The 55,768-nt window shown below is 69.3% G+C and carries 56 protein-coding genes and 3 riboswitches (1 of these 59 running past the window's edge); of the genes, 42 read left to right on the top strand and 14 right to left on the bottom strand.

Annotation, left to right across the window (positions count from 1 at the left end):
* Positions 1-87: 87 nt before the first annotated feature.
* Positions 88-155, top strand: a riboswitch (cobalamin riboswitch).
* 56 nt (positions 156-211) lie between these two features.
* The 11 genes from cobN to OX958_RS20350 all read left to right on the top strand — a co-directional run bounded on the left by cobN (position 212) and on the right by OX958_RS20350 (position 16,417).
* On the top strand, positions 212-3,931 hold the full coding sequence (gene cobN / locus OX958_RS20405; protein ID WP_270130582.1) for a cobaltochelatase subunit CobN: 3,720 nt from the start codon (positions 212-214) through the stop codon (positions 3,929-3,931).
* 43 nt (positions 3,932-3,974) lie between these two features.
* A complete protein-coding gene (surE, locus tag OX958_RS20400; RefSeq protein WP_270130580.1) occupies positions 3,975-4,730 on the top strand; it encodes a 5'/3'-nucleotidase SurE in 756 nt (251 codons plus the stop codon).
* A gap of 355 nt (positions 4,731-5,085) precedes the next feature.
* Positions 5,086-5,228, top strand: a riboswitch (cobalamin riboswitch).
* Between the two features lie 71 nt (positions 5,229-5,299).
* Entirely contained in the window at positions 5,300-7,801 is a 2,502-nt protein-coding gene (locus OX958_RS20390; protein WP_442913209.1) for a VWA domain-containing protein, read from the top strand.
* A complete protein-coding gene (cobO, locus tag OX958_RS20385) occupies positions 7,801-8,415 on the top strand; it encodes a cob(I)yrinic acid a,c-diamide adenosyltransferase (RefSeq protein ID WP_270130578.1) in 615 nt (204 codons plus the stop codon). The genes OX958_RS20390 and cobO overlap by 1 nt, the downstream gene beginning before the upstream one ends.
* A 25-nt stretch (positions 8,416-8,440) precedes the next feature.
* Complete coding sequence (locus OX958_RS20380; protein WP_270130576.1) at positions 8,441-9,796, top strand: cobyrinate a,c-diamide synthase; 1,356 nt, start codon at positions 8,441-8,443, stop codon at positions 9,794-9,796.
* The gene (bluB, locus tag OX958_RS20375; protein WP_270130575.1) at positions 9,793-11,214 is read left to right on the top strand and encodes a 5,6-dimethylbenzimidazole synthase; all 1,422 of its coding nucleotides are present in this window, start codon (positions 9,793-9,795) and stop codon (positions 11,212-11,214) included. The genes OX958_RS20380 and bluB overlap by 4 nt, the downstream gene beginning before the upstream one ends.
* Positions 11,211-11,825: a hypothetical protein gene (locus OX958_RS20370; protein WP_270130574.1), complete on the top strand. Its 615-nt coding sequence runs from the start codon at positions 11,211-11,213 to the stop codon at positions 11,823-11,825. The genes bluB and OX958_RS20370 overlap by 4 nt, the downstream gene beginning before the upstream one ends.
* A 96-nt stretch (positions 11,826-11,921) precedes the next feature.
* Complete coding sequence (locus tag OX958_RS20365) at positions 11,922-13,049, top strand: LolA family protein (RefSeq protein WP_270130573.1); 1,128 nt, start codon at positions 11,922-11,924, stop codon at positions 13,047-13,049.
* Positions 13,050-13,687: 638 nt separating this feature from the next.
* Positions 13,688-14,629 (top strand): ABC transporter ATP-binding protein, encoded by a 942-nt coding sequence (locus OX958_RS20360; RefSeq protein WP_270130571.1) that lies wholly within the window; start codon positions 13,688-13,690, stop codon positions 14,627-14,629.
* Positions 14,616-15,500 (top strand): ABC transporter permease, encoded by an 885-nt coding sequence (locus OX958_RS20355; protein WP_270130570.1) that lies wholly within the window; start codon positions 14,616-14,618, stop codon positions 15,498-15,500. Before OX958_RS20360 ends, OX958_RS20355 begins: the two co-directional genes overlap by 14 nt.
* Positions 15,501-15,568: 68 nt before the next feature.
* Positions 15,569-16,417: a putative RNA methyltransferase gene (locus tag OX958_RS20350; RefSeq protein ID WP_270130569.1), complete on the top strand. Its 849-nt coding sequence runs from the start codon at positions 15,569-15,571 to the stop codon at positions 16,415-16,417.
* An 81-nt stretch (positions 16,418-16,498) separates the two neighbouring features.
* Here OX958_RS20350 and OX958_RS20345 read toward each other — a convergent pair whose 3' ends face one another.
* Positions 16,499-17,167: an FMN-dependent NADH-azoreductase gene (locus OX958_RS20345; RefSeq protein ID WP_270130567.1), complete on the bottom strand. Its 669-nt coding sequence runs from the start codon at positions 17,165-17,167 to the stop codon at positions 16,499-16,501.
* Between the two features lie 125 nt (positions 17,168-17,292).
* On the opposite strand from OX958_RS20345, the gene OX958_RS20340 reads away from it, so the two are divergent.
* Positions 17,293-17,820 (top strand): MarR family winged helix-turn-helix transcriptional regulator, encoded by a 528-nt coding sequence (locus OX958_RS20340; RefSeq protein ID WP_270130566.1) that lies wholly within the window; start codon positions 17,293-17,295, stop codon positions 17,818-17,820.
* A 166-nt stretch (positions 17,821-17,986) separates the two neighbouring features.
* On the opposite strand, the gene OX958_RS20335 is transcribed toward OX958_RS20340, so the two are convergent.
* Positions 17,987-18,652 carry a response regulator gene (locus OX958_RS20335; protein WP_270130565.1) on the bottom strand — a complete coding sequence of 222 codons (666 nt, stop codon included), beginning with the start codon at positions 18,650-18,652 and terminating at the stop codon, positions 17,987-17,989.
* A gap of 23 nt (positions 18,653-18,675) precedes the next feature.
* Positions 18,676-19,932 (bottom strand): sensor histidine kinase, encoded by a 1,257-nt coding sequence (locus OX958_RS20330; protein ID WP_270130563.1) that lies wholly within the window; start codon positions 19,930-19,932, stop codon positions 18,676-18,678.
* 474 nt (positions 19,933-20,406) lie between these two features.
* On the opposite strand from OX958_RS20330, the gene OX958_RS20325 reads away from it, so the two are divergent.
* The 13 genes from OX958_RS20325 to OX958_RS20265 all read left to right on the top strand — a co-directional run bounded on the left by OX958_RS20325 (position 20,407) and on the right by OX958_RS20265 (position 31,619).
* On the top strand, positions 20,407-21,456 hold the full coding sequence (locus OX958_RS20325; protein WP_270130561.1) for an ABC transporter substrate-binding protein: 1,050 nt from the start codon (positions 20,407-20,409) through the stop codon (positions 21,454-21,456).
* A gap of 1 nt (position 21,457) precedes the next feature.
* Complete coding sequence (locus OX958_RS20320; RefSeq protein WP_270130559.1) at positions 21,458-22,255, top strand: ABC transporter ATP-binding protein; 798 nt, start codon at positions 21,458-21,460, stop codon at positions 22,253-22,255.
* Positions 22,252-23,031 (top strand): ABC transporter permease, encoded by a 780-nt coding sequence (locus OX958_RS20315; RefSeq protein ID WP_270130558.1) that lies wholly within the window; start codon positions 22,252-22,254, stop codon positions 23,029-23,031. The genes OX958_RS20320 and OX958_RS20315 overlap by 4 nt, the downstream gene beginning before the upstream one ends.
* Complete coding sequence (locus tag OX958_RS20310) at positions 23,028-24,116, top strand: Ldh family oxidoreductase (protein ID WP_270130556.1); 1,089 nt, start codon at positions 23,028-23,030, stop codon at positions 24,114-24,116. Before OX958_RS20315 ends, OX958_RS20310 begins: the two co-directional genes overlap by 4 nt.
* The gene (locus OX958_RS20305) at positions 24,116-24,511 is read left to right on the top strand and encodes a RidA family protein (RefSeq protein WP_270130554.1); all 396 of its coding nucleotides are present in this window, start codon (positions 24,116-24,118) and stop codon (positions 24,509-24,511) included. The genes OX958_RS20310 and OX958_RS20305 overlap by 1 nt, the downstream gene beginning before the upstream one ends.
* A 57-nt stretch (positions 24,512-24,568) precedes the next feature.
* Positions 24,569-25,441, top strand: a complete 873-nt coding sequence (locus OX958_RS20300; RefSeq protein ID WP_270130553.1) for a fumarylacetoacetate hydrolase family protein — start codon at positions 24,569-24,571, stop codon at positions 25,439-25,441.
* Positions 25,438-26,148 carry a GntR family transcriptional regulator gene (locus tag OX958_RS20295; RefSeq protein WP_270130551.1) on the top strand — a complete coding sequence of 237 codons (711 nt, stop codon included), beginning with the start codon at positions 25,438-25,440 and terminating at the stop codon, positions 26,146-26,148. The genes OX958_RS20300 and OX958_RS20295 overlap by 4 nt, the downstream gene beginning before the upstream one ends.
* Positions 26,145-26,879 carry an SDR family NAD(P)-dependent oxidoreductase gene (locus tag OX958_RS20290; protein WP_270130549.1) on the top strand — a complete coding sequence of 245 codons (735 nt, stop codon included), beginning with the start codon at positions 26,145-26,147 and terminating at the stop codon, positions 26,877-26,879. Before OX958_RS20295 ends, OX958_RS20290 begins: the two co-directional genes overlap by 4 nt.
* Positions 26,880-28,457 (top strand): FAD-dependent monooxygenase, encoded by a 1,578-nt coding sequence (locus OX958_RS20285; RefSeq protein ID WP_270130548.1) that lies wholly within the window; start codon positions 26,880-26,882, stop codon positions 28,455-28,457.
* On the top strand, positions 28,457-28,849 hold the full coding sequence (locus OX958_RS20280; protein WP_270130546.1) for a cupin domain-containing protein: 393 nt from the start codon (positions 28,457-28,459) through the stop codon (positions 28,847-28,849). The genes OX958_RS20285 and OX958_RS20280 overlap by 1 nt, the downstream gene beginning before the upstream one ends.
* On the top strand, positions 28,839-29,762 hold the full coding sequence (locus OX958_RS20275) for an amidohydrolase family protein (RefSeq protein WP_270130544.1): 924 nt from the start codon (positions 28,839-28,841) through the stop codon (positions 29,760-29,762). Before OX958_RS20280 ends, OX958_RS20275 begins: the two co-directional genes overlap by 11 nt.
* A gap of 79 nt (positions 29,763-29,841) precedes the next feature.
* On the top strand, positions 29,842-30,804 hold the full coding sequence (locus OX958_RS20270; protein ID WP_270130542.1) for a quinone oxidoreductase family protein: 963 nt from the start codon (positions 29,842-29,844) through the stop codon (positions 30,802-30,804).
* A gap of 122 nt (positions 30,805-30,926) precedes the next feature.
* A complete protein-coding gene (locus tag OX958_RS20265; protein ID WP_270130540.1) occupies positions 30,927-31,619 on the top strand; it encodes a GntR family transcriptional regulator in 693 nt (230 codons plus the stop codon).
* Between the two features lie 34 nt (positions 31,620-31,653).
* Here the strand turns inward: OX958_RS20265 and OX958_RS20260 are convergent, their stop codons facing one another.
* From OX958_RS20260 to OX958_RS20250, 3 genes are read right to left on the bottom strand one after another with little or no spacing between them, the layout of a single operon-like run.
* Positions 31,654-31,863: a mycothiol transferase gene (locus tag OX958_RS20260; RefSeq protein WP_270130539.1), complete on the bottom strand. Its 210-nt coding sequence runs from the start codon at positions 31,861-31,863 to the stop codon at positions 31,654-31,656.
* Positions 31,788-32,252 carry a PPOX class F420-dependent oxidoreductase gene (locus OX958_RS20255; protein WP_270130538.1) on the bottom strand — a complete coding sequence of 155 codons (465 nt, stop codon included), beginning with the start codon at positions 32,250-32,252 and terminating at the stop codon, positions 31,788-31,790. Before OX958_RS20255 ends, OX958_RS20260 begins: the two co-directional genes overlap by 76 nt.
* A 17-nt stretch (positions 32,253-32,269) precedes the next feature.
* Entirely contained in the window at positions 32,270-32,650 is a 381-nt protein-coding gene (locus tag OX958_RS20250) for a hypothetical protein (RefSeq protein ID WP_270130537.1), read from the bottom strand.
* Between the two features lie 212 nt (positions 32,651-32,862).
* Here OX958_RS20250 and OX958_RS20245 point away from each other — a divergent pair, with 212 nt between their 5' ends.
* Positions 32,863-33,642, top strand: coding sequence for a hypothetical protein (locus tag OX958_RS20245; RefSeq protein ID WP_270130535.1), 780 nt, complete (start codon positions 32,863-32,865; stop codon positions 33,640-33,642).
* Complete coding sequence (locus tag OX958_RS20240; RefSeq protein ID WP_270130533.1) at positions 33,642-35,249, top strand: DNA polymerase Y family protein; 1,608 nt, start codon at positions 33,642-33,644, stop codon at positions 35,247-35,249. The genes OX958_RS20245 and OX958_RS20240 overlap by 1 nt, the downstream gene beginning before the upstream one ends.
* Positions 35,250-36,254: 1,005 nt before the next feature.
* Here the strand turns inward: OX958_RS20240 and OX958_RS20235 are convergent.
* A complete protein-coding gene (locus tag OX958_RS20235) occupies positions 36,255-36,521 on the bottom strand; it encodes a hypothetical protein (protein ID WP_270130532.1) in 267 nt (88 codons plus the stop codon).
* Positions 36,522-36,986: 465 nt separating this feature from the next.
* Positions 36,987-37,574, bottom strand: coding sequence for a TetR/AcrR family transcriptional regulator (locus OX958_RS20230; RefSeq protein ID WP_270130530.1), 588 nt, complete (start codon positions 37,572-37,574; stop codon positions 36,987-36,989).
* A 137-nt stretch (positions 37,575-37,711) separates the two neighbouring features.
* On the opposite strand from OX958_RS20230, the gene OX958_RS20225 reads away from it, so the two are divergent.
* Together OX958_RS20225 and OX958_RS20220 are read left to right on the top strand one after the other, a co-directional pair.
* Positions 37,712-38,734: an aldo/keto reductase gene (locus tag OX958_RS20225; RefSeq protein WP_270130528.1), complete on the top strand. Its 1,023-nt coding sequence runs from the start codon at positions 37,712-37,714 to the stop codon at positions 38,732-38,734.
* 10 nt (positions 38,735-38,744) lie between these two features.
* Complete coding sequence (locus OX958_RS20220) at positions 38,745-39,605, top strand: LLM class flavin-dependent oxidoreductase (protein ID WP_270130526.1); 861 nt, start codon at positions 38,745-38,747, stop codon at positions 39,603-39,605.
* A 42-nt stretch (positions 39,606-39,647) separates the two neighbouring features.
* On the opposite strand, the gene OX958_RS20215 is transcribed toward OX958_RS20220, so the two are convergent.
* Both OX958_RS20215 and OX958_RS20210 read right to left on the bottom strand, forming a co-directional pair.
* Complete coding sequence (locus OX958_RS20215) at positions 39,648-40,349, bottom strand: class I SAM-dependent methyltransferase (protein ID WP_270139109.1); 702 nt, start codon at positions 40,347-40,349, stop codon at positions 39,648-39,650.
* Positions 40,349-41,557, bottom strand: a complete 1,209-nt coding sequence (locus tag OX958_RS20210) for a riboflavin synthase (protein ID WP_270130524.1) — start codon at positions 41,555-41,557, stop codon at positions 40,349-40,351. Before OX958_RS20210 ends, OX958_RS20215 begins: the two co-directional genes overlap by 1 nt.
* A gap of 216 nt (positions 41,558-41,773) precedes the next feature.
* On the opposite strand from OX958_RS20210, the gene OX958_RS20205 reads away from it, so the two are divergent.
* A complete protein-coding gene (locus OX958_RS20205; RefSeq protein WP_270130523.1) occupies positions 41,774-42,391 on the top strand; it encodes an acyltransferase in 618 nt (205 codons plus the stop codon).
* Between the two features lie 65 nt (positions 42,392-42,456).
* Here OX958_RS20205 and OX958_RS20200 read toward each other — a convergent pair whose 3' ends face one another.
* A complete protein-coding gene (locus OX958_RS20200) occupies positions 42,457-43,353 on the bottom strand; it encodes a DMT family transporter (RefSeq protein WP_270130522.1) in 897 nt (298 codons plus the stop codon).
* On the opposite strand from OX958_RS20200, the gene OX958_RS20195 reads away from it, so the two are divergent.
* Positions 43,352-44,833, top strand: coding sequence for an aminotransferase-like domain-containing protein (locus OX958_RS20195; protein WP_270130521.1), 1,482 nt, complete (start codon positions 43,352-43,354; stop codon positions 44,831-44,833). The two genes, OX958_RS20200 and OX958_RS20195, sit on opposite strands and share 2 nt — an antisense overlap.
* Here OX958_RS20195 and OX958_RS20190 read toward each other — a convergent pair.
* Positions 44,802-45,431 carry a histidine phosphatase family protein gene (locus OX958_RS20190; protein WP_270130520.1) on the bottom strand — a complete coding sequence of 210 codons (630 nt, stop codon included), beginning with the start codon at positions 45,429-45,431 and terminating at the stop codon, positions 44,802-44,804. The genes OX958_RS20195 and OX958_RS20190 overlap by 32 nt on opposite strands.
* Before the next feature lie 81 nt (positions 45,432-45,512).
* On the opposite strand from OX958_RS20190, the gene OX958_RS20185 reads away from it, so the two are divergent.
* Positions 45,513-45,878, top strand: coding sequence for a VOC family protein (locus OX958_RS20185; RefSeq protein ID WP_270130519.1), 366 nt, complete (start codon positions 45,513-45,515; stop codon positions 45,876-45,878).
* A gap of 9 nt (positions 45,879-45,887) precedes the next feature.
* Here OX958_RS20185 and OX958_RS20180 read toward each other — a convergent pair whose 3' ends face one another.
* Positions 45,888-47,087 (bottom strand): RNA polymerase sigma factor, encoded by a 1,200-nt coding sequence (locus tag OX958_RS20180; RefSeq protein WP_270130518.1) that lies wholly within the window; start codon positions 47,085-47,087, stop codon positions 45,888-45,890.
* Positions 47,087-47,455, bottom strand: a complete 369-nt coding sequence (locus OX958_RS20175) for a YciI family protein (protein ID WP_270130517.1) — start codon at positions 47,453-47,455, stop codon at positions 47,087-47,089. The genes OX958_RS20180 and OX958_RS20175 overlap by 1 nt, the downstream gene beginning before the upstream one ends.
* A gap of 260 nt (positions 47,456-47,715) precedes the next feature.
* Between OX958_RS20175 and OX958_RS20170 the strand changes: the two genes are divergently transcribed.
* From OX958_RS20170 to gcvP, 10 genes are all read left to right on the top strand, one after another.
* Positions 47,716-48,312, top strand: coding sequence for a CDP-alcohol phosphatidyltransferase family protein (locus tag OX958_RS20170; protein ID WP_270130516.1), 597 nt, complete (start codon positions 47,716-47,718; stop codon positions 48,310-48,312).
* A 3-nt stretch (positions 48,313-48,315) separates the two neighbouring features.
* Positions 48,316-49,179: a DUF881 domain-containing protein gene (locus tag OX958_RS20165; RefSeq protein WP_270130515.1), complete on the top strand. Its 864-nt coding sequence runs from the start codon at positions 48,316-48,318 to the stop codon at positions 49,177-49,179.
* Positions 49,176-49,508 (top strand): small basic family protein, encoded by a 333-nt coding sequence (locus tag OX958_RS20160; RefSeq protein WP_270130514.1) that lies wholly within the window; start codon positions 49,176-49,178, stop codon positions 49,506-49,508. The genes OX958_RS20165 and OX958_RS20160 overlap by 4 nt, the downstream gene beginning before the upstream one ends.
* A 1-nt stretch (position 49,509) precedes the next feature.
* A complete protein-coding gene (locus OX958_RS20155) occupies positions 49,510-50,319 on the top strand; it encodes a DUF881 domain-containing protein (protein WP_270130513.1) in 810 nt (269 codons plus the stop codon).
* A gap of 52 nt (positions 50,320-50,371) precedes the next feature.
* A complete protein-coding gene (gene gcvH / locus OX958_RS20150) occupies positions 50,372-50,752 on the top strand; it encodes a glycine cleavage system protein GcvH (protein WP_270130512.1) in 381 nt (126 codons plus the stop codon).
* A gap of 149 nt (positions 50,753-50,901) precedes the next feature.
* Entirely contained in the window at positions 50,902-51,423 is a 522-nt protein-coding gene (locus OX958_RS20145) for an FHA domain-containing protein (RefSeq protein ID WP_270130511.1), read from the top strand.
* Between the two features lie 79 nt (positions 51,424-51,502).
* Positions 51,503-52,144, top strand: coding sequence for a transcriptional regulator FtsR (gene ftsR, locus OX958_RS20140; protein ID WP_270130510.1), 642 nt, complete (start codon positions 51,503-51,505; stop codon positions 52,142-52,144).
* 101 nt (positions 52,145-52,245) lie between these two features.
* Entirely contained in the window at positions 52,246-52,737 is a 492-nt protein-coding gene (locus tag OX958_RS20135) for a bifunctional nuclease family protein (RefSeq protein ID WP_270130509.1), read from the top strand.
* A 201-nt stretch (positions 52,738-52,938) separates the two neighbouring features.
* A complete protein-coding gene (locus tag OX958_RS20130) occupies positions 52,939-53,556 on the top strand; it encodes a MerR family transcriptional regulator (RefSeq protein ID WP_442913208.1) in 618 nt (205 codons plus the stop codon).
* 20 nt (positions 53,557-53,576) lie between these two features.
* A riboswitch (glycine riboswitch) is annotated at positions 53,577-53,674 on the top strand.
* A gap of 70 nt (positions 53,675-53,744) precedes the next feature.
* Positions 53,745-55,768, top strand: partial view of an aminomethyl-transferring glycine dehydrogenase gene (gene gcvP / locus OX958_RS20125; protein ID WP_270130508.1) — the 5' portion only. It continues 826 nt past the right edge of the window; 2,024 of the gene's 2,850 nt are visible here — the first part of the coding sequence; the start codon lies at positions 53,745-53,747; its stop codon lies off the right edge, out of view.

Below are 55,768 nucleotides of genomic sequence, written 5' to 3'. Positions count from 1 at the left end.
GTCACCCCCAGTCATGTCCGGGGACCCGCGGGGGAGCGCGCCGGAGAAGCAGTCGACTAGAGTCACCCACGTCATCGACGGCTTGTGCAGGAACCCGGTGTGAGTCCGGGACGGTCCCGCCACTGTGACCACGCTTGCGTGGGAGTCAGGAACTGCCGCTGTCGTACCTGCCACCTGGGGCGTGGACACCCCGAGGAAGGACCGGCCGCGCGTGCCCGCGAATCTGCTGCTGCTCTCCACTGCCGACACCGATCTGCTTGCTGCCTCGCAGGCCCAAGCCGGCTGGCGGGTCGCCAACCCCGCCCGGGTCGAGCTTGCCGGCCTCCCCGCTCTGCTGGACGGGATCGAGGTCGTGGTGGTTCGCCTGCTCGGCGGCCGCCGAGCCTGGGAAGAGGGCCTGGACGCCGTCATTGCCGCGGGTATCCCGACAGTGGTGCTGAGCGGTGAGGCCGCCCCGGATGCCGAGCTGATGTCGATGTCCACAGTGCCGGCAGGCGCCGTCACCGAGGCGCTGGCCTACCTTCGCGAGGGCGGTTCCGAGAACCTGGGCAACCTGGCCGGCTTCCTCAGGGACACCCTCCTGCTCAGCGGCGACACGTTCGACCCGCCGCGCACGCTCCCGACGTACGGGCTCAGGGCAGGCAGGACGTTCACCAAGGACGACCGGCCGGTGGTCGGCGTCGTCTACTACCGCGCCCATGAGATCTCCGGCAACACCGCCTTCGTCGACTCCCTCGCCGACGCGATCGAGACCGCGGGCGCCCAGGCCCTCCCCGTGTACTGCGGAACGCTGCGCGGCCTCGACCCCAGTCATGACGACAACGCCCAGCTGTTCGAGATGCTGCGCGAATGCGACGTCCTCGTCACCACCCTGCTCGCAGCAGGCGGCACTGTCGCCTCCAATGCGACAGCGGGCGGCGACGACTCGTGGGACGCCGGCGCACTCGCCGCCCTCGACATCCCGCTCATCCAGGGCCTCGCGCTGACCTCCACCCGTGAGCAGTGGCTGGAGAGCGACGCCGCGATCAGCCCGCTCGACGCCGCGACCCAGGTCGCGATCCCCGAGTTCGACGGCCGCCTGATCACCATCCCGTTCTCCTTCAAGGCGTACGACGCCGAAGGTGTCGCCAGCTACGCGCCCGACGAGGAGCGTTGCGCCCGGCTGGCCGGCATCGCGGTCGCCCAGGCCAGGCTCCGCCACGTCCTGCCGGCCGAGAAGAAGCTTGCGCTGGTCCTCTCGTCGTACCCGACCAAGCACGCGCGGATCGGCAACGCGGTCGGCCTCGACACCCCTGCCTCGGCCGTCGTCCTGCTCGGCCAGTTGAAGGACGCGGGCTACGACCTCGGTCCCGACCTCAACCTCGACGAGCTGCAAGGGGCCGACGGCGCCGACGGCCTGATCCACCGCCTGATCGCGGCCGGCGGTCACGACGTCGACTGGCTGACCGACGAGCAGCTGTCCAGCGCGGTCGCCAAGATCCCGCTCTCGACGTACGCGCAGTGGTTCGGCCGGACGCCGGAGTCGTTGCAGTCGGCAATGATCGAGGCCTGGGGTGAAGCACCCGGCTCGCTGTACGTCGACCTGTCGGGCGCTGAGCCCGCGATCGCGCTCGCGGCCCTGCGGTTCGGCAACGTGGTCCTGATGATCCAGCCGCCCCGCGGCTTCGGCGAGAACCCGGTCGCGATCTACCACGACCCGGACATGGCTCCCTCGCACCACTATCTGGCGGCGTACCGCTGGCTGGAGGCGCCCGAGTCGGAGGGTGGTTTCGGCGCCCACGCGGTCGTCCACCTCGGCAAGCACGGCACGCTCGAATGGCTGCCGGGCAAGGGCATCGGCATGGCCGCCGACTGCGCTCCCGACGCGGTACTGGGCAACCTGCCGCTCGTCTACCCGTTCATCGTCAACGACCCGGGCGAGGGCACGCAGGCCAAGCGCCGCGGCCACGCCGTGATCGTCGACCACCTGGTGCCGCCGATGGCGCGGGCCGAGACCTACGGCGACATGGCCAAGCTCGAGTACCTGCTCGACGAGTACGCCACCGTCACGGCGCTCGATCCGGACAAGGTGCCGACCCTGCGCGCGCAGATCTGGACCTTGATCCAGGCGGCGCAGCTGCATCACGACCTGCACACCTCGGAGAAGCCGGAGGACGAGGAGTTCGACGAGTTCGTGCTGCACCTCGACGGCTATCTGTGCGAGATCAAGGACGTGCAGATCCGCGACGGCCTGCACATCCTCGGTGGCGGGCCGGAGGGTGAGGCCCGGATCAATCTGGTCCTCGCCGTCCTGCGCGCGCAGCAGATGTGGGGCGGCGTCTCCGGCGCGGTGCCTGGTCTGCGGGCCGCGCTCGGCCAGACCTTCGGCGTCGACGAGGCCGCGATGCTGGAGAACCCGGGCGTCGCCGTACCGGAACTGGCCGACCTCGCGACGCTCGCCGATCTTCCGGCAGTGAGCGGTGCCGACGGCGTCGATCTGCTGGAGGCCGTCGCGCGCAAACTGGTCGTCAGCATGGAGACCCTCTCCTGGGACGCGGCCAAGGTCCCGGTCGTCATCGAAGAGGTGCTCGGCCGGACGGCACCCGAAGTCGAGCGGTCGCTGCAGTTCGCCGCCGACGAGGTCGTGCCGCGGCTGGGGCGGACCGGCGACGAACTGACGAACGTACTGCGCGCGCTGGCCGGCCGCTTCGTCGAGGCGGGCCCGTCGGGCTCACCGACCCGCGGTCTGGTCAACGTGCTGCCCACCGGCCGCAACTTCTACGCCGTCGACCCGAAGGCGATCCCGAGCCGCAACGCGTGGGACGTCGGCGTCGCGCTGGCGGATTCGCTGCTGGCCAGGCACAAGGCCGAGACGGGGGAGTGGCCGCGCTCGGTCGGCCTGACCGTCTGGGGTACGTCCGCGATGCGCACCCAGGGCGACGACCTCGCCGAGGTGCTCTGGCTGCTGGGCTGCCGCCCGGTCTGGGACGAGGCTTCCCGCCGCGTCACCGGTTTCGAGGTCGTCCCGCTGACCGAGCTCGGCCGGCCGCGGGTCGACGTGACGATCCGGATCTCCGGCTTCTTCCGCGACGCCTTCCCGCACGTCGTCGCCCTGCTGGACGAGGCGGTCCGTACGGTGGCCGCCCTGGATGAAGATGCCGACAGCAACTACCTGCGCGCGCACGTCGACGCCGATGTTGCTGCGGGCAATGATTTGCGATCGTCCACCGCCCGCGTCTTCGGCTCCAAGCCGGGCTCCTACGGCGCCGGTCTGCTGCCGCTCGTCGACGCGCGGAACTGGCGCACCGACGCCGAACTGGCCGAGGTCTACGCGGTCTGGGGCGGCTATGCCTACGGCAAGGACCTCGACGGCGCCGAGGCCCGGCCGTCGATGGAACGCGCCTACGCCCGCATCCAGGTCGCGGCCAAGAACGCGGACACCCGTGAGCACGACATCATGGACTCCGACGACTACTTCCAGTACCACGGCGGCATGGTCGCGATGGTGCGGCACCTGACCGGTTCCAACCCGAAGGCCTACATCGGCGACTCCGCCGTACCGGCCCAGGTGAAGACCCGGACCCTGGAGGAGGAGACCAAGCGCGTCTTCCGGGCGCGGGTGGTGAACCCGCGCTGGATGGCGGCGATGCAGCGCCACGGGTACAAGGGCGCCTTCGAGATGGCGGCCACGGTGGACTACCTGTTCGGGTACGACGCCACGGCCGGGGTGGTCGACGACTGGATGTACGAGACGCTCACCACCGAGTACGTCGCCAACCCGGAGATCGCCGAGTTCTTCCGCAAGTCGAACCCCTGGGCGCGGCACGGGATCGCCGAGCGGCTGCTCGAAGCGGCCCAGCGCGGACTGTGGTCCGAGCCGAGCGCGGAAGCTCTCGAGACGCTGCGGACCGCCGTACTGGAAACCGAGGGGGACATCGAGGATCGCGGCTGATCGGACCGGCGCGGCGCCGCCCGGGGTGTGATTGGGTGGACACATGGCGTCCGAACAGCTCCGAGTCCTGGTCACCAACGACGACGGCTACGAGTCCCTGGGCATCCAGGCACTCGCGGCGGCCCTCGAGAAGGCCGGCCACTCGGTCCAGGTGGTGGCGCCGTGGGACGACCAGAGCGGCGTCGGTACTTCGCGCGCCGGGATGATCGGCCGCGCGGTCCGGTCGAAGGTCGGCGAGAACGGCTTCATCGGCATCGATGGAACGCCCGCGCTGGCAGTGACCCTGGCCCGGCTCGGCGCGTACGGTCCGTCCCCCGACATCGTGGTCTCCGGGATCAACAACGGGCACAACATCGGCCCGATCCTGCACTCCGGCACAGTGGCGGCCGCGCTGACCGCCTCGAGCCAGGGGTTGTCCGGACTCGCGATCAGCATCGATTCCGAGCAGCCGCAGTACGTCGAAACGGCCGGCCTGGTAGCAGCGGAAGCGCTCTCCTGGCTGCTGGAGCAGCCGGCCGGAACGGTCATCAACATCAACGTGCCCGACGTCCCGGTCAGCGAACTCAAGGGTGCACGCTGGGCCCGCCTGGTCGCGTACGACCGGTCCCGCCTGGTGCTGGAGAAGTCGCCGACAGGCGATCCAGTGGTCGGCCTGACGCTGCACGAGGCCCCCGGCGACACCGACACCGACGAGGCACTGCTGCTCGCGGGATACATCACGGTCACCCCGATCACCGGCGTCGGCGAACTCCCCGGCAACTCCGCCGCGGCACACCTGTCAACGGTCTTCACCAACTAGCGCTGCGGAGTAGCACCGCGGCCTGCTGCGTCGCGAGTCTGCCCAGGACGGCGACGGCTGGCACGAGCCGGAGCACATCGCCAAGCTGCTTCGTCGCGCGCTTCCCCAGGACGGCGTCGGCCAGCACGAGACGGGGTCCTGTCGTCGTTCGTGCTGGAACTGCTGGCGAGCATCTCGGTGATGCTCGCCGCGGTCGGTGTCGGGCTGGGGCACATCGTCGACTCGCTACATCGTTGACTTGCTCCATCGCGCGCCTGCCCAGGACGGCGTTGGCTGGTACGGGGATGGCGGTGTGCCCTTCGGCTGTCTGCCCGGTTCCCGGCGGCGCTCTACGGACTCCCCACCGAGTGGCCGGCAGACGATGTGGAATGATCGCCGGGACGCGCGTGGAGGAACACCGGTGACAGCCCTGTCGGGGCTGGATTCCGGGGCGGTCCCGCCACTGTGACCGGGCTCAGGCCCGGAAGCCAGGACATCCGCGATCGTCCGCCAGGGAGCGCTTCCGCGCGCCCGGCGTGCCAAGTGCCAAGGCGGGCGTGGACACCCGCGGGACGAAGGGAAGCACCGCCATGGGCTCTGCCCCGACCAGTTCGAACCACCAGCCGGCCCCGACCGGTTTCCCCTTCACCGCGGTGGTCGGGATGGACGATCTCCAACTCGCCCTGATCCTTGCCGCGATCTCCCCGGCGATCGGCGGCGTCCTGATCCGCGGCGAAAAGGGAACAGCGAAGTCCACCGCGGTCCGCGCGCTCACCGAGATCCTCCCGCCCGTCGAGGTCGTAGCAGCCTGCCGCTTCTCCTGCGACCCCGCCGCCCCCGACCCAACCTGCCCCGACGCCCCGCACCACCCACCCACCGCATCCCCCGCCGTTTCCTATGCCAACGCGGCTCCCGCGGCTTCCCTCGGCGGGGCGACTTCCGCGGCTCACGGCGTCGAGGCGGCTCCTACGGCTTCCACCGTCGAGGCAACTCCTGCCGCTCACACCCGTGACGCAACTCTTGCCGTTCCCACCGCAGAGGCGACTGCCGCTCACACCGCCGACGCAACTCCTGCGGCTCCCACCACCGACGCGGTTCCTACGGCTTCCACCGTCGACGCAATTCCCGCCGCTCGCATCGTCGCCGCGACTCCCGTCGTTCCCACCGCCGACGCGACTCGTGCCGCTCACGGCGCCGAGGCGGCTTCTGCGGCTTCCACCGCCAACGCGGCTTCTGCGCCTGACTCCGCCTCGGTGTCTATCCCCGCGGCAATCTCCCGCCCAGCGCGGCTGGTCGAACTTCCCGTAGGCGCCACCGAGGACCGCGTACTGGGTTCTCTCCATCTCGAGCGAGCGCTCTCCGAAGGTGTGACGGTCTACGAGCCCGGTCTGCTGGCCGCGGCGCACCGCGGGCTGCTGTACGTCGACGAGGTCAACCTGCTGCACGACCACCTGGTCGACGTACTGCTCGACGCCGCCGCGATGGGACGCGCGACCGTCGAGCGTGACGGGGTTTCGATCACCCACCCGGCGCGCTTCGTCCTGGTCGGCACCATGAACCCCGAAGAGGGCGAACTCCGCCCGCAGCTGCTGGACCGCTTCGGCCTCACCGTCGACGTCGTCGCCAGCCGCGACCCCGCCGTACGGGTCGAGGTGATGCGCGCCCGCCTCACCTACGAGGCCGACCCGGCCGCCTTCGTCACCAGGTACGCCGGTGCGCAGGCCGAGCTCTCCGAGCGCATCGTCAAGGCCCGGTCCCGCCTTGCCGACGTGATCCTCACCGACGCGGCGCTTCGCCAGATCGCCGAGATCTGCGCGTCCTTCGACGTCGACGGCATGCGCGCCGACCTGGTCACCGCCCGCACCGCGGTCGCCCACGCCGCCTGGTCCGGCCGGACGGTGGTCGAGGTCGAGGACGTCCGCGCCGCCGCCAAGCTCGCCCTGCCGCACCGCAAGCGCCGCAATCCCTTCGACGCGCCGGGCCTGGACGACGAGCAACTCGAGCAGGCGATCCAGAACAGCACCCCACCTGACGACGACCCGGACGGACCGGACGGCAACCCCGACGGCCCGGACGGTGGCGGCTCCGACAACGGTGGTGGCCCGGACAACGGCACCCAGGACGACGGCCCCCGCGACAACGGCTCCGACGGCAACGACCCGGCGAGCGAAAACAGCACCGACGACGCCACCGGCCCGCACCCCGACGCCGACCCCGCCAAACCGGGCAACCCAGGGAGCGCTCTCTCCGGCCCCGCGCCGACCGGCCAGGTCGCCGCCAGTTCCGAGCCCTACAAGGCTCGTCTCCTGAGCGTCCAGTCCGCCGGTGCAGGCGTCGCCGGACGCCGCTCGAGAGCGCTCACCGAGGTCGGCCGCGTGGTCGGCGACCGCGCGCGCGTGGGCCGCGAATCCGGCCGTCCCCATCTCCTCGCCACCATCCGCACCGCAGCACCCCATCAGCACGCCCGCGGCCGCACCGGACCAGGCCTCGCTGTCCGCGCCTCCGACGTACGCCTCGGCGTGCGCGAGGGCCGCGAAGGCAACCTGGTCCTGTTCTGCGTCGACGCCTCCGGCTCGATGGGCACCAAGCGGCGGATGAGCGAGGTCAAGACCGCGATCGTCTCGCTCCTGCTCGACGCCTACCAGCGCCGCGACACCGTCGGCCTGGTCACCTTCTCGGGTGCCGAGGCGACCGTCGCCCTTCCGCCGACCGGCAGCGTCGAGACCGCGGTACGCCGGCTGGAGTCCCTGCCGACCGGCGGCCGCACTCCGCTCGCCGAGGGCCTGCTCAAAGCCGCCGACGTACTGCGGATCGCCGCGATCCGCGATCCGCGCCGGCGTCCCTTGCTGGTGCTCGTGACGGATGGCCGGGCGACCTCCGGCGACAAGGCGTTCCTCAAGGCCAAGCAGGCCGCCGGATGGCTGGCTCAGCAGGGGATCGCGTCGGTCGTGGTCGACTGCGAACCGCGCCGCGGGGTGCGCCTCGGACTGGCGGCCGAGCTGGCCGCAGACCTGGGCGCGGAGTACCTGGACCTGGGAGAAGTTGCCGCGGGCAATCTTGTTCGCGCGGTCACCGATCGGAGCGCCGCCTGATGCCGCAGGGACAACCGAGCGTCGTACCGAAGGACGGCCTGACCACCCGGCAGCGCCGGAACCGGCCACTGCTGATGGTGCACACCGGGGAGATGAAGGGGAAGTCGACCGCCGCGTTCGGGATGGCGCTGCGCGGCTGGAACCAGGGCTGGAACATCGGCGTCTTCCAGTTCGTCAAGAGCGCGAAGTGGAAGGTCGGCGAAGAGAGCGCGTTCAAGGCGCTCGGTCAGTTGCATGAGGCAACGGGTCAGGGTGGCCCGGTCGAGTGGCACAAGATGGGTGAGGGCTGGAGCTGGTCGCGCAAGGCCGGCAGCGAGGAGGACCACGCCGCCGACGCGCTCGAAGGCTGGCGGGAGATCCAGCGCCGGATCGCCGCCGAGAGCCACGATCTCTATGTGCTGGACGAGTTCACCTACCCGATGAAGTGGGGCTGGGTCGACGTCGACGAGGTGGTCGAGACGCTGACGTCGCGGCCCGGTCACCAGTACGTCGTGATCACCGGCCGCAACGCCGACCAGCGGCTGCTCGACGCGGCCGACCTGGTCACCGAGATGACCAAGCTCAAACACCCGATGGACGCCGGCCAGAAGGGCCAGCGGGGGATCGAGTGGTGAGCGCGCGCCGGATCCGGGTGACGGCGTGATCCCGCGGCTGGTCGTCGCCGCGCCGTCCTCCGGCGCGGGCAAGACCACCGTCGCGGTCGGGCTGATGGCCGCGCTGCGGCGCGCCGGGCATGTGGTGGCCGGCTTCAAGGTCGGGCCGGACTACATCGATCCGGGCTTCCATGCGGTCGCGACCGGCCGGCCTGGGCGCAACCTCGACCCGATGCTGTCCGGTGAGGAGCGGGTCGCGCCGCTGTTCGCACACGGCTGCGCGGGCGCGGACATCGCGGTCGTCGAAGGCGTGATGGGCCTGTACGACGGCGCGCTCGGCACCGAGGGCTACTCCTCGACCGCGCACGTCTCGAAGTTGCTGCAGGCACCGATCGTGCTGGTGGTGGACGCCTCCGCGGCCGGCCGCAGCGTCGGTGCGGTCGTCCAGGGTTTCGTTGCCTACGACCCCGAGGTGCGGATCGTCGGAGTGATCCTGAACAAGGTCGGCTCGGATCGCCACGAGGCCGAGGTACGCGCCGGGGTCGCGCCGACCGGCGTACCGGTTCTGGGCGTACTGCGTCGTGACACCCGCCTGACCGTTCCGAGTCGCCACCTCGGTCTCGTCCCGGCGGACGAACAACGTGAGCAGGCCTCGACCGCGGTGGACGCGGCCGCCGAGCTGGTTCGTCAGGGCGTGGACCTGGAGGCCTTCGTCGTCGCCGCCCGGGCAGCCGTTCCGCTCGCCGTGACTCCGTGGGATCCGGCGGCAGAGGTGACTCCGGCCGAGGAGGGGCGCCCGGTGATCGCGATGGCCGGTGGACCTGTCTTCTCCTTCCGCTACGCCGAGACCGCCGAACTGCTGACCGCGGCCGGCGCGGACGTGATCAGCTTCGACCCGCTGCACGATTCGTTGCCCGAAGCAACCTCCGCGCTGTACCTCGGCGGCGGTTTCCCCGAACTCCACGCGGAAGCGCTCTCCGGCAACGTCGCACTGCGTGAGCAGGTCGCCGCAGAGGTCGCGGGCGGTCTGCCGGTCGTAGCCGAGTGCGCCGGGCTGCTCTACCTGTGCCGTGAACTCGACGGCCACCAGCTCACCGGCGTACTGCCTGCCAAGGCGCAGATGACCAGTCGCCTGACGCTCGGCTACCGCACGGCGATTGCTGCTTCCACGACGTCCTTCTTCGACGAAGGGCGGCGCGTTCGGGGGCATGAGTTCCACCGCACGACGGTGGAGTTCGACGACGACGTACCGGCTGCTTGGTACTTGCCGGGCGGTCAGCGGGAGGGATTCGCCCGCGCGCAGATCCACGCGTCCTACCTTCACCTGCACTGGACCGCCACCCCTGACGTCCCGGCCAGGTTCGTGGCCGCTGCCCGTGTCCATGCAGGGCTGGAGAAGTGAGCCTCGTCCTGGGGGTCGGCCTGCGCTCCGGTACGTCGTACCGGGAGCTGCGGGACCTGGTGGACTCGGCGCTTGCCGGGATGGACGCGGCAGAGGTAAGCCAAGTCGTCACTGTCGACGGCAGAGAGTCAGAGCCGGGTTTGCAGCGGCTGGTGGCTTCGCTGGGAGCCCAGCTGCTCACTGCCTCCAAGCTGGAGCTGTCGCAACACGCAGTACCCACTCCGAGCGACACGGTCGAGCGCCTGGCCGGTACTGCGAGTGTCGCTGAGGCGGCTGTGATGCTCAGCGGGGCTGAGGTCGTAGTACCGAAGCAGGCGTCAGCACGGGCCACTGTGGCGGTGGGGCGGTTGCCGGAGGTGCCGGCTGCTCCTGGCTATGCGGTGGGGGAGCGGGACGTAGTACATCGAGTGTTGGCGGAGCGGCGTGATGTGCGACGCGGGTTCGTCGACCGGCCGATCGCGGACGACGTACTGACTCGGGTGCTGGAGTCGGCGCACCGGGCCCCCAGTGTGGGGTTGAGTCAGCCCTGGGACTTCGTGCTGATCAAAGACGTCGCCACTCGGCGGACGGTCCGCGACCTTGCCGCCGCGCAGCGGGATGCTTTCGCGGCTTCCCTACCGGCCGATCGACGGAGCGCCTTCGACGGGCTGAAGATCGAGGCGATCCTGGAGACCCCGCTGAACATCGCGGTCACCTGCGATCCCGGACGCGGCGGAAGGCACGTGCTGGGCCGGCACGCGGACCCACGGACGACCTGGTTCTCAGCGGCGATCGCAGTGCAGAACCTGTGGCTCGCAGCGCGGGCCGAAGGGCTCGGGGTCGGGTGGGTGTCGTTCTTCGAGCCGGGCGAGGTCGCTGCGGTCCTGGGATTGCCGGCGCACGTCGAACTGGTCGGCTATCTGTGTGTCGGACATGTCGAGGCGTTCGCTGCGGCGCCCGAGCTGGTCAGGAGCGGCTGGGCAGCTCGCCGGCCGCTGTCCTGGGCCGTGCATCAAGAGGCGTGGGGGCAACGAGGTCTACCGGGAGTAGAGCCCAGTGCGGTGATCGCTGACGACGCTACGGCGGCTGCCGGCGCAGTACAGGCTGCTGGGACGCAGGTGGTCCGGCTGATCGTGGCTGATGACGCGGCCCCTGCGTACCTGGAGCGGGCGGAGGCGCTCGTCGTACAGGTTGGTGGGGAGAAGCCTCGGGCGGACTTCGGAGTGTTGTGGCGGCCGGCTCGGACAGTGGACGAGGCCGTCGAGCTGGGCGTGGAAGTGGCTCGGGACCTTGTACTGCAGGGGGTCGGAGCGTTTCAGTTGGAGCTGATGTCGGACTCGGCCGTGGCGGCCGGGCTGGCACGTGGAGTGCGGCTGGGGGCCCTGGCCTGTGGAGCTGGGACGGATGAGCCGCTGAAGGTGACAGACTCCTCCGCATGACGGTCCCACCTCAAGGCCCTGCGCCTATGTACGTTCCCGCCTTCTCCATGAAGCAGCGGATCACCCTGATGGCGAACAGGTACGAACTGATCTCCACCAACCCCGACGGCACCGACGGACCGATGCTGGCGTTCGCGCAGCAGAAGCGGATGGCCTTCAAGGAACAGGTCACCTTCTACGCCGACGACTCCAAGTCGCAGGCAGTCTTCTCGTTCAAGGCCCGCAAGCGGCTGGACCTCGGCTCCGGCTACGACGTGTTCGACGCCAACGGCCAGGCGATCGGCTGGTTCAAGAAGGACTTCGGCAAGAGCCTGCTGCGGTCCAGCTGGCAGCTGAGCAGCCCGGGCCTGGAGACCGACGGCACCGAGCGGAACCCGACCATCGCGGCGGTCCGGCGGATCTGGCAGTTCGTCCCGTTCGTCGGGGAGATCCCGTTGCCGTTCATCTTCCACTTCGACTTCAAGGACCGCGCCACCGGTCAGCCGGTGCTGTCGGTCGAGCGCAAGGTGTCGGTGCGTGACCGCTACCGGATCTCCGTGCCGGACTCGCGGCTCGACTTCCGCGTCGCCGCCGCGATGACCGTCGCGCTCGACGCGCTGCAGAGCCGCTGACTTTCGGCTACTCCTCGGCGGGGTCCGTTCACTCTTTTGGGTGAACGGACCCTGAGCGGCTTGGTTCGGCGGGTGCGGAGTGCGAGTCTTGATGACATGGGAGCAGCGAAGCGCAGTCGACGGTGGTTGGTGCCGGTCACGGCAGTCGCGATGGTCGCAGGGGTGGGAGCGTTCGGGCCGATGGTCGCGGACGCGTCTCCGGACCTGCCCAGGATCACCGCGCAGGAGTTGCTCGCCCGCGTGCAAACGGCCAAGGTCGACGGTCTGTCGGGGACGGTCACGTCCTCGACCGATCTCGGTCTGCCGGCGCTGCCCGGGATGGGCGGCGAGGACGCCAACCAGTTCCTCGACCTGCTGACCGGTGACCACACCGCCCGGGTCGCCTTCGCCGGCCCGGACAAGGCCCGCGTCTCGGTGCTCGACCACATGGCCGAGCGGGTGCTGACCACGGACGGCAAGACCGCCTGGGTCTACGACTCGGCCAAGCGCGAAGCGACCAAGCTGGCGCTGCCCGCGCACCCGGCCAAGCCGGAGAAGGCACCCAAGGTCGCGCCGGAGAAGCAGGCGTACGACCCGCAGGCAGTGGCCAAGCAGTTCCTCGCCGCCATCGACCCGTCCACCAAGGTCGAGGTCAGCGGCACGGAGAAGGTCGCCGGCCGCGATGCCTACAAGCTGCGCCTGGTGCCGAAGACCGACCAGACCACGGTCGGTTCGGTCACCCTCGCGGTCGACTCCAAGACCTGGGTGCCGCTGCAGGTCACAGTGCTGCCCCGCACAGGCAAGGACCCGGCCGTGCAGCTCGGCTTCTCGGCGGTGTCCTTCGACGTACCGGCTGCGAGCACCTTCGCCTTCACCCCGCCGAAGGGCGTCAAGGTGACGGAGAAGAAGCTTCCGGCGAAGGCTCTCGGCAAGCAGACTCCGCCGATCACGCCGAAGTCCGGCAAGCCTGGCACGCCGACGAAGCCGTCGGTACCGTCCGACCGTCCGACCGTCGTCGGTGAAGGCTGGAACGCGGTCGCCGTACTCCGGGGCAACCCGACCGCCGGCAACCCGGCCCTCGACCAGCTTCTCGCCAAGGCGCCGACGGTCCAGGGCAGCTGGGGCACCGGCAAGATCCTGTCGACCAAGATGGTCAACGCCCTGATCACCACCGACGGCCGTATCTTCACCGGCCTGGTCACCCCAGATGCCCTCCAAGCCGCCGCCGCCAAGGCCCCCCGCTGACCGACCACACCAGCGATCCGGTGCCACCGATGTCCCCTTCCCCCGGCGGGCCAGCACGCCCAGCCGCAGACAAGCCAGCAGCACCAAGCCCAACACCAGGCGATCACCCGGCGCCCACCGCGGAGTCCCCAGCACCCGCTGTGGCGAGCGCTCGGTCCGGCGACGAAGCAACACCGTCAACCGCCGCCGAGTCTGCAGTCCCAGCACCCGCCCTGGCGCGTGCTGGGTCCGGGGATGAAGCACCGCCGTCGACCGCCGCCGAGTCTGCAGCCTCAGCAGCCGCTTCGGCGGGTGCTTGGTCTGGGGATGAAGCAACAACACCGCCACCGGCCATCGCCGAATCGCCAGCCCCGGCACCCGCGCTGGCGAGTGCTCGGTCCGGGGGCGAAGCAACACGGTCGAGCACCAAGTCGTCCGTTCCTGCCGATCCCGCATCCACCAGCAGGTCAGCCTCATCCGGCGCCGCCGGGATGGCTTCGGCGGGCGCGTCGACTTCGTTCAGTGCCGCCGCGTCGGCTGTGCCGGACTCGGGCGCATCGGGTTCGTCTGGCACCGCCGGGTCTGGTTCTTCTAACGCAGGCACGTCGGCTTCGTCGCGCGCCGGTGGGTCGGCTTCGTCTCGCCCCGCCGATTCAGCTTTGGGCGAGAGCGATGCGCCGATCGTCACCCGGGGGCTGACCAAGCGGTTCCGGGGTGGGCAGATCGCGGTCGACGGGATCGACCTGGTGGTTCCGGCCGGCAGCATCTTCGGGTTTCTCGGGCCGAACGGGTCGGGCAAGACCACGACCATCCGGATGCTGCTCGGGCTGATCGCGCCGTCGTCCGGCTCGGTCGAGTTACTGGGAGAGCCGATGCCCAAGGCTCAGCTCTCCGTGCTGCCACGAGTCGGCGCTCTGGTCGAGGGACCGGCGTTCTACCCGTTCTGGACCGGGACCGCGAACCTGCTCCGCTTCGACGCCGCAGACCGGACCGCCGACCCCCGCACGCGCAAGCAGCGGGCCGGACTGGCGCTGGAGCGGGTCGGGCTGTCGAACGCCGCGGGAAAGAAGGTGCGCGCCTACTCACTGGGCATGCGTCAGCGCCTGGCGATTGCCGTCGCGTTGATGCAGCGCCGCGACCTCCTCGTGCTGGACGAGCCGACCAACGGGCTCGATCCGCAGGGCACCCGCGAGGTCCGTTCGCTGATCCGCGAACTGGCCGACGACGGGACCACGATCTTCACCTCCACCCACCTGCTCGCCGAGGTGGAGCAGGTGTGCACGCACGCCGCCGTGATGAGTCGCGGCCGGATCGTTCGGCAGTCCACGATGGCCGAGTTGCGCTCGGAGCTGCGCCCGCGCCTGGTGGTCCGGACGCCTGACCTCGAGCAGGCCGCGACCACGCTGGCCGGGCTGGGGTTGACCGACGTACGGCGGCTGGAGGCGTTCGTCGACGGCGATCCCGGCGAGCTGCCGATCGACAAGCTGGCCGCCGCGCTGGTCGCGGCGGACGTCCGGATCCACGGGTTCGGTCTCGAACATCCGAGCCTCGAGGATGCCTTCGTCGCGTTGACCGGGGAGGGCTTCGATGTCGCTGAGTGAAACCGCCGACCGCCGTGATCTCGGCAGAGTGAGCGAGCACAACTCCCGCAGGCCCACCGCGGGCCGGCACACGATCGCGCTCTTCGCCTCCGAGTTGCACCTGGTCTTCGGGCGCGCCCGGACCTGGGTGACGCTGGCAGTGCTGGCCGGCGTACCCGTCCTGGTCGGGGTCGCGATCAAGCTGTCCGGGTCGGAGGGCGGTGAGGGATTCATCGGTCAGGTCGCCGGCAACGGGTTCTTCCTCATCGTCGCGAGTCTCGGCCTGTCGCTGCCGTTCTTCCTGCCTACCGCCGTGACGGTGGTGGCAGGGGAGTCGCTGGCCGGCGAGGCCAGTCTCGGCACCTTGCGCAACATGCTGACGGCGCCGGCCGGGCGATCTCGGTTGCTCGCAGCGAAGCTGGTCGCGTTGATCGTCTTCTGCCTGGTGGCCACCCTGACGATCTGGCTCGCCGGGCTGATCGCCGGCCTCGCACTGTTCCCGGTCGGCGACGTCGTGCTGCTCTCGGGGACGACGGTGTCGCTGGCCGACGGACTGCTGCGGGCCCTCGGGATCGCGCTCCTGGTCGCGTTGTCGCTGCTTGGGCTCGCCGGAGTCGGCCTGTTCGTGTCGTCCCTGACCTCGACGCCGCTCGCCGCGATGGCAGCGACCTTCGGTGCGTTCATCGTGTTCGGGATCCTCGGGGCGATCCCGCAGATCGACGAGATCCATCCCTGGCTGATGATGTACGGCTGGCCCTCCTTCGCCGACCTGCTCCGCGATCCGCCGTACTGGGATGCGATCGTCCGCAACCTGCTGCTCCAAGCCGGCTACCTGACCGTCTTCTATGCGGCAGCTTGGGCCCGCTTGACCAGTCGCGACATCAACGGCTAGGCCCGAGCTGAGTCGCCGGCAGACACCGCGACTCCGGCCCGCGTTGAAAATGCCTTAGTCTCGCCGTTGTGCATCCCGACCTGGTCTCCGTACTGCGTTGCCCGGTCTGCCGCGACGCACTGACCTTGGCCGGCCGTACGGCGAACTGTCCCCAGCGGCACGCGTTCGACCTCGCCAAGCAGGGCTACCTCAACCTGTTGCCCTCGGCCTCTACCGGGATCGAGGGCGACTCGGCGGAGATGGTCGAGGCGCGCGAGGCGTTCCTCGCGGGCGGGTTCTACCTGCCGATCCGCGAGGCGCTGGCGACCGCAAGCGCGGAGGCGCTGGAGAAGAGCAGCGCGGAGGAGCTGGTGGTCGAGGTGGGGGCCGGAACCGGCTACTACCTCGAAGGCGTCGTCGGTGTTCGGCCAGGGGTGCGTGGGTTGGCGCTGGACGTCTCGCGATACGCGGCGCGGCGGGCAGCGAAGGTCGATCCGGAGCGGATCGGAGCTGTGGTCAGCGACGCGTGGCGAGAGCTGCCAGTGCTCGACGGCGCGGCGCGAGTGGTGCTCAACGTCTTCGCGCCCCGCAACGCCACCGAGATGGCGCGGATTCTTGCGGCCGGGGGAGTCCTGCTGGTGGTCACGCCCAACCAGGCTCACCTGACCGAGCTGATCGGAGTGCTGGGGCTGGTGAAGGTGGACGAGGAGAAGGAACGTCGGCTCACCGAGTCGTTGTCCGGTTCGTTCCGGCGGACCGGGAGCGAAAGCGTCGAGGTGACGATGCGTCTCGACCATGCGGCGGTCGAGCGGCTGGTGGCGATGACGCCGAGCGCGCGGCACACGGCTAAGGCCGAGCTGGCGGAGCGGATCGCAGTACTGGCTGATCCGGCGGAGGTCACTTTGTCGGTGACGCTCTCCACTTGGCGAACCATCTGACGGGTGCCGGCTCGAGCACGGCACCAGCAGAGAGTTCGGCCGAAGAGTCAGGCCAGAGACTTCGGCCTATGACGGGGCCGATCAGACAGCGGCGGCCGTGAGCTCCTTGGCGACGGCGACGCCGTGCTCCTTCGCGCTGACGTGCGCCTCTTCCTCCGCGATCTTGGAGGCAGGAATCAGTTCGGCCATCGCCGGGGTGACCGATGCGAGCGTCAGCTCGGCGACGGCCTGCCGGACCCTCATACCGAACATGTCACCGAAGACGCGCTCCAGGTACGGCGTCGCGTGGTCCCAGCCCTCGCGCGGAGTACCGGCGCCGTAGCCACCGCCGCGGGCCAGCGTGAAGATGATCGGCTTGCCCTGAACCGGCCCAGGTCCGCTCACCAGCTCGTTGTCGATCAGCAGCAGGTCGATCCAGGTCTTGATGTGCTGGGAAAGGCCGTAGTTGTACAGCGGTACGGCGAGCAGCACCGCGTCGGCGCTCTTCAGCTCCGCGGCCAGATCGGCGGCCAGCGCCGTCGCCTCGGCGACGTCCGCACGGTCGGCGTCCGCACCGGCGTCCAGACCCATTTTGCCGGTCACCGCGGCAGGCCAGGCATTCGACGGGAGCGGGTGGCGACCGAGGTCGCGCCGAACCACGACGCCGTCCGGGTGTTCCGCGCGCCAGGCTGCCTCGGCACTGTCGGCCAGCGCTCGGCTGACGGAACCGTCGACCCGGATGCTGGCGTCGACGCGAAGGAGGGTGGTCATGTCGTTCCTCTCTCAAAACAGAACTGGTAGAGCTCGAGCTGAGCTGTTCTCAAGATAGTCTGTAGAACAGAACATATTCAAGTTAGATCGTATTCCTGGCGTTTGGACCCCGTACGATGGAACTCATGACCAGTCCGTCGCCCGAAACAGCAGCTCGGGCAGCTCGCGGTACCTCGGTCGAGGCGGATCTCGGCTGGGCGCTCGGGGTTGTCTTCCGGCGGTACGCGAAGGCGGCGACCGACGCCTTGAAAGACGTCCCGGGTGGTCCCCGGGGATACCAGGTGCTCGCGACGAGCATCGGTGAGGGGCCGAAGCGCCAGCTCGAGCTGGCTGCGCAACTCGGGGTCGATCGCACGGTGATGACGTACCTGCTGGACGACCTGGAGAAGGCCGGCCTGGTTCAGCGGCAGGCCGATCCGGCCGACCGTCGCGCTCGGCTGATCGCGCCGACCGATCAGGGGCGAGAGGTGCTCTGCGATCTGGAGCGCCGGCTCGCGGCCAGCGAGGACGCCGTGATGGGCGGCCTGGACGACGGTGAGCGGATGGTCTTCCGGATGCTGCTCCAGCGGATCGCCGTGCAGGCGGACCGGATCGACCCGCTGCACAACGCCTGCAGCCTGGTCGAAGAAGGCGTCGACCCAGCCGACACCTGATCGGCGCCGGGACCGGCGCAGCCTGAATCAGCGCTGGGGCATCAGCGCTAGGGGATCAGCGGCAAGGGGATCAGCACCACCGGTCCCGGCAGGCTGGTCTGGAGCGAGGCGCTCAGTGAGAGGGTCCGCGCAGAGCAGATCCGCGTCGACGGATCGGCGTCGAGGATCAGCGGAGCGGGACGAAACCGGACTCGTAGGCCTGGATGACGGCTTGGGTCCGGTCCCGGGCGCCCAGTTTGGCCAGCAGATTGGCGACATGGGTCTTGATCGTTTGAACGCCCAGGATCAGCTCCTTGGCGATCTCCGCGTTCGACAGGCCGCGGGCCATCAGCCGCAGTACCTCCTGCTCGCGCTCAGTCAGCTGGTACTCGTCGAGGCCGCTCGCCTGCTGGGCCTGCCCGACATGCGCGAGGGCGAGCGCCCGGATGGCCTCCGGGAACAGCAGTGACTCGCTGCCCGCGACCGTGCGGATCGCCGCGATGATGTCGTCCGGGGGAGTGCGCTTGAGCAGGAACCCGGAGGCGCCCGCCCGTAGCGCGTCGTACACGTAGTCGTCGTTCTCGAAGGTGGTCACCACCAGCACGCGCGGCGCCGGGTCCAGTCCGTCGAGCAGCAGGCGGGTCGCCTGGATGCCGTCGACGGCCGGCATTCGGACGTCCATCAGGACGACGTCCGGCCGGGCTCGCCGGACCACGGGCAGCACCTCGGCGCCGTCGCCGGCCTCACCGACGACGGTCAGGTCGGGCTCCGCGTCGATGATGGCGCGCAGCCCGCTGCGGATCAGCGGCTCGTCGTCCACCACGACCACCGATATCTGCACTGTGTTCTCCATCTCTGCTTCACCCACCGCGCTGGTCAGGTCTTGGTCGTGACAGCGACCGGCAAGGTGACGGCGAGCCGCCAGTGATCCGCGACCGGACCGGCTTCGACGGTGCCGCGAAGTACGGCGACTCTTTCACGGATACCGGCCAGCCCTCGGCCGCCGCCAGAGTGGTCGGCCGTGCCCACGGTGACCGGGTTGGCCAGCTCCAGCAGCAGACCGGACTTGTCCAGACTGATCAGCACCTCGACGCTGACCTCGTCCGCCGGGCGGCCCGCGTGCCGGATCGCGTTGGTCAGTCCTTCCTGGACGATCCGGTACGCCTCCCGCGAGACCGCCGCAGGCAACTGCTCAAGATCTCCCGTACGCCGGACGCCGACCGCGATGCCACCCGCCCGAGTCGCCTCCACCAGCCGGTCGAGGTTCCCCAGGGTCGCCTGCGGAGCGGTCGCGGCGCCTGGCCGGCGGTCGTCGCGCAGCAACCCGAGAACGTGATCGAGATCGGCGAGGGCAGCCCGGGCGGAGGTCTCCATCGCGGCCAGCGCGGTCTCGGCGAAGGCTGGATCCGTGGCCAGCACCCGGCGCGCCGCGGCGGCCTGGATGGTGACCAGGCTGAGGGTGTGGCCGACGCTGTCGTGCAGCTCACGAGCCAGCCGGTTGCGCTCGGCAAGGGTCGCGGTACGGCGTTCCAGCAGCTCGATCCGCTCGGCCGGGGTCGGGCCGAGCAATCGGGGAGCCGCCGCCGCGAGCAGGGCGCCGATGCCGGCCGAGAGCAGGATGAGCGCGACGATCGCCGCGATCGTTGCTGCCGGCATCCAGAAGTCGGTCCAGCGGCCGGTCACCCGGTAGTCCAGGCTGGGCATCAGTTCGTGGCTGCCGGGGGAGCGGAAGGGGGCCGCCAGCAACACCCCGCCGAGGCCGAAGACGATCGTGCTGAGGACGCCGACGAAACCGCCCGCGGCCAGGTGCAGGCAGAACCAGGCAGCCGTCCGGCGGCGCTGCGGCCAGGTCCGGGACGGGCCGAGTGGGCGCTCCTCGAAGCGGACGCCGAGCAGCGACTCGACCGCGATGCCCTCCACCTCGCGGACTGCCGGCAGCATGCCCAGCACGAGGGGCGGCGTCGCCGCGACCAGCACGACCAGGATGACGCTCAGCACCTTGGGCAGCGCCAGACCGTCGATCAGCGCCACCAGCGCGCTGTCGACCAAAATGAAGGCAAGCACCAGGGCTGCGCCGAGCAGCAGATAGACCCAGCGCAGGTAGGTCGACCCTCGCACCAGGACGTTGGCCACGAACCCATCCTCCCAGTCCGCTTCCGCGATCGGCTCCCTCGCCCGGGGGAAGCGGATCCCTCGCCGGAGCGACGGACGGCGGAGCGACGGACGGCGGGGCGACTGGGGACGACCTGCCGGCTCCGCTCGAACGTTCGCGGACCGATGTCTGTTCCCAGCTCAAGAGAGCGTTTGCATGACAGAGGTCACAGTGCGGCCGGGTTTACACAAATTTGTCCCGCGCCCGCCACGTTCGGTCCGTACGGGCGTCGCGATCTGCTGTCCGGACGGGTACGGTCTGTGGTCGGGGCGGGGTGCCCTTCCGGTGACGGAGGGGCATGGGGAAACGGCTCCAGGACGGGCGGCAGTCGGGTTCTGAGGGGACCCGGACAGTGTCAGAAGCGTTACGTAAAGACACTGTGAAGTCCCCGAGGGCCGATTGACCACCCTTCCATATTTGATGTTTGATCAAATATCGGAGAGGAGAGGTCCTGCATGAGGTTCAGACGTTCGGCCGTCGCCCTGGTGGCGGTACTTGCACTCGCTACCGGAGTGAGCGCGTGCAACGACGACAGCTCGACGGGCGCGAACGGGGACGCGAAACTGGAGAAGGTCAGCTATCTGACCTCTTTCGGCACTTTCGGCCGCGAGGCCTACGCGTATGTCGCCCTGGAGAAGGGCTACTTCAAGGATGCCGGGCTGGACGTGACGATCACGCCGGGCAAGGGCACCGTCGACGTGATGAAGATCGTCGCCGGCGGTCAGGCCGACTACGGCATCGGTGACTTCACCGCGGTGATGATCACGCTGGCCAAGCAGAAGCTTCCGGTCACCACGGTCGGGATGATCCACCAGCGCTCGATGGCGGCGATCGTCGCTCTCGACGGCGGGCAGATCAAGGATCGCGACCCGAAGTCGCTGGTCAAGGCCAACGGCGAGAAGACCCGGATCGGCGACCAGCCCGGTTCGACCAACCAGGTGACCTTCCCGCTGTACGCGCAGCAGGTGGGGATCGACAAGAACTCGGTCGAGTTCGTGCCGTCACCGCCGCCGGGCCTGCCGGCGCTGCTCGCCAACAACAAGGTCGACGGCATCGGCCAGTTCGTGGTCGGCCTGCCGCTGGTCGAGGCGGCCGACAAGGAGAAGAAGCGCAAGGCCGTCGTACTGCCGTACGGCGACAAGGTGCAGGACCTCTACGGCAACGCGATCATCGCGCGGGACGACCTGGTCAAGGACAACGGCACCCAGGTGAAGAAGTTCACCGAGGCGCTGCTCAAGGGTCTGACCGACGCGCTGGCCGACCCGGCAGCCGCGGCGAAGATCCTGCAGAAGTACGTGCCGGACACCAACGTCACGGTGGCCGCCAAGGAGCTCGAGCTGATGAAGAAGTACGCCAAGCCCGACGAGTTCAAGGGTGCTCTGGGCGAGGTCGACTCCGACCGGGTCCAGCGGGTCATCGACGACCTGACCAAGTACGAGGTGATCCCGGCCAAGTCGATCACGCCGGCCGACGTCGTGAACGCCGACCTGGCTCCCAGAGGCTGACATGATCCGGCTGGACGGCGTGGGACAGGTCTTCGAAGGCCGCGGGGGAGAGGTCCGGGCACTCGAGGGAATCGACCTGCACGTCCAGGAGAACGAGTTCGTCACGCTGATCGGCCGGTCCGGTTGTGGCAAGTCCACACTGCTCCGGCTGATCGCGGGACTGCTGGCACCGACGTCCGGCGGGGTCGAGGTGGCGGGTGAGGCCGTCACCGGTCCCCGCCGGGACGTCTCCTTCATGTTCCAGCGACCGGCCCTGCTGCCGTGGCGGTCGGTGGTGTCGAACGTGATGCTGCCGGTGGAGATCTCCGGCGGCGACGAGCAGCGCGACAAGACGCAGTACAAGGACCGGGCACACGAGTTGCTGGAGCTGGTCGGGCTCAAGGGGTTCGAGAACCGGCTCCCGCACGAGCTGTCCGGCGGAATGCAGCAGCGGGTGTCGTTGTGCCGGTCGCTGATCCGCAGCCCCAAGGTGATGCTGATGGACGAGCCGTTCTCGGCGCTCGACGCGCTGACCCGGACCGAACTGTCGGCGGAGCTGCAGCGGATCCAGATGGAACTGGCCACCACGATCGTCTTCGTCACCCACTCGATCGAGGAGGCCGTCGTACTGGCCGACCGGGTGGTCGTGCTGACGCCGCGGCCCGGCCGGCTGCGCGAGATCGTCGAGATCGGGATTCCCCGGCCCCGCAGCCTGGGCCAGAACGCGCACCTGACCGAGGTGGCGCAGATCAGCGCCCGGCTGCACAGCCTGCTGTCCGAGCAGGAGCGACCGGCCGACCTGCCCGAGGCCCTGCGATGACCAAACGTTCCTGGCTGGCCGACTCCCGGACCGCGGCGGTGCTGCTGCCGTTCGTCGGTCTGGTGCTGGCCATCGCGCTGTGGTGGCTGGCCACCATCGTGTTCTCGATCGACTCCTACCTGCTGCCCGACCCCGGCGACGTGATCACCGCCTTCAAGCTTCAGCCCGCCTACCTGATGGAGCACACCTGGGTCTCCCTGGTGGAGACCGTCGAGGGATTCGCGCTGTCGATCCTGGTCGGCGTACCGGTCGCGCTGGCGATCGTCCGCTCGGTGATCGTCGAGCGGCTGCTCTACCCGCTGCTGCTGGCCGTGAACGCGATCCCGAAGATCGCGATCGCGCCGCTGCTGGTGGTCTGGTTCGGGTTCGGCCAGTGGCCGAAGGTCCTGATGGTGCTGCTGGTCTGCTTCTTCCCGATCGTGATCTCGACCGCCAGCGGGATGAAGTCGACCCCGGCCGAGCTGGTCGAGCTGCTCCGGTCGCTGAACGCGAGCAAGACGCAGGAGTTCTTCAAGCTGCGGCTCAAGTACGCGCTGCCGCAGATCTTCACCGGGCTGAAGGTGGCGATCTCGCTGGCCGTGATCGGGTCGGTGATCGCCGAGTTCGTCGGCGCCACCTCCGGCCTGGGCTACGTGATCACCAACTCCGGCGCCAACGCCGACACCGCGCTGGCCTTCGCCGCGATGACGTTGCTCAGCATCGTCGCCATCGTCTTGTTCTACGGGCTCGTACTGCTGGAGCACATGCTGCTGCCCTGGGCACGGGAGTCCCGATGACCACCCAGGCCTCCGACGCCGACCGCCAGGTGCTCGTCCGGCCCGCGTGGCTGGAAGCCACCGTCTCGGCCGTCTTCAGCGCGCTGGGCTTCGAGCCGACCGACGCGACCAGGATCGCCGTCGCGCTGGTCGAGGCCGATCTGCGCGGTGTCAGCTCGCACGGCGTGATGCTCGTCCCGATGTACGTCGAACGGCTGAACTCGGGCGGTGTCACCCGGGAACACGAGCTCGACCTGCTGCACGACGCCGGCGCGGCAGTGGTGGTCGACGCGCGTGGCGGGATGGGTCAGCTCTCCAGCCCGCAGGCGATGGGGCACGCGATCGAGCGGGCCGGCAGGTACGGCATCGGCCTGGTCTCGGTCCGCAACGCTCACCACTTCGGTGCGGCCAGTCGCTGGGCCGTGCAGGCCGCGCAGGCCGGCTGCCTGGGGATCGCGATGTCGAACACGACCCCGCTGATGCCGGCGCCCGGTGGCGCCGAGCGGATCGTCGGCAACAACCCGCTGGCGATCGCGGTACCGACCGAGGGTGGCCCGGAGATCGTGCTGGACATGGCGTTGTCGGCCGTTGCCCTGGGCAAGATCCGGCTGGCGGCGTCGGCCGGCCGGTCGATCCCGGACGGCTGGGCGACGGACCAGGCCGGCGTACCGACGACGGACGCGGAGGCCGCCGTGCTGGGGATGCTGCTGCCGGCCGCCGGGCACAAGGGATTCGGGCTGGCGTTGATGATCGACGTGCTGACCGGCGTACTGAGTGGTGGCGGCTGGGGCGACCAGGTTCGCCCGCTGTACCGCGAACCGGATCGGCCGAACGACTGCGCTCACCTGTTCCTGGCGATCGACCCGGAGTTGCTGGGTGGACTCGACGGGTTCCGGCAGCGGTCGTCGGCTCTGGCGGAGCGGGTGCGTGGCAGCGCGGCGGCTCCGGGAGTGGACCGGCTCTACGTGCCGGGGGAGATCGAGGCCGAGCGTGCTGCCGAGCAGCGGCGTAACGGCGTACTGATCGAGAGGTCGGGGCTCGACGGACTGTTGCAGGCTGCGCGAGCAGTCGGTGCCGTCGTACCGACCGGAGGGGTGCTGAACTGATGGCGAAGAAACAACTGACCAGTACGGCGCTGCGGAGCCCGAACGGGGTCTTCTCGCAGGCGACCACGATCGAGGCGACCGGCCGGCTGGTGTTCGTGTCCGGGATGACGGCACGCCGCCCGGACGGCAGCATCGCCGGGGTCGGCGACGTGCGGGAGCAGACCCGGCAGGTCTGTGAGAACGTGCAGGCCGCGGTGCAGGAGGCCGGCGGCACCCTGGACGACGTCTGCCGGGTGGACGTGTACGTCCGCAACATGGAGGACTTCGCCAAGATCCACGAGATCCGGGCACAGTACTTCCACGAGCCGCTGCCCGCCTCGACGATGGTCGAGGTCAGCAAGCTGGCCCATCCCGACTACCTGATCGAGATCAGCGCCATCGCGGTGATCCCATGAGTGGCGGACGCAGCCGGAGGCGGGTGATCCGAGTGCGCGGCGTCGAGTGGACCTGAGATGAAGTTCGTGACGATCGAGCACGCCGGGCGTGAGTGGCCCGGGGTGGTGGACGGCGAGGACGTCGTCCTGCTGCGGGCGGCCGACCTGGTCTCGGTGATCGAGGCCGGCCCGGCCGCGCTGGTTGCCGTTCGCAACGAAATGGCGACCGGTGAGAGGTTGCCGCTGGCCTCCGTCTCGCTGCGGGCCCCGCTGCGGCGGTTCCGCCGGGACGTGCTGTGCACCGGCTGGAACTACTGGGACCACTTCGAGGAGAGCAAGGGCAAGCGCGAGGGCCAGGACGTCGACCGGCCCGACCATCCGACCTTCTTCACCAAGGGCCCTGACGTGGTGATCGGCCCGTACGCCGAGATCGCCTACGACCCGGCCATCTCGGCCAAGTGGGACTACGAGGCGGAGCTCGCCCTGGTGATCGGCAAGGCCGGGCGGAGCATCCCGGTCGCCGAGGCGCTCGACCACGTCTGGGGTTACACGCTGGCCAACGACGTGTCGCAACGCGATCTGCAGCGTCAGCACGGCGGGCAGTGGCTCAAGGGCAAGAGCATCGACCAGACCATGCCGCTCGGCCCGTGGATCGTGACGGCCGACGAGTTCGGCGACCCACAGGACGTGCACCTGCAGTGCCTGCTGAACGGCGTCGTGATGCAGGACGCCTCGACCAGGCAGATGGCCTACGACGTGGCGACGCTGATCAGCGAGTTGTCGTTCGGGATGACGTTGCGCCCCGGCGACCTGCTGCTGACCGGGACGCCGGCCGGGATCGGCAACGCTCGCGAGCCGCAGGTGTTCCTTGCCGAGGGCGACGAGGTGGTGACCCGCGCCGACAAGATCGGCGAGCTGCGCAACACCCTGGTCTACCGGGACCTCTCATGAGCGGCGGCCGGCTGGAGTTGCTGCCCGGCGGAGGCCGTGGCGGGCGCCGTACGTTGGCCGAGACGGCCGCAGCCGAGTTGCACCAACTGATCCTGTCCGGCGAGCTGCCAAGCGGTACTCCGCTCCGCCTGGTCGAGTTGGCCAACCGGCTGGACATGAGCCAGATGCCGGTCCGCGAAGGGCTGCGCAGGCTGGAGGCGCTCGGGCTGGTCGACATCATCCCGCACAAGGGCGCCTGGGTGCGGGAGCTTTCGGTGGCGGACCTGCACGACACCCACGAGACTCGGCTGGCGCTGGAGAGTCTCGCAGTACGGGCTGCGGCGGAGCATTTCAGCGACGCGGACGCGCAGAAGGCCCGTACTGCGCTGGCCGAGCTGCTGCAGCTGTCACGGTCGGAGGACTCGATCGGCGCTCGGCAGGCCCACGCGGACTTCCACTTCGCCCTGTATCGGGCCGGCGGGTCGCAGTGGCTGGCCCGGGCTATCGAGCCGGTCTGGCAGAACAGTGAGCGCTACCGGTTCGGTAGTCGGCAGACGGCGTTCCAGATCGAGCGGAACCGGCAGGAGCACCAGGCGATTCTGGATGCCTGTGTCGCCCGTGATGCCGACGCTGCCGAGCAGGCGCTCCGCAAGCACCTGGCGGGCGCAGTACAGCGGATCACCGAGACGATGACGTCCAAGCAGGCACAGCGCGAGGAGACGTCATGAGGGCGAGCTTCGACGCGACCGGAGAGGTCGTGGTCATCACAGGTGGCGCACACGGCATCGGTGCGGCTTTGGCGGCTGCAGTGGCCGGCTGCGGCGGTACTGCGGTCGTCTTCGACATCTCCCTCGGCATCGAGGCCGCAGGAATCGAGTACGTCGAGGTGGACGTCTCGAACCGTGAAGCCGTGCTCAAGGCCGTCAGCGGAGTCATCGAGCGGCACGGCCGGATCGACGGGCTGGTCGCCGGTGCCGCGGTACAACCGCGCGCGGCGGTGGTCGACATCGACCCGGAGGACTGGACCCGCACACTCAAGGTGAACCTGGACGGTGTCGTCTGGGCCTGTCAGGCGGTGGTCCCGCGGATGGTCGAGCAGCGCAGCGGATCGGTGATCGTCTTCACCTCGGGGATCGCGTCGACCGGGTTCCCCGGCGCGGCGGCGTACGCGTCGAGCAAGGCCGCGCTGGCCGCCTTCGCCCGGACGCTGGCCGCCGAGGTGGCCGAGCACCGGGTCCGGGTGAACGTGGTCGCGCCGGGGGTGATCGACACCGAGCAGTTCCGCTCTGCCAACATCGGTGCCGATCTGGAGCACTGGCGTGACACGACTGGGATCGGCGATCCCGAGGATGTGGTCGGCCCGTTGCTCTTCCTGTTGTCCGACGCGGCCGCGATGACCGGCTCACAGCTCACCCGCGAGCGCGTCTTCGCCCGGCTAGAGACCTTCAAGGAGTCCTGAGTGTCTGACCAGCAGCTGCCCGTCGCGATCGTCGGGGCCGGTCCGATCGGCCTGACGACGGCCCTCGGCCTGGCGCACTACGGCGTACCGTTCGTGCTGCTCGAGGAGGACGCGGTGCTCTCCTCGGACACCAAGGCGGGCACCACGCTGAGCCGGACACTGGAGATCTGGGACCGGTACGGCGCGGTGGAGGGCATCCTGGCGGCCGCGCTGCGGATCGACGAGATCGGTGACATCGACCGGGCCACCAACACGCCGCGCGCCTCGGTGCAGCTGGCCGAGCTGGTCAACGACACCCAGTTCCCGTTCGTGATCAACCTGCCGCAGCAGCACATGGAGCCGATCCTCGAGGCGGCGCTGTCCGGTGGCACGCTGCTCAAGCAGCACCGGCTCGACTCCTTCGAGGTGCTCGACGACCGGGTGGTGCTGACGGTCGACACCCCGGACGGCGTGCGACAGCTCGAGGCGTCGCACCTGCTGGCCTGCGACGGCGGCAAGAGCAAGGTGCGGGACGCGCTCGGCGCGACGGTGTCGGGGGAGACCCTGCCGGAGCGGTACATGCTGATCGACGTGGTGGTCGACCTCGACGTCTCCAACGCCCGCGACTACCCGTACCTCGCCTACTTCGCCGACCGGTCCGAGTGGATGGTGCTGATCCGGCAGCCGGACAACTGGCGTTTCCTCTTCCCGCTGGCCGCCGGTGCGGACCAGCCGGGTGAGGAGGACATGCTGGTGAAGGTCAAACAGTTCATCGGCGAGGTGGACCGGATCGAGCTGATCGGCTCGGTCGTCTACAACGTGCACCACCGGGTGGCCGACCGCTGGTCCGCCGAGCGGAAGGTGTTCCTGATGGGCGACGCCGCTCACCTGATCACCCCGATGTGGGCGCTGGGCCTCAACACGGGCGCGCTGGACGCCTCGAACCTGCCCTGGCGACTTGCCTGGGTACTGCGTGGCTGGGCCGAGCCGTCGCTGCTTGACGGCTACGAGCAGGAGCAGCGGCCGGTGGCGATCAACGGCTCGGGCGAAATGGCCGAGGCGGCCCGCAAGTACATGTCCCACCAGCGTGGTGCCGTCACGGCTGCCGGCAGCGACTGGGCGACGGCGTACACGCGCACGTTGCTCGGCGTACGGCTGGATGTGGACGGGGAGGGCGACTGGTCGATGGTGATGACCAGTGCGGAGCCGCCTGCTGTCCGGGCCGGCGACAGGGCGCCCGACCTGGCGCTGCAGGGTCCGCGTGGTCGGACGACGATCCACGGGTTGTGCAGGGAGTCGTTCGTCGCGCTGTACTTCACCGACGTACGGCGTCGCCCGTCGGTACCCGTCAACGACTCGCCTGCGCTGAAGCACTACGCGGTGTCCCGGTGGGACGCTCCGCACGACTCCGGGCTTCGCGACCGCTCGCTGTTCGATCCCGGCAGTATCGCGACCAGCCGGTACGGCGTACCGGCTGAGAGTGTCGTGCTGGTGCGGCCTGACGGGCATATCGCCGCAGTGGCTCCGATGGCCGATGGCGTGGCCGACGAGCTCTACACCCGGATCACCGGCCGGCCCGTCCCGAGGGAGGGGCTCTGATGGGGTCTTTCGACGAGCAACTGAGCGAAGTGCTGCTGCAGACCGACGACCTGGAGTGGGTCGAGAAGTCGCTGGCCGGGCTGTCGCACAAGATGCTCTGGCGGGACGAGGTCACCGAGGCTTCGATCGCGCTGGTCCGCTTCGAGCAGGGCTCCGGGATCCCGGAGGCACATCAGCACGCGTCGAACCAGTTCATGTTCTGCCTGTCGGGGCGGTACGTGTACCTGCCGACCGGGACGACGCTGACCAAGGGCAGCTTCTACTGGAACCCCAAGGGCGTCGTGCACGGGCCGACGATGGCAGAGGAGACCTCTGTCCTGCTGGAGGTCTACGACGGGCCGCACTACCCGGTGCGGCCGTCGTTCTACGACAACGACGAGGATGCCCGCTGACATGGCCGGCTGGGACATCCACACGCACCTGATACCGCCGACTGTGCTTGCGGCGGCCTCCGAAGGAGCCTTCGGGCTTGCTGTCGAGGACGGCTTCCTGCTGGTCGATGGCGAACGACTGCCGATGAAGCGGCTGGGTGACCCTGCAGCACTGCTGCGGTGGATCGATGAGCAGTCGTTGGACGGCGCCGTGGTCTCTGTACCGCCGGCGCTGTTCCGCTACGACCAGGGCGTCGAGTGGGCCGCGCTGGTCAACCAGGGACTCCGAGAGCTGGCCACACCTCAGTTGCGGGTGCTCGGGCAGTTGCCGCTGGGGGACCCGGCCGCTGCTTCGGTTGCTTCCGCGCTGGCCGCTGAGGGCGTCTTCAGCGGCTTCGCCCTCGGTACTGCGGGCTACGCGGGACTGGACGATGTCTGGAAGGTGCTCCACGAACTGGAGGCCTTCACCTTGATTCACCCGAGCCACAGCCACGACGAGCGGCTCGGCAGGTACTACCTGTCGAACCTGCTGGGGAACCCTTATGAGACAGGGCTCGCCGTGGCCGAACTGGTCTTCGGGGATGTGGTCGGTCGTTTCCCGGGCATCAGGTTCTGCCTGTGCCACGGTGGCGGCGTGACGGCGGCTCTCGCCGGGCGCTGGCAGCGGGGGATCGACACGGCCCGGCCAGGGGTGGCGCCACTCTCGCTGTCGGTGGCCGAGGCCCTGCGGCGGTTCTACGTGGACGACCTGGTGCACGACGACGAAGTACTGGCGTTGCTGGGGGCGACGTTCGGGACCGATCGGGTGCTGGCCGGCAGTGACTGGCCGTTCCCGATGGGCAGCGATCTGGTGGACGCAGGCCGGGCGGCAGCTCGATCAACGGTGTGCGAGCAGCTCACCCGGCCGTTGAAGAAGGGGGCCGTTTCCGCGTGAACAGGCCTTTTCTGCAGGACCTCGATGTGATCAGATATCAAATCCGGGGCACCGGACCGTGGACGAGGGGGGTGGCTGGATGAGCTCGCGACAGGCATTGGCGTTGCGCTGCTACGGACCCGGCCAGCAGCTGAAGGTCGAGGAGGTGGAGCTGGTCGCCGGGGTGGGCGAGACGCTGGTGGAGATGCAGTACGCCGCCGTCACCCAGCTCGACCGAACGGTACTGGCAGGCAAGCTGGCACAGCAGGTGCAGCCGCCGTTCGTGCCGGGATCCGAGGGGGCCGGGGTGGTGGTCAGCTCGGAGCTCTACCAGCCCGGTACGCCGGTGGTGATCCGTGGTGGGGGAGTCGGGGTGTCCAGGCCGGGCACGTGGGGTCAGCTGGCCGTCGTACCGAACGGGTCGGTGCATCTGCTGCCTGCTGGGCTGGATGCGGCTGCTGCCGTGGCGATGCTGGCGCCCGCGCTGACCGCGCACACCGCAGTACGCCGGGTCGGGCAGATCGTCGAGAACGAGACGGTGGTCGTCACCGGCGCCACCGGTTTGGTCGGGCGGCTGTGTGTGGCGGTGGCCCGGGCAGCCGGGGCGATGAAGGTGATCGGCCTGGCGCGCAGTGACGAGTCGGTCGAGCAGCTGAACGGGCTGGTGGACCAGATCGTCCGCGTCGACGAACTGGGCCAGGTCGGCCGCGAACTGCCGTGGTGCAACGCGGCGATCGACACGGTCGGGGGACCGGTGACCAGTGGGGTGATGAGTCACATCACGCCGGGCGGACGGCTGGTGGCGCTCGGCTACACGGCCGGGGAGTTCGCCACGCTGGACCTGCACCAGCTGATCGGCCGGGACCTGCGGGTGCTGCCGGTGAACATGCAGCGGACGACGATCGAGCCGGGGACGGTCAGCCAGGTACTGGCCGACATCGCGCCGTCGGGGGTGCGGCCGGAGCTGGAGATCGTCGCGGCGCCGTTCGTGGAGGACGCGCTGGATCTGCTGGCCGCCGGGCCCGCGGACCGGCGGGTGCTGCTCGATCTCGGGAGGTTCTGAGGACACGGTGGCGATGACGCGGCCGCGGGCAATCTGGACAGATGTGCCAAAGATCGCCCACGGCCGGTTACGGTTGCCTCCCAGATGCGCATGCAGTGATGGAGAGAGGCAGCCAACACCCCATGACCCGACGACTCGAGCTCACGCCCGGGGGGCCGAGCGGCCGGCGTACCTTGGCGGAGGAAGCGGCTGCCGAGCTGCACGAGCTGATCCTGTCCGGTGAGCTTCCGAGCGGTACCGCGCTGCGGCTGGAGGAGCTGGCCAAGCGCCTCGACATGAGCCAGATGCCGATCCGCGAGGGGTTACGCCGGATGCAGGCGCTCGGGCTGGTCGAGATCGTGCCGCACAAGGGCGCGTGGGTCCGGGAACTCTCGATGGAGGACCTGCGCGACACCCACGAGACCCGGCTCGCGCTGGAGACCCTCGCCGTACGGGCTGCGGCGAGCCGCTTCAGCGATGCCGACGCCGACCTCGCCCGCGCGGCCCTGGCCGAGCACGTCCGCCTCTCGAAGGCCGGCGACATCATCGCCTCCCGGCAGGCACACACCGAGTTCCACTTCGCCATCTACCGAGCCGGTGGCTCCCGCTGGCTGCCGCGCGCGATCGAGCCGGTCTGGCAGAACAGCGAGCGTTACCGCTTCGGCTCCCGCCAGACCAAAGCCCGGATCGAGCAGACCCGCCGCGAGCACCAGGCGATTCTCGACGCCTGCCTCGCCCACGACGAACCAGGCGCCGAAGCGGCACTCCGCGAACACCTGGAAGGCGCCATGCAGCGCATCACCGAGACCATGGCTCGCCGCTACACCAAGGACTGACCTTACGCCCGCCGCGGAGCCGGAGCGACCTCGCTCAGCGACCGACGGCTCCGTCGAGCTGCTCCCGAAGAATGTCCGTGTGACCGGCATGCCGAGCAGTTTCTTGGATCAGGTGAAGCAGCAACCGGCCCGACCCGCAGCCACCTGTCGCCGGCGCACCACCGAGGATCAGTCGGCCAGATGGGCGGGGAAGCCGCCGGTGGCGACCGGGCCCCAGCGCTCGGGGGTGATGCGGATCAGGCACTTGCCCTGCTTCCGCATCGCTTCGCGGTACTCGTCCCAGTCCGGGTGCTCACCGGAGATCGACCGGAAGTAGTCGACCAGCGGCTCGACCGCCGCCGGCAACTCGATCACTTCGCCGCTCCCGTCGACCTGGACCCACGGGCCGTCCCAGTCGTCGGAGAGCACCACCACGCTGGTCTGCCGGTCCCGCTTCACGTTGTTGCTCTTGGCCCGCTCCGGGTACGACGAGATGACGATTTGTCCCTCGGCGTCGACGCCACCCGACACCGGCGAGGCCTGCGGCGTACCGTCGGCCCGGCGGGTGATCAGCAGCATGTGATGACGCGGCCGTACGAACTCCAGCAGCGCGTCGGTGTCGACCTGGGTATTGGTGGCAATCGATCTCGGCATGCCCCCACCTTCTCAGATCAAAGCACCGCGGTCTCCTGCACGCTGAGCCACCGGACCCCGTGCCGCGCACCGGCCTCGGCGACCAGTACCGCGGTGGTGCGCCGGGGTGACCCGGCCGAGTGCAGTTCGAGGAACCGGCAGACGGCGACCTCGGCGGTCCTGGCCACCACCTCGAAGTCGTCGATCCCGATCTTCAGCCGCGGTACGGCGTTCCGCGCGCCACGCAGCGCCTCCATCAGCGCCGGCAACCCGAGTTTGCTGCCGTCGAGCGCGATCAGTGTGAACTCCGGCCGGTGCGCCTGCCGGAGCGCCTCGAGCAGAGCCGGCTCGGCCTCGCTGCCCAGCCAGCGAGCGAGGTCCTCGTGATGCCGCTCGACCTCCGCCAGAAGTTCCTGCACGTCTGATCCTTTCACCGGAGCCGGCCACCGGGTCCAGCTTCTCCAGGCGGCCCTTCGAGCGGCCGAGTCTAGGTCCGGAGCGGTGTCGTCCGGACGGGTTGTCCACAGCTCCGGCGTGGCGATTGACAGGAGTCGAACAGGTGTTCGAACATGGGGGAGTGACGGGGACTTCTGCGACTGAGCTGCCTACGCGTCCGGCTGATCGGGGCCGGGTGACCGCGCTGGATCAGGCGCGCACCCTGCTCGCCCGGGCCAAGGAGCAAAAGGCTGCCCGGCTTCAGGAGGCGTCGGAGGAGCTGGTGGCGCCGACCGTGCTGGCGCCGCGGACGAGTGAGACGCGGGTCCAGCAAGCGCTGGATACTGCCACCGTCGACCGGGGGTTGCCAACTCTGCCGGCCATCTCCGGCCTGCTGTCCGGCGCCGTACTGCGCGGTGGCTCGGTGTACTCCGTGCGCGGCTCCACCTCGCTGGTGATGGCGATGATGGCCGGCCCGTCGGCCGAGGGGGCCTGGTGCGGGGTGGTCGGGATGCCGTCGTTCGGCGTGGAGGCGGCTCGCGGTCTCGGCGTCGACCTCGATCGCCTGGTGCTCGTTCCCGATCCGGAGCGCGACTGGCTGAGTGTGGTCGCGGCCCTGGTCGACGCCCTGACGGTCGTGGTGGTCCGCCCACCCGGAGAGGTGACACCAGGGGAGGCGTCCCGGCTGTCGGCGCGCCTGCGCACCCGGGGCGCGATGCTCATCGCGGTCGGCTCCTGGCCGGGCAGTGAAGCTCGTCTGGAGGTTCAGTCCACCACCTGGCTCGGTCTCGGCGAGGGGGAAGGCTACTTGACCGCCCGCCAGGCCACTGTCGCCGTGACCGGTCGAGGCGCCGGCGTCCGGTCTCAACAGCACCACCTCTGGCTCCCGGCTCCTGACGGCACCGTCCGCCCGACCGATCCGGCCGAGGCGACCCGTGCGTTCGAAGCTCCTTACCGGTGGGAGGCGGTGGGCTGATGGGCGCCATGACTCAGCCGAGCTCGCCGACCCGGACGATGGTGGTGTGGATACCGGACTGGCCGGTGACGGCTGCTGCCGGAGCTGCCGGCTGTTCGCCGGAGGCTCCGGTCGCGGTGCTGGCGAAGGGACGGGTGCTGGCCAGTTCGGCGGCTGCCCGGGCCGAGGGGGTTCGGCGAGGTTTGCGGGCCCGCGATGCGCAGTCGCGGTGTCCGGAGTTGCTGGTGCTGAAGTACGACCCGGTGATCGACACCCGCGCCTTCGATCCGGTGATCAGTTGCCTGGAGGCGCTCACACCGGGGCTCCAGGTGATCCGGCCGGGGATGTGCGCGCTGAAGGCCCGTGGCCCGAGCCGGTTCTACGGGAGCGAGTCGAGGGCCGCGGAGAAGCTGCTCGATCGGCTCGAGACGTTCGACGTACCGGGTGGGCGGGTCGGGATCGCCGACGGGCCGTTCGCTGCTGAGCAGGCAGCCCGGGGGAGTTCGGAGCGGACGCGGGTGCTGGTGATCCCGAGCGGTGGATCGGCGGAGTTCCTCGCGCCGCTCACGGTCGACACGTTGGAGCGGCCGGCCCTCACCGACCTGCTCCGGCGACTCGGGCTCCGGTCGCTCGGTGCCTTCGCGCGGTTGTCGCCGACCGAGGTGCTGACCAGGTTCGGACCGGACGGCGCCTTCGCACACCGGCTGGCGAGAGGGGACGACGACCGGCCAGTGGTCGCTCGGCAGGCGCCGCCCGAGCTGACCCGCAAGCTCGACTTCGAGCCACCGGTGGATCGCGTGGACCAGGTGGCGTTCGCCGTCCGGGCGGTCGCGGACGAGCTGATCGAGAAGCTGACCAAGCTCGGCCTGGTCTGCACCACCCTGCGCGTCGAGGTCGGCACGGAGTCGGGCCAGGTGTACGACCGGGAGTGGCTGCATCCCCGCTGGTTCGGCCCCGCCGATCTCGTCGACCGGGTTCGCTGGCAACTGCAGGGCAGCGGGACGGCAACGAGTGAGCTGACCTCGCCGGTGGTGCGGATCCGGCTGATCCCCGAGCAGGTCGATCCCGTCGGCGCCCACGTCGACGGCCTCTGGGGAGGTGGCCCCGACGAGCGGATCCACCGCGCGCTGTCCCGGGTGCAGAGCATGCTCGGTCACGGCGGAGTCGTCTCCGCAGTGGTCGGCGGCGGCCGAGGCTTTCGAGAGCGGCAGACTCTGGTCCCCTGGGGGGATCGGCCGGTGCCGGCCAATGCACCGGAGCTCCCGTGGCCGGGCGCGATCACCGGCACCGGAAGCCGCTGGCCGACACCGGCACCCAGCTCGATCTACCCGACACCGAAGCCGGCCACGGTGCTCTCGTCAGACGGCCGCCAAGTTTCGGTGAGCGCCCGCGGCGTCCTGTCCGGCCCCCCCGCGGCCTTCCGCTTCGAACCCTCCCCACAAGTTGCCAACAGCAACAAGCTGTACCCGATCACCGCCTGGGCCGGCCCCTGGCCGGTGGACGAACGCTGGTGGGACACCGACACCGAAACCCGCCTGGCCCGCTTCCAGTTGGTCGGCGCCGACGGCCGAGCCTGGCTCTTCGCCGTCCGCAACAACCAATGGTGGACAGAGGCCGGCTATGACTGACCAACCGCTACCACCTGCCACCCAGTGCAGACTCTTGGCCGCCCGCCAGTTGAGCAGCGCCCGCCGGCTGAGCAGCGCTCGGCTCTTGTCCGGTACGCGAACCTTGTTCGGCGCGCATCACCTAGCCGGCGCACGCCATCTGCCTGGTGCCCGCTCCCTGACCGGTGCCAGTCACCTGTTCGGCGCCCGTTACCTGTCGGGTGCACGCCGCTTGCCTGGTGCTCGCCACCTAGCCGGTACTCGCCACCTGTTTGGAGTGCGTCACCTGGCCGGTGCCCGTTACCTGTCTCGCGTCCGCCGCTTGTCTGGTGTCCGCCACCTAGCCGGTATTCGCCACCTGTTTGGAGTGCGTCACCTGGCCGGCGCCCGCTCCCTGAGCGGCGCCCGCAATCTGTCCGGCGCGCGCCGGACGACCGGTGCTTGCGGCTTGTCCAGCCGTGCTTTCCATCGACGGCTGCGCACTGCCCGCCGGCAACGGCGGCAACTTCCGGTCCAACGCCACCTGTCGTGCGCCCGCTGGCACCTGCTCGCGGCCCACCGTCAGCGGCATCATCTGTCCGCTCAACGGCACGTCTCATGCGCAAGGCGCCACCTGCTGGCTGCCTGCCACTGCGCCACCGAGCGACGACAACGCAGTGCCGCCGGCCAGCCTCAGCCGGTCGGCGGCACCAGCGTGCGACAAGTCTGCGCGTTGTGGACAGGTAGGTGAGCAGGTTGGCCGACGAGCCTCTCCAAGTTCTCGGCCACCTGCCTGGGTCTTGATGTCGAGCCGACGCACCCGCTTGTCCATGCCGATCAGCAAGCAGTTGCTCGGCGCGGACCAGGGTGATCGTCATCCCGTTCTCGACCCGGTTCGGGCCAGTCCGCAGCAACGTGGTCGGCGCCAGGGTGACCTCCCACTACCTCTGCTTCCACGCACGGTCCTCGTCCGCCAGCTTCCGCCACGCCGAGCGTCTGTGTGTACAACATGTCGCGTCCAGCTCCCGCGGCAGCGTGCTGTCGGTGCTACAACGTCAACGCGACCAGCACCTGCAACAGGCAACTGCTGCACATGAACGCATCCAGCTTCTGCTGGGTGAGTTGCAGCTTGGGCAACATGCACGCATCCAGCCTCTGGCGCGACCAGTTGCCGTGCCGCCGTACGGCGGGCAACCGCTGCACATGCACGCAACCAGCTCCTGCTGCGAGCTGCTGCTTGGGTGACGTGCACGCGTCCAGCTTCCGCCGCGACCAGGTGCTGCCGTACGGCGGCAACTGCTGCCTCGTACGCACCCCGGCTTCTACTGCGGCGAGTTTGCAGCTTGAGTCAACGTGCACGCGTCTAGTTTCGACGCGACTAGGTACTGCGGTACGACGGGCAACTGCTGTGCATGCACGCATCCAGCTTCTACTGCGGCGAGCTGCTGCTCGGGCAACATGCACGCGTTCGGTTCTGCCGCGACCAGTTGCTGCCGTACGGCGGGCAACTGCTACACATGTACGCAATCAGCTTCTGCTGCGGCGAGTTGCAGCTTGGGCCAATATGCACGCGTCCAGCTTCCGCCGCGACCAGTTACCTGCCGTACTGCAGGGAACCGCTCAGGTGGCTAGCTCGGCTAGCAGTTCCTGCTTGTGCAGCGTGCACCGACGAGTTGCTGGTGCCGCGACGAGCGGCCGCCCCGCAAGGGACTGCAGCAAACCGGCAGCAACAGATTCGGCGACGCGAACAGCAGTTGCTGCTCGTGTGACGTCTAGCAGCTACCGAACTCTCAACCCCGCGACAAGCAGCGCGACCATGCGCCGCGCGTCGTAGAACGGGGAGGTTTCGGCGCCGATGCACAGGTTGCCGACGGCACGCATCAGTTCCAGGGCGTTGATGTCGGAGCGGATCTCGTCCGCCGCGACGGCGGCGTCGAGCAGGTCGCTGCAGACCGGGACGAGTCGCTCGACGAAATACGCGTGCAGCGTCTGGAAGGCGGTGTCGTCGGACTGCAGTGCGCCGGCGAGGCCGTGTTTGGTGACCAGGAAGTCGACGAAGAGATCGATCCAGCTTGCCAGAGCAGCGTGCGGCGTAGCGGAGTCGGCCAAGAGAGCCGGCCCGGCCTCGGCGCACGCTTCGACCTGATGCCGGTAGACAGCGACGATGAGGTCGGCCCGGGTGGGGAAGTGCCGGTAGATCGTGCCCACTCCGACGCCGGCCTTCGCCGCGATGTCCCGCATGGGTGCGTCGACGCCCGAGGTGACGAAGGTCGCGGCGGCCGCGCTCAGCAACGTCTCCTCGTTGCGCCGGGCATCGGCCCGTTTTCGCGGCGAGGGCGTGCCTGATTCGCGGTCCTGATCGGCCACAGCCTCGATTCCTCCATCGCTCCACTTGGCAAACGGAACACCGTTCCGTATGTTGGTTAGCGGAACGAGGTTCCGCTTCTCTCCGATGATGCCAGATCAGGCGTACCGGAACCAACCCCGACGACGGAGGAACAGTCATGCAGTACCGCACTCTCGGTCGCACCGGTGTACAGGTCAGCACGCTCGTACTCGGCGCGATGAACTTCGGCCAGATCGGCCGCACCACCCAGGACGAGGCGACGGCCATCGTCGACGCCGCGCTGGAAGGCGGTATCAACCTGATCGACACGGCCGACATGTACAGCCAGGGGCAGTCCGAGGAGTTCGTCGGCAAGGCGATCGCCGGCCGCCGCGACGATCTCGTGCTGGCCACCAAGGCGACCATGCCGATGGGGGACGAGCGCAACCATCGGGGCAGTTCGCGCCGCTGGCTGGTCACCGAACTCGACAACAGCCTGCGCCGGCTCGGCGTCGACCACGTCGATCTCTACCAGATCCACCGCTGGGACCCGACGACCAGCGACGAGGAGACGCTCTCGGCGCTGACCGACCTGCAGCGCGCCGGGAAGATCCGGTACTTCGGAAGCTCGACGTTCCCGGCGTACCGGATCGTGCAGGCCGAGTGGGCCGCCCGAGAGCACCGCTTGAGCCGCTACGTCACCGAGCAGCCCAGCTACTCGATCCTGCAGCGTGGAGTCGAGACGCACGTCCTGCCCGTGACCGAGGAGTACGGACTCGGCGTACTGGCTTGGAGCCCGCTGGCTTCAGGCTGGCTGTCGGGCGCGGTTCGCGAGGGCCGGGAGATCGCTACCAATCGCTCCGGGGTGCTGCCGGAGCGTTTCGACCTGACTATCCCGTCCAACCGGGCGCGGCTCGACGCGGTGGAGCGGCTGGCGAAGCTGGCCGACCAGGCCGGCCTGACGCTGATCCAGCTCGCGCTCGGATTCGTCACCGCGCACCCCGCCGTCACCAGCGCCATCATCGGCCCGCGCACGCTGGACCACCTGCAGTCGCAGCTCGCTGCCGCCGACACCGTTCTGCCGGCCGACCTGCTCGACGCCATCGACGAGATCGTTGCCCCTGGCACCGACCTCGCTCCGCAGGAGAAGTTCGACGTACCGCCGGCCCTGCTCGACCCGGCACTGCGCCGGCGTCGCTGAGAGGAGTTTTATGTCCCGGACCGCAAGTTTCGGCATCCTGACCGCGCCGCAGCAGGTCGCGTACGACGACGTACTGCGGGTCTGGCGCGAGGCGGACGAGATCCCCGAGATCGAGCACGCGTGGTTGTTCGATCATCTGATGCCGATCGGCGGTGATCCGGACGGCCCGATCCTCGAAGGCTGGACGCTGCTGTCGGCACTGGCCGCCCAGACCCGGCGCCTGCGACTCGGGTTGCTGGTCACGAGCAACCGCATCCGGCCGCCGGCGTTGCTGGCCAAGATCGCTGCCACTGTCGACATCGTCTCCGGCGGGCGGCTGGACTTCGGGATCGGGGCGGGGTCGAGGCCCAGCGTTCCAATGGCCCGCCGCGAGTACGACGCGCACGGTCTGCCGTACCTCGACGCTGCCCAGGCGGTGGAGCGGCTGAGCGAGGCTTGTCTGGTCATCCGGCGGTTGTGGACCGAGACGGAGCCGTTCGACTTCCAGGGCAACCAGGTCAGCGTCACTGGCGCCTTCTGCAACCCGAAGCCCGTCCAGAAGCCCTCCCCGCCGATCATGATCGGCGGCCGGGCGGCCTCGACGCTGCGGGTGGTCGCCGAACATGCCGACATCTGGAACCACACGGGCGAGAACCTGGGCGACGCCATCGATCGCAGCGCCCTCCTCGACCGGTACTGCGCCGAGATCGGCCGAGACCCGGCGGCGATCATCCGCTCGATTCACCTGCCGGTCTCGTACGACGCTCCCGCGGCCACCCGGGAGGCGATCGCCAACGCGACCGATGCCGGTTTCCGGCATGTCGTCCTCAGTCTGCCGGCGCCTTATCCCTTCGGCGTCGCCAAGTGGGTGGCCGAGGAACTCATTCGGTAGTCGGCCGACCGCCTTCCAGGGAGAGGACGTTCGCCAGTCCGATCAGGACTGAAGGCCGGCCGAGATCAGCAAGAGCGGTGGCCGGCGGCGGTGGATCGACAGGTGCGGCTTTCTCCGCACCTGTTCCTCCGACGGCTGCGGCTCCTCGACCGCGGCCAGCTGAAAACGGTGCCGCCGCAGCGTCCCCACCATCGACGAAACGGTCCGGTGGTACTTCGTCACCTCGTCGACGAACCACTTTCGTTGCCGTGGGCCCTCATCCGCGTAGTCGTCCAGCCGGCCGTCAGCGGCCTCCAGCGGCGCCGTGACCACCGGGTGCTCGACCGAGAACACGAAGCGCCCACCAGGGGCCAGCCACCGGCTGATCCGGCCGACCAGTCCGTCGAAATCCTCCAGATAGTGCAGCACCAGACTGCTCACCGCGAGATCGAACGACTCCGGCGTGAGCTCCAGCGTGGCCAGGTCCGACTGCCGGTAACGAATCCGCGGATGCCGCACCGCGGTGGCCAGCATCGCCGCCGAGGCGTCCACGGCCAGAACGCCGACAGCGCCACCGACCGCCAGCCGTTGGGCGAGTCCGCCCTCACCACATCCAAGATCGAGCACCCGCAACCCGGCGGCCGGCGGGAGCAGCGCGGCCATCGCCGGAATCTCCAGCTCGTCGTTCAGCCCGAGTCCCTCCCTCCTCAGCCGCTGGTAGCCGGCCAGGAAGTCGGGATCGTCGTACAGGTCGGCGCCTTTCATCACAGCCACCGGGCCAGGTCGTCGACGTCGATCATCGGCAGTTCCCAGCGCAGTGCGAACTGCTCCAGGTCGACCGCGTCGGCCATCGCCCCGTCGGGCCGCATCACCTCGCAGCAAACCCCGACCGGGGCGAGGCCGGCCGCCGTACACAGGGCGACGGTTGCCTCGGTATGACCTTTCCGCTCGCTCAGCAGTCCCGGCCGGGCAGCCAGTGGGAACACATGGCCGGGACGCAGAAAGTCACCCGGTACGGCGTCGCTCGCGGCCAGCCGGCGAATCGTCGCGGCGCGATCCGCGGCACTCACCCCGGTTCCGGGCGACGAAGCCAGATCCACCGGAACATGCATCAGCGTCCCCTGCCGGTCTCCGGCGCCGGGCATCCGAGGAATCTCCAAGCGATCCAGCACCTCCGGAGCACACGGAACCGTCGTGTGACCGAACACCTGAGTGAGCAGGAAGGTCATCGACTGAGGCCGGAACCTCTCGGCCGCGAAAACGACATCTCCTTCGCCTTCCAAGGTGGGATCCCACACGACCACTCCACCGCCGTCGGCCAGTTGGGCGACCACCTTCTGTACTCCGGCCGGTCCGCTCAGGTGCCCCGCCCAGGGCAGCTTGGCGATCGCCTTCAGCAGGGCGGGGCCCTGACCGTCACGAGCCATCCGGGTCAAGAGATCGCTCTCCAGGTTGACCCGGTCGCCGGCAGCCAGGGTGGCCAGGTTGGTCCGCTGCAGCGTATGCGGAACCAGTACCAGCGAGAACCGGTCCTTGAGCACCTCGGCCACGGTCAGGCTGACCCCGTTCAGCGCCACCGAGGATTTCGCGACCAGCCGCGCCAGCAGCCGCTCACCCGGTTTGATCCAGACCCGCCGGCCGGCCGGTTCGTCATCGATCCGGAGCACCTTGCCGACCCCGTCGACGTGTCCCTGGACCAGGTGCCCGTCGATCCGGTCACCGGTCGCGAGCGGCAACTCGAAGTGGACCGAACTGCCGGCGGTGATCCGGTCCAGGGTGGTCCGGCGGCGGGTCTCGTCGGTGACGGTCGCCACCAGCTCACCGCGCTGCGCCGACTGCATCGTCAGCCGGACGCCGTCCAGACAGACGGCCCCGCCGACGGCCAGCCGGATGCCGGGATCGATCCTGACCCGGACGAAGTCCTCGCCGACCTCGGAAACGGTGGCGGAGTGCTCGATTCTTCCTGTGAACATGCGTTTGCTACCTCTGGTGACGAGATCAACCAGGGACCCAGCCGGATCCGAGCAGGAGCGGAGTATCACCGCGTGGCTCCGGCGGTTGCCGGATTACTCCGTCACAGCTACGGAGCTGATGGGCCGGGGATCGCTCCCCGCCGTCACACCTTGGAATCTCACCGGTACGCAGTAAAGCACAACGCGGGTCGAAGAGGGCCGCGTAGCCTGGCGGGTGTGGCGGAGCTTCGGGAGCAGTTGGTGGTGTGGCTGCGGAAGTGGCGTTGGTACCAGCGGAACGAGCTGCCGTGGAACCGCGGGCGGATCCACTGGGAACTGATGCGTCGCGGGGCGTTCGCTCGGTGGCCGCTGCACGGGAACGTCCTGGAGGCCTTGCGGGACGGGCGGCTCGAGGTCGGGGCCGAGGTGATGTTCGAGCCGAACGTGTGGATCACGATGGGCGACGAGGCCCGGGTGCGGATCGGGCCGGGGACCTTTCTCAACGTCGCGGTGATGGTCGCGGCGTTCGAGCTGGTCGAGATCGGATCGCACTGCATGCTGGCCAACGGCTGTTTCGTGACGGACGCCAACCACCGGTTCGACGACCCGAACCGCCCGGTGCCTTGGCAGGGGTTCGATTCCAAGGGCCCGACCCGGATCGGCGACAACGTCTGGCTGGGCGCGAACGTGGTCGTCACCAGCGGCGTGACGATCGGCGAGAGGTGCGTGATCGGCGCCAACAGCGTCGTCACCCAGGACATCCCGCCGTACTCCGTCGCCGCGGGCGCCCCGGCCAAGGTCCTCCGACCGATCACCTACCCGGACGCCGACGCGGGGTCGACGGCTACTCCGTGAGCACCTCCACCAGTCCGACTGTCGAGCGGGCGAACACCTCGGGTACGGCGATCATCTGGGAGAGGCTACGCGCGGCTGCGTTGGGTGGTGGCGATGCAAGCGAGTACGACGAGAGCGGTGACCAGTGCGAGCGGCGAGAGGTGCTCGCCCATCAGGAGGACTGCCCAGGCCAGGGTCATGAGGGGTTGGGCCAGTTGGAGTTGGCTGGCTTTGGGGACGCCGATGAGGGCCATGCCGCGGTACCACGCCATGAAGCCGCCGAATTGGGAGATGGCGGCGATGTACGCCATACCGGCTACTGCCTTGCTCGTCAGGTGCACCGGTTCGTGGGGGAGAGCCAGGGCGGCGACGGCGGCGGATACCGGGAGTGCGGCGACTACGCCCCAGGCGATGACCTGCCAGCCGGGGATGTGGGAGGCAAGGCGGCCGCCTTGGGCGTAGCCGGCCGCGCAGAGTAGTAGTGCGCCGAAAAGATAGGCGTCGCCGAGAGTCGGCAGGCCGTGGCTCTGTAGCAAGGTGAAGGCGGCGACGGCTGCCGCCCCGGCGCAGGCGGCTGCCCAGAAGACAGGGGATGGCCGTCGGCCGGTCAAGAACGCAGAGCAGACAGCAGTCGCCAGCGGCAGGATGCCGATCACTACGGCTGAGTGCGCGGTCGAGGAGGTCTGCAGTGCGAGTGTGGTCAGCAGCGGGAAGCCGATTACGCAGCCGCCGGCCACTGTGAGCAGACCTGGCCAGTGCTCGCGCCCAGGCACCGGCACCCGAGCCACGAACAGACAGATCGCGGCGAGAAGCCCAGCAAGCGACCCCCGTACGCCGGTCGACGTCCACGGCCCGAATCCGTCCAACGCCCAGACAGTCGCCGGGAAGCTGAGCGAGAAGGCGACGACTCCGAGCGTAGCGAGCAGCGTGCCGGTGCGCACTGTTATCGCGGTCGGGAGAGTAGCGCTATCTTGTGCTGTCATGAACGACAGTAGCAGTGTGGCGCGTCTGGTCGCGGCGTTGCGCGACGAGCTGGACCGCTACTCGGAAGGGGAGAAGATTCCGTCGAGCAGGGCGCTCATCACGCAGTACCAGGTCAGCCCGGTGACGGTCTCTCGGGCGATCGCTGCACTCGCTGCCGAAGGGCTGGTCAGCTCTCAGCCGGGCGCCGGCGTCTTCAAGGCAGCTGTACGCCGCAGAGCCGCTGCTGGCGATGTCTCCTGGCAAGAGGTCGCCTTGAGCGCCGACCCACCTCACTCCGCGCTAGATGTCGGTCCCCGTACTGCGGACGCGGCCGGAGTGCTCGCCACCCTCACCTCCCCGCCACCGGAGGTGATCGACCTCAATGGCGGCTACCTCAACGTAGTACTCCAACCAGAGCGCGCTCTTGCCGCTGCGCTGGCCAGGGCCGGTCGCAGGCCCGGCACCTGGTCGCGGCCGCCGGTTGAGGGAGTCACTGAGCTGCGGGAGTGGTTCGCACGCGACATCGGCGGACTGTCCGGTTCGCTGGACGCGTCCGACGTACTGATCACTGCGGGGGCCCAGAGCGCCTTGACTACAGCACTGCGTGCCCTGGCTGCGCCTGGGTCGCCAGTACTCGTGGAGTCGCCCACCTACCCCGGCATGCTCGCTGTCGCTCGTGCCGCCGGGCTGCGGCCTGTCCCAGTGCCGGTGGACGCTGACGGCGTACGGACAGACCTGCTGGAGGACGCCTTCGCCGCCACTCGTGCACGAGTCTTCGTCTGCCAGCCGCTCTTCCACAACCCGACAGCGACGGTGCTGTCGCCGCAGCGGCGTACTGAGGTGCGGGACATCGCCAGAGCAGCGGGGGCCTTCGTCATCGAAGACGACTTCGCTCGTCGGCTGGTTCACTCGGACACGCCGCCACTGCCGCAGGCGCTTGCGGCAGACGACCCGGACGGTGTTGTGGTCCATGTGCGGTCGCTGACCAAGGCGGCTTCTCCCAGCCTTCGCATCGGAGCCTTGACCGCTCGGGGTCCTGCCTTCGAGCGGCTACGCGCGATACAGGCCGTCGACAGCCTCTTCGTGCCCAGGCCGTTGCAGGAAACAGCACTTGAGTTGGTCGGCTCTCCAGCCTGGACCCGCCACCTCCGCAACCTCGCCGACGCGCTGCGCGACCGCCGTACGACGCTGCTGAAAGCCCTGAGCCAAACCCTGCCCGACCTGCTTCCGGCTACCACGCCCCGAGGCGGCTACCACCTCTGGCTACGGCTGCCCGACGGATCGAACGAACGAGCCATCGCTGCCAACGCCTTGCGCCACGGCGTCGCCGTCTCCTCCGGTACGCCGTACTTCACCGCCGAAGCGCCGGCCCCCTACCTCCGCCTGAGCTACGTCAGCACCCCCGGCACCACCCACCTGACCGAAGGCATCCACCGCCTCCACCAAGCTCTGACGTCACTGCAGGAACTCAGGCCTGAAGCAAGTGACCGACGTCGTTGAGCTGCACCAGTTGGTGGCTGAAGTTTCGTGGATCCTTGCGCAGGGTGGTGATGCTGCCGGACGCGCACGGGAACTGGACCCGGCCCGCCGCCTCGATCGGCATTCCGATCCACGCAGCGATCAGCAGCGTCACCGGACCGCCGTGGGTGACGACGATCTGGTCCTCCACCGGCGACTCCAGGATCCGCGCCAGCGCGCGATAGCAACGCTCAGCAAGCTGCATCCGCGTCTCCGCACCGGGGATTCCCTCGTCATGGCGAAGACGCTCACCCACGTCGGGAAGTGGAACGCTGCGCGCCCTGAGCCACTCCTTCGGCTTGCCCTCGGCCTCCCCGAACGATTTCTCACGCAAGTCCGGGTCGGTCGTGATGCTGGTGTTCGCGCGGGCCGCGACGACCTCCGCGGTACGCCGTGCGCGGGAGAGGTCCGAGGAGAAGATCTCGGGCTTCCTCCCGTCCAGGCGGTCGGCCAGAGCCCGCGCGATGGCGCCGGCCTGCCGAGTGCCGAGTTCGGTCAGGCCGGAATCGAACCAGCCTCCGACGAGTCCGTCCGTGTGGTGGCTCGCCTCCGGGTGGACGACGACGAAGATGTTCCTCATGCCGGAACTCCTTTCAGCCGGCGAAACGCCGGGAATCGGTGGCCGCGGGCTGGGTACCTGCCAGGCATGCACAGGAGCCGGGTGTCTACTTTTCTGATCGATGTGCCGACGGAGCAGGCGGGGGAGTCGGTGGCGTTCTGGTCGGCCGCGCTGGGGGTCGAGACGGAGGCCGAGGACGGGCAGCCGCAGTACACGGTGCTGAAGGATGCGTTGCCGGGGTTCGTCACCGCGATCCAGGCGGTCGACGACCAGCCGCGGTACCACTTCGACATCGAAACGGACGACGTCGCGGCCGAGGTCGCGCGGCTGGAAGCGCTCGGCGCCGTCGAAGTGTCGAGCTGGCAGGGGGGTCACACATTGCGGGCGCCGGGTGGGCATCTGGTCTGCGTGATCCCCGTCCACACCACGCCTGAGTACTTCGCCGGGCGCGCGAAGACCTGGCCGTAGATCGACCGCTCAAAGTAGTTCGTCGGCCCGTGAGGTCAGGTAGCGCTGTTCGGGCAGACTGAGAGTCCGGCGGGCCGCCAGCCGATAGGACTCACGGGCGGCGGCGAGGTCGCCGGAGAGCTCCAAGAGGTGCGCGCGGACGGCCTCCACGCGGTGATGACCCTTCAGCGCGAGCTCCGCGGCGGCCAGGCGCTGGAGCCCGTACTCCGGGCCGTGCACCATCGCGAGCGCGACGATGCGGTTGAGACTCACCATCGGGCCCGGAGTGAGCGTCTCCAGGAGTTCGTAGAGGACGAGGATCTGGCGCCAGTCGGTGTCCTCGGAGCGGGCCGCCTCCGCATGCACCGCGGCGATCGCGGCCTGGAGCTGGTACGGGCCGATCGGTGCCGTGCGCAACGTTGTCGTGACGAGTTCGGTGCCCTCGGCAATGAACGGTGCGAGCCAGCGCGACCGGTCCTGCTCGGGCAGCGGGATCAGCGCGCCGTCCGGGGAGGTCCGGGCGGGGCGGCGGGCGTCGGTCAGCAGCATGAGAGCGAGCAGCCCGGCGACCTCACCCTCGCCCGGCAGCTGCCCGGACAGTTGCCGGGTCAGCCGGATCGCCTCGGCGCTCAACTCGACCCGGTGCAGACTCTCGCCCGAACTCGCGGTGTAGCCCTCGTTGAAGATCAGGTAGAGCACCTGCAGTACCGCGGTCAGCCGCTCCGGCAGCTCGGCGGGCGGCGGCATCCGGAACTCCGCGCCGCTCGCCTTGATCGCCGCTTTGGCCCGGCTGATCCGTTGACCGATCGTCGACTCCGGCACCAGGAACGCCCGGGCGATCTCGCTGGTCGTCAGCCCGCCGACCGCCCGCAACGTCAACGCGGTCTGCGACGGGGGAGTGAGGGCGGGGTGGCAGCACAGGAACAACAACGTCAGCGAGTCGTCCACCGCAAGCGGCGCGGCCTCCGCCGGTTCAAGGCCGGCGACTGCCTCTTCGCGTCGCTGCCGGGATGCCTCGTTGCGCAGCATCTCGATGCGCCGCCGGGACGCGACGGTGATCAGCCAGCCACGCGGGTTGTCCGGTACGCCGTCGGCCGGCCACTGCTGCGAGGCGGCCAGCAAGGCTTCCTGTACTGCGTCCTCGCAGGCGTCGAACCCGCCGTACCGGCGTACGAGCGGGCCGACGAGTTGCGGCGCCAACTCACGCAGCAGTTGCTCGACCGATGGCATCAGCTGAAGGAGCTCAGATCCCGGACCGGCCGCACCTCGACGATGCTGAACGGCGCCTCCGGGATCTGCGGCACGATCTCGAGCGCGCGGTCCATGCTGTCGCAGTCCAGCAGGTAGAAGCCGGCCAGCTGTTCCTTCACCTCGGCGAACGGACCGTCCGTCGTCATCGGCCGGCCGTCGCGGAACACCACCTGTTTGGTGCTCCCCGGATCGCCGAGCGACTCCGAAGCGACGAGTTCGCCACTGGCCTCGAGCGCGTCGTTCAGTGCGGTGTAGCCGGTCATCGACTCGGACTTCTGTTCGGCCGACAGCCCGTCCCACACTTTCCGGGACTCGGGATTGGCATAGATCAGCACCAGGAACTTCACGGCGTCTCCCCTCGACGGAACTCCGGCCAGCCTAGAACCGGCAGGGTGCGCGGCCGGTGATCTCGATCAGGTCACCTTCGGGTCACCGGTCCGCAAAGGACGTAGCCCTGCCGTTGTGAATGCGTTCACCTGATCAGGGAAGAACCAGGGCTGCCCCGGTGTGGCCCGGGCGAAACCTGGTGGGGTGCCCAAGTACAGTAACGACCGGGACAGGGGCGCCGTCGACGGTCGCCCAATTCGCAGAGCTGGGGGAGGATCGCGTGCCGGAACTGGAAGTGTCCGACCGGGTGCTGACGATCCCGAACGCCCTCAGTTTCGTCCGGCTGCTCGGCGTTCCGCTCTTCCTCTGGCTGATCCTCGGCCCGCAGGAGGACGGCTGGGCCATCCTGGTGCTGATGATCTCCGGCTTCACCGACTGGGCCGACGGCCAGATCGCCCGCCGGATGAACCAGACCACCCGGCTCGGCCAGATGCTCGACCCGGTCGCCGACCGGCTCTACATCTTCGCCACCGTGCTCGGCCTGGCGTTGCGCGACATCATCCCGTGGTGGCTGGCGATCGCGCTGCCGTTGCGGGACCTGCTGCTCACCTTCACGCTGCCCGCGCTGCACCGGCGCGGCTTCAACGCGCTGCCGGTGCACTTCCTCGGCAAGTCCGCGACCTTCTGCCTGCTGTACGCGTTCCCGCTGCTGCTGCTCGGTGACGGCGACAGCACGCTCAACCTGCTGGCCCGCGTCTTCGGCTGGGCCTTCGCGATCTGGGGCACTGCTCTGTACTACTGGGCCGGCGCTCTGTACTTCGTCCAGCTGCGCCACCTGATCCAGACCGTGAAGCCGATCAGCGACCCGGCGGGGTAACTCGTGACCCAGTCTTCACCCGGCCAGTCCCCAGCCGGCCAGGCGCCACCCGGGCAGCGGCGCGTCGACGCCTCGATGTCACTGCTGAACAACCTGATGGCGCACCCCCTGGACGAGGGGTACGCCGTCGCGGCCCGGTCCCGGCCGCCGCAGGGTGACAAACCCAACAAGTCGCGGCACCGGATCATCCTCGTGATCGCGCTGCTCCTGCTGGGTTTCCTGCTCGCCGTGGCCGCATCGCAGAACTACCGCAGCGCCCCCGAGGCCGAAAAGCAGCGCAAAGAGCTGATCACCCGGATCAACCAGGCCGACGACCGGCTGAACGACCTGCGCGGCAACCAGATCAAGCTCGCCGGCGAAGTCCGCGGCCTGCAGGCCAGCGGGCTGAGCAACACCAGTGACGGCGCCGCGCTGCAGCAGAAGCTGGACGACCTGGAACTGGAAGTCGGTGCCGTCGCGGTCACCGGCCAGGGGCTGAAGGCGGTCGTCGACGACGCCAAGGACTCCGACGACAAACAGGGCCGGTTGCTCGACGTCGATCTGCAGCAGCTGGTCAACGGTCTGTGGACGGCCGGCGCCGAGGCCATCTCGGTGAACGGCCACCGGCTCACCACGCTGACCGCGATCCGGGGTGCGGGCAGTGCCATCACGGTCGACTACAGTTCGCTGACCCCGCCGTACACGGTGCTGGCGATCGGGGACACCGCGACCATGCCGGCCCGGTTCGCGCAGAGCTCGGGCGGCCAGTGGGTGCAGTACCTGGTCTCCAACTTCCAGGTCCGGATGACGATCACGACGGAGGATTCCTTGCTGGTGCCAGCCGATGCCACCATCGCGCTGCGGTACGCGAAGGTGGGCCCGAGATGATCGCCGTCCTCGGCCTGGTGATCGGCGTCGTCGTCGGTCTGCTGGTCGCGCCCGACGTGCCCGACTGGGCCCAGCCGTACCTGCCGATCGCGGTGGTCGCGGCGCTGGACGCCGTCTTCGGCGCCCTGCGCGCGTTCCTGGACGGCATCTTCGACGACAAGGTGTTCGTGGTCTCGTTCGTCTCGAACGTGCTGATCGCGGCCCTGATCGTCTATCTCGGCGACCAGCTCGGGGTCGGCTCGCAGCTGTCCACCGGCGTGGTGGTCGTGCTCGGCATCCGGATCTTCACCAACATGGCCGCGATCCGCCGCCACGTCTTCAGGGCCTGAGATGGCAGCACCAGACGACCCGGTGACGCCGGAGCCCGAGCACCCCGCCGAGCCGACCCCGATGCCCAAACCGAAGACGCCGAACCTGGCCCTGCGGCGGCTGAAGGCCGGCTTCAAGCCGTCGCGTGGCCAGGCGATCGTGGCCGTCGTACTGGCGCTGGTCGCCTGTATGGCGGTCGTCCAGGTCCGGGTGAACCGGGCCGACGACGGCTACCAGAACGCCCGCCGCGAGGACCTGATCGCGATCCTGGACGGCCTGGGACAGAACACCCGCCGGCTGGAGACCGAGATCACCGAGCTGGAGGCGCGCAAGAACACGTTGGCCTCCAGTGCGGACAAGGCGCAGACCGCGCGGCAGCAGGCCGAGCAGCAGGTGCGCGTGCTCGGCATCCTGGCCGGCACGCTGCCCGCCCAGGGCCCCGGCGTACGGATCACCCTGAACGACCCGGACGCCAAGATGCAGTCCAGCAACCTGCTGGACGCGATCGAGGAGCTGCGGGACGCGGGCGCCGAGGCGATCCAGATCAACGGCCAGGTCCGGGTGGTGGCCAGTACCGACCTGGTCGACGACGCTCCCGGGGTCAAGATCGACGGCGAGAAGGTGCAGTCGCCGTACGTGATCGAGGCGATCGGCGAGTCGCACAACCTGGCCGAGGCGGCCAACTTCCCCGGTGGTCTGATCAGCGAGGTGACCGGGCCACAGATCGGCGGCACCGCCGAGGTGACCGAGTTGTCGGTGGTTCAGATCACCGCCTTGCACGCGCCGGAGGAGCATCGCTACGCTCGCCCGGCGCCCAGCCCGACCAAGTAACTTTCCGCAGTTTCCGACAATGCAGTGTCCTAGAAATGATGGAGGGACCGAGGTGTACCCCGAAGACCTGAAGTACACGGCCGAGCACGAGTGGGTGAAGGCCGGCGAGGGTTCGGCGCGGGTCGGTATCACCGACTTCGCGCAGGACGCGCTCGGCGACATCGTGTACGTGCAGCTGCCGGAGGTCGGGACCGCGGTCCGGGCCGGCGACTCCTGTGGTGAGCTGGAGTCCACCAAGAGCGTCAGCGACCTGTTCGCGCCGCTCAACGGCACCGTCCGGGCCGTCAACGAGGCGCTGGCCGACCAGCCCGACCTGGTCAACACCGACCCGTACGGCGAGGGCTGGCTGCTCGACATCGAGGTCGAGGACGACGAGGAGATCGAGGCGTTGATGGACGCCGACACGTACAAGGGTCAGCTCGACCCGAGCTAGTGCGCCGACGCAACTTCTGACACGGCGCACTACCTGGTAGGTTCTGTCGGACCTCAACCGCCGGTCGAGGGTTGGGGCCACAGTCCACACTGTCATCACGGGGTCAACGAGAACGTCGCCGGACCACCGGCGATCGGGAGGATCACAGCATGCCGTTCTGCAACCAGTGCGGGCACGAGAACTCCGAGGGCAGCAGGTTCTGCTCGCAGTGCGGAACGATGCTCCCTGGCGCGGACCGTCCGGTGACCGCCCCCGGCGTGACCGACACCGCGATGCTCGCACCGATCAGCATCGAGCCCGAGACCGAGCGTTTCGACTCCGGTGATCAGCTGTCCGCCGAGGACGAGGCCGCCGTCGGCGCGCTACCGACCGGATCGGCGCTGCTGATCGTGCAGCGTGGCCCGAACGCGGGCAGCAGGTTCCTGCTCGACGTGGACGTCGTCACGGCCGGCCGGCACCCGGACAGCGACATCTTCCTGGACGACGTCACCGTCTCCCGCCGGCACGCGGAGTTCCGCCGCGACCCGCAGGGCGTCAAGGTCCGCGACGTCGGCAGCCTGAACGGTACGTACGTCAACCGTGACCGGATCGACGAGCTGCAGCTGTCGAACGGCGACGAGGTCCAGATCGGCAAGTACCGACTGGTCTACTACGCCAGTGGTCAGGCCTGACCCAGCGGTCGGAGACCCCGACCGGGGTGCCGCGGCGGGGGACGAAGCGACTCCGGTTGGGGGCAGCAGCATCGGTGAGGTGCTGCAGCTCCTGCAGGCCGAGTTCGCCGACGTCACCATCTCCAAGATCCGCTTCCTCGAGGCGGAGGGGCTGGTGACGCCGGCCAGGACCGCGTCGGGGTACCGGAAGTTCAGTGCCGGCGACATCGAGCGGCTCCGCTACGTCCTGACCGCCCAGCGGGACCAGTACCTGCCGCTCAAGGTGATCAAGGACCATCTCGGCGCGATGGACCGCGGGTTGCGTCCGCCCGCGCCGGGTGGCCGTCCCGCCGCGCCCGACCGGTTGCCCCAGCCGGCCGGTCTGCCGGACGCCGAGGACTTCTCGACGTACGGGACCGAGCTGAAGCTGACCCGGGGCGAGCTGTGCGAGGCGGCCGGGATCGCGCCGGAGCTGCTCGAGCAACTGGAGAGCCACAACCTGGTCGTGGCCCGCGGCAAGCACTACGACGGCGACGCGATCCTGATCGCCAAGGCGGCGGCGGAGTTCGCGCAGTACGGGATCGAGCCGCGGCACCTGCGGCCGTTCCGGGCGGCCGCCGATCGCGAGGTCGGGCTGATCGAGCAGGTCGTGCAGCCGCGGCGGGACGACAAGACGCTGGAGCTGGCCGCGCTGGCGGTCCGGTTGCATGCGGCACTGGTTCGCTCCCGGCTCGGTCGCTGACCGGTACTCCGGTCCGCCGCCGCGTAACCAAGGGGCCGTCGCCGGGCGGGGGCGACCCCGCCGGGGCAGCCCCGGTCCGGCCCGCAGAGTAGGCTGAAGCCGTGCGCGAAGTCGACGTGGTCGGAGTCCGGGTTGAGATGCCCTCGAGTCAGCCGATCGTGCTGCTCCGGGAGGTCGGCGGCGAGCGGTACCTGCCGATCTGGATCGGTGCGGCCGAGGCGAGCGCGATCGCGTTCGCCCAGCAGGGGATGGAACCACCTCGTCCACTGACCCACGACCTGTTCGCGGAGACCATCCGGGTGCTCGGCCACACCCTCAGCCAGGTCCGGATCGTGAACCTGACCGACGGTGTCTTCGAGGCGATCCTGGTCTTCGACGACAAGACCGAGATCTCCGCCCGCCCGTCGGACTCGATCGCGCTGGCCCTGCGCACCGGTACGCCGGTGTTCTGCACCGAGGAGATCCTGGCCGAGGCCGGCATCCCGGTCCCCGACAGCGAGAACGAGGACGACGAGGTGGTCGAGGAGGAAGAGGTCGAGCGCTTCCGCGAGTTCCTCGACCAGGTCACCCCCGAGGATTTCGACAAAAGCTGACCGGCGGCCCGGACGACCGGTTTGGGCGGTGCTGGTACAAGGGCGGACAGGTAACGATTCGTCACGGAACCGCGACACGCATCGTGCTCGGGGCGGCAGTCGTTGACCCGGCCTGAGCGGCGGCTTACCTTGAAGGAGTCGTGGGGCCTTGTAACTCCACGGATGTGATCCGTTCCAGTCGGTACCCAGGGAGGCTCAGGCGTGACACGCACCGGCGACACTGATCTGACGGCGCAGTCGACGTCCGAAGCACACGCCGAGGCGGCCGCCAGCGCCGGCGTTCAGGGTCTGCTCTTCGACGACGACCTGTCGCCGATGCCCGACGACGTCGGTTTCCGCGGCCCGACCGCGTGCGCCGCGGCCGGCATCACCTACCGTCAGCTCGACTACTGGGCCCGCACCGGACTGGTCTCGCCGTCCGTGCGCCCGGCCACCGGCTCCGGCACCCAGCGGCTGTACGGCTTCCGCGACGTGCTGTTGCTGAAAGTGATCAAGCGGCTGCTCGACGCGGGCATCTCGCTGCAGCAGATCCGCAGCGCCATCGCCCACCTCAGCCAACGTGGAATCGATGACCTGACCCAGATCACGCTGATGAGCGACGGCGCCTCGGTCTACATGTGCACCTCGCCGGACGAGGTGATCGATCTGCTGGCCGGCGGCCAGGGCGTCTTCGGGATCGCCCTCGGCGGCGTCTGGCGCGAGGTCGAGGGATCGCTGTCCGAGCTGCCGACCGAGCGTCTCGACGGCCACGACGACGAGTCCGGCTCACATGCCAACGACGAGCTCGCTGCCCGCCGCCGGGCCAGGATGACCGGCTGAGGTAGTCTTTTCCCAGCCGCACACAGCACTCGGGAGAGTCTCGTCCCGCTGTTTGGTCGGGCGCCGAAGGGGCAATTCCTCCCCGGAACCTCTCAGGCCCATGGACCGAGTGCCTTAGGCGACTCTGAAGCGTGCGTGCGTGACAGAGGGGGAGGCCACCGGCAATAGTCAGCAACGGAGCCTCTTCAATGACTGATCACACCCCCCAGGTGTCGGCCGTGTTCGCCGATCGCCACATCGGGCCCCGCCCGGACGAGATCGCCCGGATGGTCGAGACCCTCGGGTACGCCGACGTCGACGCGCTGGTGGACGCCGCCGTGCCCGCGTCGATCCGGTCGGCCGAGCCGCTCCGGCTGCCCGAGCCGGCCTCCGAGGTCGACGCGCTGACCGAGCTGCGGCAGCTCGCCGCCCGCAACAACGTCGCCACCTCGATGATCGGTCAGGGCTACTACGGCACGTTCACCCCGTCGGTGATCGTCCGCCGCCTGGTCGAGAACCCGGCCTGGTACACCGCCTACACGCCGTACCAGCCGGAGATCTCCCAGGGCCGGCTCGAAGCGCTGCTGAACTTCCAGACCGTCGTCTCCGACCTGACCGGGCTGCCGACCGCGAACGCGTCGCTGCTCGACGAGGGCACGGCCGCGGCCGAGGCGATGACGCTGGCACTGCGCTCGAACCGCAAGAGCAAGAGCAACCGCTTCCTGATCGACGCCGACACCTTCGCCCAGACGATCGCCGTCGTCGAGACCCGCGCGGAGGCGCTCGGCATCGAGGTCGTGGTCGCCGACACCACCGCCGGTCTGCCGGACGGAGACTTCTTCGGCGTCCTGGTCCAGTACCCCGGCTCCGGTGGCGCCGTCCGTGACCTCAAGCCGCTGATCGCCGCGGCGCACGAGCGCGAGACTCTCGTCGCGGTCGCCTCCGACCTGCTCGCCCTGACGCTGCTCGAGGCGCCCGGCGAGGCCGGCGCCGACATCGTGATCGGCTCCTCGCAGCGCTTCGGCGTCCCGCTCTTCTACGGCGGTCCGCACGCGGGCTTCATGTCGGTCCGCGCCGGCCTGGAGCGCTCGCTGCCCGGCCGCCTGGTGGGCGTCTCGGTCGACGCGGACGGCGCACCGGCGTACCGGCTGGCGCTGCAGACCCGTGAGCAGCACATCCGTCGCGAGAAGGCGACGTCCAACATCTGTACCGCGCAGGTGCTGCTCGCCGTCGTCGCTTCGATGTACGCCGTCTACCACGGTCCCGAGGGGCTGAAGGCGATCGCCGACCGCGTGCACCGCAACGCCGACAGCCTCGCCGCCTCGCTGCGCGCCGGTGGCGTCGAGGTCGTGCACGACCAGTTCTTCGACACCGTGCTCGCGCGCGTCCCGGGCCGCGCGGCGGACGTGGTGGACAACGCCCGTCAAAACGGCATCTGGCTGCGTCAGGTCGACGCGGACCACGTCGGCATCTCCTGCGACGAGAAGACCGACGCCTCCGCGCTGGTCGGTGTCTGCGGCTCCTTCGGTGTCACGTACGACGCGACGCTGGCCGGTCGCAACCTGACCGAGGCGGTCACCCGGACCTCGGAGTACCTGACCCACCCGGTCTTCAACACGCACCGGTCCGAGACCGCGATGCTGCGCTACCTGCGCAAGCTGTCGGACTACGACTACGCGCTCGACCGCGGCATGATCCCGCTCGGCTCCTGCACGATGAAGCTGAACGCGACCACCGAGATGGAAGCCGTCACCTGGCCCGAGTTCGCCGACATGCACCCGCTGGCGCCGATCGAGGACGCGGCCGGCTACGTGAAGCTGATCGGTCAGCTGGAGCGCTGGCTGGCCGAGGTGACCGGCTACGCGAAGGTCTCGATCCAGCCGAACGCCGGTTCACAGGGCGAGCTGGCCGGTCTGCTGGCAATCCGCGGCTATCACCGGGCCCAGGGCAACGAAAGCCGCAACGTCTGCCTGATCCCGGCCAGCGCGCACGGTACCAACGCGGCCTCCGCGGTGATGGCCGGTATGAAGGTAATCGTCGTCAAGGGCAACGACGACGGCACGATCGACCTGGAAGACCTGCGGAGCAAGGCCTCCGAGCACTCGGAGAAGCTGGCCGCGATCATGATCACCTACCCGTCCACGCACGGCGTGTACGAGGAGAGCGTGACCGAGGTCTGCCAGATCGTCCACGACCACGGCGGTCAGGTGTACGTCGACGGCGCCAACCTGAA

It is taken from the genome of Kribbella sp. CA-293567 (assembly GCF_027627575.1).
In the GTDB taxonomy this organism is placed as follows: Bacteria; Actinomycetota; Actinomycetes; order Propionibacteriales; family Kribbellaceae; genus Kribbella.
The sequence above is the reverse complement of the archived record's forward strand: the minus strand, read 5'-3'. Positions and strand labels throughout refer to the sequence as shown.

Bases quoted from the DNA above. Each gene is read 5' to 3' on its own strand.
- surE (WP_270130580.1), top strand. From the start codon at position 3,975: ATGGCGTCCGAACAGCTCCGAGTCCTGGTCACCAACGACGACGGCTAC.
- OX958_RS20390 (WP_442913209.1), top strand. From the start codon at position 5,300: ATGGGCTCTGCCCCGACCAGTTCGAACCACCAGCCGGCCCCGACCGGT.
- cobO (WP_270130578.1), top strand. From the start codon at position 7,801: ATGCCGCAGGGACAACCGAGCGTCGTACCGAAGGACGGCCTGACCACC.
- OX958_RS20370 (WP_270130574.1), top strand. From the start codon at position 11,211: ATGACGGTCCCACCTCAAGGCCCTGCGCCTATGTACGTTCCCGCCTTC.
- OX958_RS20365 (WP_270130573.1), top strand. From the start codon at position 11,922: ATGGGAGCAGCGAAGCGCAGTCGACGGTGGTTGGTGCCGGTCACGGCA.
- OX958_RS20355 (WP_270130570.1), top strand. From the start codon at position 14,616: ATGTCGCTGAGTGAAACCGCCGACCGCCGTGATCTCGGCAGAGTGAGC.
- OX958_RS20345 (WP_270130567.1), bottom strand. From the start codon at position 17,167: ATGACCACCCTCCTTCGCGTCGACGCCAGCATCCGGGTCGACGGTTCC.
- OX958_RS20340 (WP_270130566.1), top strand. From the start codon at position 17,293: ATGACCAGTCCGTCGCCCGAAACAGCAGCTCGGGCAGCTCGCGGTACC.
- OX958_RS20335 (WP_270130565.1), bottom strand. From the start codon at position 18,652: ATGGAGAACACAGTGCAGATATCGGTGGTCGTGGTGGACGACGAGCCG.
- OX958_RS20325 (WP_270130561.1), top strand. From the start codon at position 20,407: ATGAGGTTCAGACGTTCGGCCGTCGCCCTGGTGGCGGTACTTGCACTC.
- OX958_RS20320 (WP_270130559.1), top strand. From the start codon at position 21,458: ATGATCCGGCTGGACGGCGTGGGACAGGTCTTCGAAGGCCGCGGGGGA.
- OX958_RS20315 (WP_270130558.1), top strand. From the start codon at position 22,252: ATGACCAAACGTTCCTGGCTGGCCGACTCCCGGACCGCGGCGGTGCTG.
- OX958_RS20310 (WP_270130556.1), top strand. From the start codon at position 23,028: ATGACCACCCAGGCCTCCGACGCCGACCGCCAGGTGCTCGTCCGGCCC.
- OX958_RS20305 (WP_270130554.1), top strand. From the start codon at position 24,116: ATGGCGAAGAAACAACTGACCAGTACGGCGCTGCGGAGCCCGAACGGG.
- OX958_RS20300 (WP_270130553.1), top strand. From the start codon at position 24,569: ATGAAGTTCGTGACGATCGAGCACGCCGGGCGTGAGTGGCCCGGGGTG.
- OX958_RS20295 (WP_270130551.1), top strand. From the start codon at position 25,438: ATGAGCGGCGGCCGGCTGGAGTTGCTGCCCGGCGGAGGCCGTGGCGGG.
- OX958_RS20290 (WP_270130549.1), top strand. From the start codon at position 26,145: ATGAGGGCGAGCTTCGACGCGACCGGAGAGGTCGTGGTCATCACAGGT.
- OX958_RS20280 (WP_270130546.1), top strand. From the start codon at position 28,457: ATGGGGTCTTTCGACGAGCAACTGAGCGAAGTGCTGCTGCAGACCGAC.
- OX958_RS20275 (WP_270130544.1), top strand. From the start codon at position 28,839: ATGCCCGCTGACATGGCCGGCTGGGACATCCACACGCACCTGATACCG.
- OX958_RS20270 (WP_270130542.1), top strand. From the start codon at position 29,842: ATGAGCTCGCGACAGGCATTGGCGTTGCGCTGCTACGGACCCGGCCAG.
- OX958_RS20265 (WP_270130540.1), top strand. From the start codon at position 30,927: ATGACCCGACGACTCGAGCTCACGCCCGGGGGGCCGAGCGGCCGGCGT.
- OX958_RS20255 (WP_270130538.1), bottom strand. From the start codon at position 32,252: ATGCCGAGATCGATTGCCACCAATACCCAGGTCGACACCGACGCGCTG.
- OX958_RS20240 (WP_270130533.1), top strand. From the start codon at position 33,642: ATGGGCGCCATGACTCAGCCGAGCTCGCCGACCCGGACGATGGTGGTG.
- OX958_RS20225 (WP_270130528.1), top strand. From the start codon at position 37,712: ATGCAGTACCGCACTCTCGGTCGCACCGGTGTACAGGTCAGCACGCTC.
- OX958_RS20220 (WP_270130526.1), top strand. From the start codon at position 38,745: ATGTCCCGGACCGCAAGTTTCGGCATCCTGACCGCGCCGCAGCAGGTC.
- OX958_RS20215 (WP_270139109.1), bottom strand. From the start codon at position 40,349: ATGAAAGGCGCCGACCTGTACGACGATCCCGACTTCCTGGCCGGCTAC.
- OX958_RS20210 (WP_270130524.1), bottom strand. From the start codon at position 41,557: ATGTTCACAGGAAGAATCGAGCACTCCGCCACCGTTTCCGAGGTCGGC.
- OX958_RS20195 (WP_270130521.1), top strand. From the start codon at position 43,352: ATGAACGACAGTAGCAGTGTGGCGCGTCTGGTCGCGGCGTTGCGCGAC.
- OX958_RS20200 (WP_270130522.1), bottom strand. From the start codon at position 43,353: ATGACAGCACAAGATAGCGCTACTCTCCCGACCGCGATAACAGTGCGC.
- OX958_RS20190 (WP_270130520.1), bottom strand. From the start codon at position 45,431: ATGAGGAACATCTTCGTCGTCGTCCACCCGGAGGCGAGCCACCACACG.
- OX958_RS20180 (WP_270130518.1), bottom strand. From the start codon at position 47,087: ATGCCATCGGTCGAGCAACTGCTGCGTGAGTTGGCGCCGCAACTCGTC.
- OX958_RS20160 (WP_270130514.1), top strand. From the start codon at position 49,176: ATGATCGCCGTCCTCGGCCTGGTGATCGGCGTCGTCGTCGGTCTGCTG.
- OX958_RS20155 (WP_270130513.1), top strand. From the start codon at position 49,510: ATGGCAGCACCAGACGACCCGGTGACGCCGGAGCCCGAGCACCCCGCC.
- OX958_RS20145 (WP_270130511.1), top strand. From the start codon at position 50,902: ATGCCGTTCTGCAACCAGTGCGGGCACGAGAACTCCGAGGGCAGCAGG.